Annotated in this window: 47 protein-coding genes (1 of these 47 running past the window's edge); 21 read left to right on the plus strand and 26 right to left on the minus strand. The window is 40.1% G+C overall.

The genetic code is table 11. From position 1 onward, the window contains the following. Positions 1 to 584 precede the first annotated feature (584 nt). Together H5183_RS00895 and H5183_RS00900 are read right to left on the minus strand one after the other, a co-directional pair. Positions 585 to 1856: a LysM peptidoglycan-binding domain-containing protein gene (locus H5183_RS00895; protein WP_182730660.1), complete on the minus strand. Its 1272-nt coding sequence runs from the start codon at positions 1854 to 1856 to the stop codon at positions 585 to 587. Positions 1857 to 1922: 66 nt separating this feature from the next. Then, positions 1923 to 2786, minus strand: coding sequence for a LytTR family DNA-binding domain-containing protein (locus tag H5183_RS00900; RefSeq protein ID WP_182730743.1), 864 nt, complete (start codon positions 2784 to 2786; stop codon positions 1923 to 1925). 182 nt (positions 2787 to 2968) lie between these two features. On the opposite strand from H5183_RS00900, the gene H5183_RS00905 reads away from it, so the two are divergent. Next, positions 2969 to 4249, plus strand: a complete 1281-nt coding sequence (locus tag H5183_RS00905) for an acyltransferase (RefSeq protein WP_182730661.1) — start codon at positions 2969 to 2971, stop codon at positions 4247 to 4249. On the opposite strand, the gene H5183_RS00910 is transcribed toward H5183_RS00905, so the two are convergent. Both H5183_RS00910 and H5183_RS00915 read right to left on the minus strand, forming a co-directional pair. Then, the gene (locus H5183_RS00910) at positions 4246 to 5562 is read right to left on the minus strand and encodes a PAS domain-containing sensor histidine kinase (RefSeq protein WP_182730662.1); all 1317 of its coding nucleotides are present in this window, start codon (positions 5560 to 5562) and stop codon (positions 4246 to 4248) included. The genes H5183_RS00905 and H5183_RS00910 overlap by 4 nt on opposite strands. 2 nt (positions 5563 to 5564) lie before the next feature. Then, positions 5565 to 6962: a sigma-54 dependent transcriptional regulator gene (locus tag H5183_RS00915; RefSeq protein WP_149982309.1), complete on the minus strand. Its 1398-nt coding sequence runs from the start codon at positions 6960 to 6962 to the stop codon at positions 5565 to 5567. A 225-nt stretch (positions 6963 to 7187) separates the two neighbouring features. Here H5183_RS00915 and H5183_RS00920 point away from each other — a divergent pair, with 225 nt between their 5' ends. The 3 genes from H5183_RS00920 to H5183_RS00930 are packed head-to-tail and all read left to right on the plus strand — an operon-like array spanning position 7188 to position 11561. Further along, positions 7188 to 8441 (plus strand): efflux RND transporter periplasmic adaptor subunit, encoded by a 1254-nt coding sequence (locus H5183_RS00920; RefSeq protein ID WP_182730663.1) that lies wholly within the window; start codon positions 7188 to 7190, stop codon positions 8439 to 8441. An 11-nt stretch (positions 8442 to 8452) separates the two neighbouring features. Then, complete coding sequence (locus tag H5183_RS00925; protein ID WP_182730664.1) at positions 8453 to 9157, plus strand: ABC transporter ATP-binding protein; 705 nt, start codon at positions 8453 to 8455, stop codon at positions 9155 to 9157. Between the two features lies 1 nt (position 9158). Next, positions 9159 to 11561 carry an ABC transporter permease gene (locus H5183_RS00930; protein ID WP_182730665.1) on the plus strand — a complete coding sequence of 801 codons (2403 nt, stop codon included), beginning with the start codon at positions 9159 to 9161 and terminating at the stop codon, positions 11559 to 11561. 171 nt (positions 11562 to 11732) lie between these two features. Here the strand turns inward: H5183_RS00930 and H5183_RS00935 are convergent, their stop codons facing one another. Beyond that, the gene (locus tag H5183_RS00935) at positions 11733 to 12260 is read right to left on the minus strand and encodes a sugar O-acetyltransferase (protein ID WP_182730666.1); all 528 of its coding nucleotides are present in this window, start codon (positions 12258 to 12260) and stop codon (positions 11733 to 11735) included. 180 nt (positions 12261 to 12440) lie between these two features. Between H5183_RS00935 and H5183_RS00940 the strand changes: the two genes are divergently transcribed. From H5183_RS00940 to H5183_RS00970, 7 genes are all read left to right on the plus strand, one after another. Next, positions 12441 to 13199, plus strand: a complete 759-nt coding sequence (locus H5183_RS00940) for a DeoR/GlpR family DNA-binding transcription regulator (protein ID WP_182730667.1) — start codon at positions 12441 to 12443, stop codon at positions 13197 to 13199. A gap of 113 nt (positions 13200 to 13312) precedes the next feature. Beyond that, the gene (gene glmS, locus H5183_RS00945) at positions 13313 to 15133 is read left to right on the plus strand and encodes a glutamine--fructose-6-phosphate transaminase (isomerizing) (protein WP_182730668.1); all 1821 of its coding nucleotides are present in this window, start codon (positions 13313 to 13315) and stop codon (positions 15131 to 15133) included. A gap of 890 nt (positions 15134 to 16023) precedes the next feature. Continuing rightward, on the plus strand, positions 16024 to 20010 hold the full coding sequence (locus H5183_RS00950) for an ATP-binding protein (RefSeq protein ID WP_182730669.1): 3987 nt from the start codon (positions 16024 to 16026) through the stop codon (positions 20008 to 20010). After that, positions 20007 to 22133, plus strand: a complete 2127-nt coding sequence (locus H5183_RS21915; protein WP_182730670.1) for a PIN domain-containing protein — start codon at positions 20007 to 20009, stop codon at positions 22131 to 22133. The genes H5183_RS00950 and H5183_RS21915 overlap by 4 nt, the downstream gene beginning before the upstream one ends. Beyond that, the gene (locus tag H5183_RS00960) at positions 22130 to 23266 is read left to right on the plus strand and encodes a hypothetical protein (RefSeq protein ID WP_182730671.1); all 1137 of its coding nucleotides are present in this window, start codon (positions 22130 to 22132) and stop codon (positions 23264 to 23266) included. The genes H5183_RS21915 and H5183_RS00960 overlap by 4 nt, the downstream gene beginning before the upstream one ends. A gap of 10 nt (positions 23267 to 23276) precedes the next feature. Next, on the plus strand, positions 23277 to 25121 hold the full coding sequence (locus tag H5183_RS00965; protein WP_182730672.1) for an AAA family ATPase: 1845 nt from the start codon (positions 23277 to 23279) through the stop codon (positions 25119 to 25121). Beyond that, a complete protein-coding gene (locus tag H5183_RS00970; RefSeq protein WP_182730673.1) occupies positions 25121 to 25702 on the plus strand; it encodes a 4Fe-4S single cluster domain-containing protein in 582 nt (193 codons plus the stop codon). Before H5183_RS00965 ends, H5183_RS00970 begins: the two co-directional genes overlap by 1 nt. A 104-nt stretch (positions 25703 to 25806) precedes the next feature. On the opposite strand, the gene H5183_RS00975 is transcribed toward H5183_RS00970, so the two are convergent. The 5 genes from H5183_RS00975 to H5183_RS00995 all read right to left on the minus strand — a co-directional run bounded on the left by H5183_RS00975 (position 25807) and on the right by H5183_RS00995 (position 29699). Beyond that, positions 25807 to 26886: a leucine-rich repeat domain-containing protein gene (locus tag H5183_RS00975; RefSeq protein ID WP_182730674.1), complete on the minus strand. Its 1080-nt coding sequence runs from the start codon at positions 26884 to 26886 to the stop codon at positions 25807 to 25809. Then, a complete protein-coding gene (locus H5183_RS00980) occupies positions 26879 to 27472 on the minus strand; it encodes a hypothetical protein (RefSeq protein ID WP_182730675.1) in 594 nt (197 codons plus the stop codon). The genes H5183_RS00975 and H5183_RS00980 overlap by 8 nt, the downstream gene beginning before the upstream one ends. A 106-nt stretch (positions 27473 to 27578) precedes the next feature. After that, on the minus strand, positions 27579 to 28418 hold the full coding sequence (locus H5183_RS00985; protein ID WP_182730676.1) for a JmjC domain-containing protein: 840 nt from the start codon (positions 28416 to 28418) through the stop codon (positions 27579 to 27581). Continuing rightward, positions 28408 to 29439 carry a radical SAM/SPASM domain-containing protein gene (locus H5183_RS00990; protein WP_182730677.1) on the minus strand — a complete coding sequence of 344 codons (1032 nt, stop codon included), beginning with the start codon at positions 29437 to 29439 and terminating at the stop codon, positions 28408 to 28410. The genes H5183_RS00985 and H5183_RS00990 overlap by 11 nt, the downstream gene beginning before the upstream one ends. An 89-nt stretch (positions 29440 to 29528) precedes the next feature. Then, on the minus strand, positions 29529 to 29699 hold the full coding sequence (locus tag H5183_RS00995; RefSeq protein ID WP_182730678.1) for a hypothetical protein: 171 nt from the start codon (positions 29697 to 29699) through the stop codon (positions 29529 to 29531). A 327-nt stretch (positions 29700 to 30026) separates the two neighbouring features. On the opposite strand from H5183_RS00995, the gene H5183_RS01000 reads away from it, so the two are divergent. Then, positions 30027 to 31217: an alpha/beta hydrolase-fold protein gene (locus H5183_RS01000; RefSeq protein WP_182730679.1), complete on the plus strand. Its 1191-nt coding sequence runs from the start codon at positions 30027 to 30029 to the stop codon at positions 31215 to 31217. A 172-nt stretch (positions 31218 to 31389) separates the two neighbouring features. After that, positions 31390 to 32691 carry a DEAD/DEAH box helicase gene (locus H5183_RS01005; protein WP_182730680.1) on the plus strand — a complete coding sequence of 434 codons (1302 nt, stop codon included), beginning with the start codon at positions 31390 to 31392 and terminating at the stop codon, positions 32689 to 32691. 55 nt (positions 32692 to 32746) lie between these two features. On the opposite strand, the gene H5183_RS01010 is transcribed toward H5183_RS01005, so the two are convergent. Then, positions 32747 to 32992, minus strand: coding sequence for a DUF3297 family protein (locus tag H5183_RS01010; RefSeq protein WP_149982278.1), 246 nt, complete (start codon positions 32990 to 32992; stop codon positions 32747 to 32749). Between the two features lie 79 nt (positions 32993 to 33071). Further along, positions 33072 to 33233, minus strand: a complete 162-nt coding sequence (locus H5183_RS01015) for a hypothetical protein (RefSeq protein WP_182730681.1) — start codon at positions 33231 to 33233, stop codon at positions 33072 to 33074. Positions 33234 to 33347: 114 nt separating this feature from the next. Here H5183_RS01015 and H5183_RS01020 point away from each other — a divergent pair, with 114 nt between their 5' ends. The 5 genes from H5183_RS01020 to H5183_RS01040 all read left to right on the plus strand — a co-directional run bounded on the left by H5183_RS01020 (position 33348) and on the right by H5183_RS01040 (position 41058). Then, on the plus strand, positions 33348 to 35420 hold the full coding sequence (locus tag H5183_RS01020; RefSeq protein WP_182730682.1) for a TonB-dependent siderophore receptor: 2073 nt from the start codon (positions 33348 to 33350) through the stop codon (positions 35418 to 35420). Further along, entirely contained in the window at positions 35410 to 36555 is a 1146-nt protein-coding gene (locus H5183_RS01025; protein WP_145240173.1) for a DUF1624 domain-containing protein, read from the plus strand. The genes H5183_RS01020 and H5183_RS01025 overlap by 11 nt, the downstream gene beginning before the upstream one ends. A 399-nt stretch (positions 36556 to 36954) precedes the next feature. Further along, the gene (locus H5183_RS01030) at positions 36955 to 39228 is read left to right on the plus strand and encodes a ferritin-like protein (RefSeq protein ID WP_259397071.1); all 2274 of its coding nucleotides are present in this window, start codon (positions 36955 to 36957) and stop codon (positions 39226 to 39228) included. A gap of 13 nt (positions 39229 to 39241) precedes the next feature. After that, positions 39242 to 40183 carry a DUF692 domain-containing protein gene (locus H5183_RS01035; RefSeq protein WP_182730684.1) on the plus strand — a complete coding sequence of 314 codons (942 nt, stop codon included), beginning with the start codon at positions 39242 to 39244 and terminating at the stop codon, positions 40181 to 40183. Continuing rightward, positions 40180 to 41058, plus strand: coding sequence for a DNA-binding domain-containing protein (locus tag H5183_RS01040; protein ID WP_182717537.1), 879 nt, complete (start codon positions 40180 to 40182; stop codon positions 41056 to 41058). Before H5183_RS01035 ends, H5183_RS01040 begins: the two co-directional genes overlap by 4 nt. 45 nt (positions 41059 to 41103) lie before the next feature. Here H5183_RS01040 and nudB read toward each other — a convergent pair whose 3' ends face one another. The 14 genes from nudB to H5183_RS01110 form a co-directional block, all read right to left on the minus strand. Next, the gene (gene nudB, locus H5183_RS01045) at positions 41104 to 41547 is read right to left on the minus strand and encodes a dihydroneopterin triphosphate diphosphatase (protein WP_182717536.1); all 444 of its coding nucleotides are present in this window, start codon (positions 41545 to 41547) and stop codon (positions 41104 to 41106) included. Positions 41548 to 41612: 65 nt separating this feature from the next. After that, on the minus strand, positions 41613 to 42341 hold the full coding sequence (locus H5183_RS01050) for a sulfite exporter TauE/SafE family protein (protein ID WP_182730685.1): 729 nt from the start codon (positions 42339 to 42341) through the stop codon (positions 41613 to 41615). 28 nt (positions 42342 to 42369) lie between these two features. Beyond that, positions 42370 to 43059: a pirin family protein gene (locus H5183_RS01055; protein WP_182730686.1), complete on the minus strand. Its 690-nt coding sequence runs from the start codon at positions 43057 to 43059 to the stop codon at positions 42370 to 42372. A 116-nt stretch (positions 43060 to 43175) separates the two neighbouring features. Further along, entirely contained in the window at positions 43176 to 44072 is an 897-nt protein-coding gene (locus H5183_RS01060) for a LysR family transcriptional regulator (protein WP_149982269.1), read from the minus strand. Then, on the minus strand, positions 44065 to 45918 hold the full coding sequence (locus H5183_RS01065) for a monovalent cation:proton antiporter-2 (CPA2) family protein (protein ID WP_145240191.1): 1854 nt from the start codon (positions 45916 to 45918) through the stop codon (positions 44065 to 44067). The genes H5183_RS01060 and H5183_RS01065 overlap by 8 nt, the downstream gene beginning before the upstream one ends. Positions 45919 to 45970: 52 nt before the next feature. Next, the gene (locus H5183_RS01070) at positions 45971 to 46822 is read right to left on the minus strand and encodes a pirin family protein (RefSeq protein ID WP_145240193.1); all 852 of its coding nucleotides are present in this window, start codon (positions 46820 to 46822) and stop codon (positions 45971 to 45973) included. A 447-nt stretch (positions 46823 to 47269) separates the two neighbouring features. Then, a complete protein-coding gene (locus H5183_RS01075; protein ID WP_145240195.1) occupies positions 47270 to 48160 on the minus strand; it encodes a DUF4097 family beta strand repeat-containing protein in 891 nt (296 codons plus the stop codon). Between the two features lie 227 nt (positions 48161 to 48387). After that, a complete protein-coding gene (locus H5183_RS01080; RefSeq protein WP_182730687.1) occupies positions 48388 to 50784 on the minus strand; it encodes a PKD domain-containing protein in 2397 nt (798 codons plus the stop codon). A 317-nt stretch (positions 50785 to 51101) separates the two neighbouring features. Beyond that, positions 51102 to 51944: a DUF4198 domain-containing protein gene (locus H5183_RS01085; RefSeq protein WP_182717530.1), complete on the minus strand. Its 843-nt coding sequence runs from the start codon at positions 51942 to 51944 to the stop codon at positions 51102 to 51104. 36 nt (positions 51945 to 51980) lie between these two features. Continuing rightward, positions 51981 to 52484, minus strand: a complete 504-nt coding sequence (locus H5183_RS01090) for a DUF2271 domain-containing protein (protein ID WP_145240201.1) — start codon at positions 52482 to 52484, stop codon at positions 51981 to 51983. Next, a complete protein-coding gene (locus tag H5183_RS01095) occupies positions 52484 to 53116 on the minus strand; it encodes a PepSY-associated TM helix domain-containing protein (RefSeq protein ID WP_182730688.1) in 633 nt (210 codons plus the stop codon). Before H5183_RS01095 ends, H5183_RS01090 begins: the two co-directional genes overlap by 1 nt. 76 nt (positions 53117 to 53192) lie before the next feature. Next, complete coding sequence (locus tag H5183_RS01100; protein WP_182730689.1) at positions 53193 to 53588, minus strand: YbaN family protein; 396 nt, start codon at positions 53586 to 53588, stop codon at positions 53193 to 53195. Between the two features lie 297 nt (positions 53589 to 53885). After that, on the minus strand, positions 53886 to 55184 hold the full coding sequence (locus tag H5183_RS01105; RefSeq protein WP_182730690.1) for a porin: 1299 nt from the start codon (positions 55182 to 55184) through the stop codon (positions 53886 to 53888). Between the two features lie 118 nt (positions 55185 to 55302). Continuing rightward, the gene (locus tag H5183_RS01110; RefSeq protein ID WP_145240209.1) at positions 55303 to 55797 is read right to left on the minus strand and encodes a MarR family winged helix-turn-helix transcriptional regulator; all 495 of its coding nucleotides are present in this window, start codon (positions 55795 to 55797) and stop codon (positions 55303 to 55305) included. A gap of 335 nt (positions 55798 to 56132) precedes the next feature. On the opposite strand from H5183_RS01110, the gene H5183_RS01115 reads away from it, so the two are divergent. From H5183_RS01115 to H5183_RS01125, 3 genes are all read left to right on the plus strand, one after another. After that, on the plus strand, positions 56133 to 56984 hold the full coding sequence (locus tag H5183_RS01115) for a D-hexose-6-phosphate mutarotase (protein ID WP_145240211.1): 852 nt from the start codon (positions 56133 to 56135) through the stop codon (positions 56982 to 56984). A gap of 68 nt (positions 56985 to 57052) precedes the next feature. After that, positions 57053 to 57625 (plus strand): PH domain-containing protein, encoded by a 573-nt coding sequence (locus H5183_RS01120; protein WP_182730691.1) that lies wholly within the window; start codon positions 57053 to 57055, stop codon positions 57623 to 57625. Beyond that, on the plus strand, positions 57618 to 57671 hold the start of the coding sequence (locus H5183_RS01125) for a PH domain-containing protein (RefSeq protein ID WP_182730692.1). The gene runs 1482 nt beyond the window's last position; the window shows 54 of its 1536 coding nt (coding positions 1-54); the start codon lies at positions 57618 to 57620; the stop codon falls past the right edge of the window. Before H5183_RS01120 ends, H5183_RS01125 begins: the two co-directional genes overlap by 8 nt.

Raw genomic sequence — 57671 nt, forward strand, 5'->3', positions numbered from 1 at the left:
GTGAAAGTAGGACATTGCCAGGCTCCAAATAAGAGAAACCCGTTACAGCGATGTGACGGGTTTTTTGTTGTCTGGAATAAAATGAAAACACCAAGCCAAGACCCCATGGTGAACTCAGTAGTGGCCGCTCTTGCAATCCCTATGCTCCACGGCATGTGTATCCCTATTTATCAAACAAACGCTCCTTCACATCCCAGGGAATCTACCTTTAGAGCAATTTGAGTATGGATACTTATACCAATCGACTTAAATATTTAACCATTCTAGCGAGCTAAATAAAGTGCTAACTGCGTTATAATTTATTCAAGTAGAACAACTACATGTCGAAACTTACGCCTTGTTATCACTGTATTTATCTGTCGCTATAAATGGTCAATAACTTAACACGATTGGTATTTGTGGTACTGAGTTTGATTATGATGCTGACCCGCACAGTAAATTGGTACCACACTAAATCACAAGCTGATGATTAATCACTGTTTGCAAAGGGCTGCATGATTGCAGCCCTTTAATTATTCAGGCCTAACACAGTTAGCATTGCATATAGCCGCTGAAGATAGGCTTATTATCCAGCGTTCATGTTATTAACTTGCTGATAAAAATACGGTTAGCTTATCGCCTATTTTTAAGCGATCGCTTGAAAGGCTGTTCCATTGTTTTAGCTTAGTGATGCTGACTTTGTAATGGTTAGCTATTTTCCACAAGCTTTCGCCAGATTTAACCTTATGCTCTATTTGCGTATCGGCTAACTGCGGTAGCACTAATTTTTGACCAATACGTATGGTACTATTTTTCAAATTATTAAATGCTTTTAGTTGGCTTACAGTTACTTTGTAGCGCTTAGCGATCACGCTCAAACTATCGCCACGCTTAACTGTATAATGTTGCCATTGGCTGTAGTCGTTAGAATCTTGATCAGCAATCATAGTCTCAAATTGCTTTTGCTCACTAGCAGGAACGACGAGATGCGGTGCATCAATAATCGCCGGAAAGCGAATGACCCCGTAGTTTAAGGGCTCTAACTGTTGCCATTGGGCTTTATTATCTAAAATAACTGAGCCAGAAATGGCTATTTTGGCAATTGCATCTTTATTTGCTATTGCAGGGAACGCCATTTTTTGGCTTTTTAATAATTGTGCCGCAGCAAGTAGTTTAGGTACATACTGACTGGTTTGCTGAGGGAGTTTTAAACTGAAAAAGTCAGTTGGTTTACCTTGCTTTTTATTGTTGCTGATCGCTCTAAGTACACGGCCTTCACCTAAGTTATAGGCTGCTATAGCGTGATACCAATCACCATCAAAGCGTTTGTATAAGTACTCCATAAAATCCAGAGCAGCGCGGGTACTGTCGATCACATCTTGGCGGCCATCGTACCAAGGGCTAATTTTTACCTTAAAGTACTTAGCAATGGCAGGCGTTAATTGCCAAAGCCCAGATGCATGCTTGTGCGAATAGGCACTGGCATCAAAGTCACTTTCAATTAGCGGCATTAACGCTAATTCTATGGGTAAGTTCCGTTTTTCAACCTCTGTGACAATATAATAAAGGTAAGGCTCAGCACGGCGACTAATTTCATCCATATAGTTTGGGTGAGATAAATACCATGCAATGCGTTGTTGCACATCTGGGTGGCTAGAATTGGAAAATGTAAGCTGCGCTCGGATGCGTTGCCACACATCATCGAGTTCCTGAGGACTTAAGGGAGCTATTTGCTCAATATTTTCGTTTTGTTCTTTAACAACAATATTTGGGTTAGCCTTAATATCAGGTTGTGAAGATGGTTTTTCGGGTGTGGTTTCACAACCGGATAAAATAACAATCAATGGCAGAATTCGGATAAATCGATTTAAAGACACGTACTAAACTACTCCGAAAATATAAATGCGGTTAACTTAAATCAGGCTAGCTTAACATAGCGTGAGTTAAGAATGACTTGTAGTTGAATTTAACTGTCCCTTAAATTGCTCTTTATAGCGACGCGATAAGTTAAGTACTTTGCCGGTTGTAAGTTTTACTTCACTGTCTCCGCTCGGTAGTGGCGTGATTGATTCAATCGCATCTAACCGAACGCCATGGGAGCGATGAATACGGCAAAACCCTTGCGGTTCTAACTGAGTTATAAGTTGGCTCATAGTTGCACGTAACGGATAAATTCTTGCATCAATATGTAGATTTACATAATTACCGCTAGATTCAAGCCAGTCTATTTGTGCTACGCGGACAATAAATTCTTTTCCCAGTTTTTTTACCAGTAGTCTATCGAAATTTAAATTTTCAGGCGTATCTTCGCCTTGTCTGATCGGTGCTGCTTCACCACTTAATTGGCTCACTACATATTGATAGGTTTTAATAACAGCAATTAAAAATAAGAACCCCCACAAGTCTTTGCGGTATTCATAAAGTAATTCAAACCAGACCAAACCAAAGTCATAATACATGCCTTGTACGGTGTAAATGAGCTTGCGAATGGTGACCATAATGCCAATATGCAATAACGAAAAAGCAATGCTTGCCAGCAGATATAGCAGTAATGAGCGGGGGATTTTTTGCCAATTAAAAGGCTGGGTTTTTAATAGCCTAACTAAAGCGGGAAACAACAACAAGGTGCCAATAGCGCTGGAATATTCCCATACAAACGGCTCCCAGATCATAAATGGGAGTTCGCCATCTCGCTGGGCTTCCATAATGTTTGAGCTGGCATTTATAGTATTGTTGATAAAAATATAGCTAGATAAAAATAATGCCGCATACCATCTCTGGTAGCGCTGAAAATGCGTTAAGGAGATCATTATTATTGTTACTCTTTAAAAGACCATAATTAGACTAGCAAGATAGTGATAGATCACCAAACTTATCATCCCTGATATCCACCGTTTATCCCTACTGACTGTTTTATCGGCCTTTTCTGATTGCTTAACGCAGATTGTTGTTCATATTTGTTATTAATTAGTCGTAAGCTAAATCTACCATGAAACTTAAAATAGTAATTAAAAACACAACACGTACGCTATTACAGCCATGGCTAAATGTATTTAATCAGCATGATGAACTGCCAAAGCGCCGTTATGATCTTGATTGGCTACGGGTGATTGCGTTTGGTTTATTAATTTTTTATCACACCGGCATGTTATACAGCCAAAACTGGGGATTTCATTTTAAAAGCCAGTATTTGTCTAGCAGTGTTGAAAATGTCATGTTGTTACTGTCACCGTGGCGAATGGGACTAATCTGGTTTATTTCAGGAGTAGCGCTGCGCTTTATTATTGCGCGCTTTAGTTTAGATATGTTTTTAGTTACGCGCAGTGTAAAAATATTACTGCCTTTATTGTTTGGCATTTGGTTTATAGTGCCGATTCAGCTTTATGCGCAAATGAGCCAAGAGGTTGGTTTAGCTATGAGCTTTTGGCAGTTCTACCAGCAGTTCTTTGATTTAACTAACCCTTTATTTAATCACTACCAAGCAGGTATTTGGCCACATGTTGATGTAAACCATCTTTGGTACTTACGTTCGTTATGGCAATTTACTTTATTGCTGGTGTTAATGATACCGCTGCTTCATCACGCTACTGTGCAAGCAATAATGACGCGTTTATGTGAGCGATCGTTAGTTATTGTTTTTATTGTATTGCTATTGCCGCTGTGTATTTTAAAACTGAGCTGGCCGAGTGATACATTCCGATACCCCATGGGCGCGTTGTTTTTACTTTACGGTTACTTGCTTGCTTGGCAGCCTGCATTTTACAGCCAACTGCTACGTCACTGGCAGGCGTTATTAGTGGTATTCATTTTAGGTTATTTAGTTGTCGTGCTGGGTTATCACATGATTTGGCAAAAACCAGCTACGAGCCAATGGCAAATTACCAGCATGGATATGCTGTATACCGCGCAACGATTAGTGGGTGTGATGTTAATGCTGGCATTAGCAAAACGCTTTTTGAATCACGATCACCCTAAATTAGCGTTATTAAACTCAGCCGTATTTCCGTTTTATCTATTACATCAAAGTGTAATTATTGGCCTTGCCTTTTATTTGTCGAAGCTGCAATTAGGTGGCTTTGTAGAGCCATTACTTATACTCAGCCTCACTTTCATTATTTGTTGGTTGGTGTTTATTGGTGCGCGTCGTATCGATCTATTAAGCCCATTTATAGGGATTAAAGTCACAGGTAAATATAAAGCATGGCAAGTTAAAGCGGGCTTTTGCTACGGGCTTATATTGGTAAGCCCACTGATCTTTAAGTTAATTTAACCAAACACACATCTAAAGCATGCGCCTTGTGGTTTTGGTACATAAATTAAATCACCGCCGTGGTTGAGCATAATTTGCCTTGATAGGCTCAAGCCAATACCTGATCCTTGTTGTTTAGTGGTAAAAAATGGTACGAAGATCATATCCACCACATGTTCGCTGATGCCTGGGCCATTATCGCTCACTTCAACATAGAGTTGTTGGCTGGCGTTTTGTGCCAAGCTGAGCTTGATGTTTGGCTGAGCGGGGCTTTGCGCGTTATATTTTTTGTTGCTGCTTAGCACTTCAAATGCGTTCTTTATAAGATTTACTAATACTTGCTCTATTTGACTACTGTCTAGCATCACTAATTGCTGGCTTTTAATTGTAAGTTCTATATTGATTTGCAGCTCACGCGACTGTTGTTGATGCAAGGTGACAATACGCGCTAGCATATCGGCTAAATTTTCAGGCGCTAAATTAGGTTTAGGTAAGCTGCTAACTTGGCGAAAACGAGCAATAAAGTCGCCTAAATGTGCCGTTCTTGATGCTAAGGTGCTTAGTGCAAGCTGTAAGTCTTGTTTATCTTCAATATCAATAAAACACAGTTCTTGTGGCAGTAAATTGCTGCACGTATCAGCTAACGATGAAAGCGGGGTAATAGAGTTGGCAATTTCGTGCGTAAGTACTTTAGTTAGGCGTTTATACGCTTGTTGTTCTTTGAGTTGTAACTGGTCGTGAATTGACTGTAAGCTCACTACGCGACGCACTTTACCTTGTATTTCAGCGATACTAAGTTGAATTGATAGGGTGTCGTGTTGCTCGCCATTTTGCCAGTAGGTGGTGCTGCGGATATTATGTTCGGCGTTTAAAATTAACTCTCCAACAGCGCCTAACTCATGTAAATTTTGGAAGTTTTTACCCAGTAGTTTGCTGACTGCTGGGTTTGATTCAATCACTTTGCCGTTGTCGTCACATACCATAACCGCTAAATCAACATGAATAAGCAGTGCTTGCAAAAACTGCGCTTGTTGTTCGGCATTAAAGCGTGCTGTTTGCATTTGCGTTTTTACTTGCTCAAATTGTTGGCGCATTGGATGTTGTTGGCCAAGACCTAAGGTGCTGTCGCCATTGGCTAAGGCGCGGATCACCATTTCTGCTTGTTTTTGTTGGCGCTTAAAGAGCGTAAAAATATGCGTTATCAAGGCCGCAGTGACTAATATAATTAACAGCGAAGTTGCTGAAAGCCCATTATTTTGTAATAGATAACTAACGAGTGCGCTGGCGCTAATAAGTGCCACAATATTAATAGTTAATAATAAATGAGGGCGCATTGTTATAGCCCATACTTTTCAAGACGGCGATACATAGCACCACGCGTTAACCCTAAGGCTTTGGCCGCATGGCTAACATTACCTTGGTAATGTGTTAGCGCTGCACGCACAGTGCGCTGCTCGAGTATCTCAAGATCAAAGGTGTCGTATGCCTCGTTGTCATTGGTGGTTGTATGATTAGTAGCACCAGTACTACCAATCACTGAGCTAACATCAAGATTATCGCCATCACTTAAAATAACAGCCCGCTCAATAGCATGAGCAAGCTCGCGGACATTGCCTGGCCATGCATATTGACAAAGTAAGCTCATATCATGTGTTTTTATGGTTAAGTTGCGCTTGTACTTTTGTGCGAAATGATTGAGGTAATAATCTGCTAGCATTGGGATGTCATCACTGCGTTCACGTAAAGCCGGTAAGCGAATTTCAACGGTGTTTATTCGGTATAACAAATCTTGGCGAAAACGCCCCTCGGCGACAGCTTGATCAAGGTTATCATTAGTGGCACAAATTAGGCGGATATCAATATCAACTGCTTTACTGCCGCCAACAGGTGTAATTTTGCGGTTTTGTAATGCGGCAAGCAGTTTAGCTTGATGCTCTAGGGGTAAATTACCCAGCTCATCTAAAAATAAACTACCGCCTTGGGCGAGCTCAAATTTACCAATTCGATCGCTTTTGGCATCGGTAAATGCGCCTTTTTTATGGCCGAATAGCTCACTTTCAAATAGGTTTTGTGCCACAGCACCCATGTCTAAACTCATAAAGGTTTGATTATGGCGCATACTTGCTTGATGAATGGCATGCGCGGTGAGTTCTTTACCTGTGCCGCTTTCGCCGGTGATCAGTATATTGGCATCAGTTTGTGCGGCTTTTTCAATGGTGGTGAATATCTGCTGCATAGCGGCGCTTTGACCTAAAAACTCAAATGGCTGATTATTGAGTACTTGATTAAGGCCGTCCTTTTGACGGGTAAGCTTACCCACTTGCTGTTTGTCTTTGGCATGTGAAAAAGCCGCCGCCACAGCGCCAAGTAGTTGCTCGTTTTGCCAAGGTTTAGCAATAAAATCAGATGCGCCTGCTTTAATAGCATCCACCGCGAGTTGCATGTCGCCGTAGGCGGTCATTAACAAAACAACGATATTAGCGTCTTGCTCGATGATTTTTTTTAGCCAATAAAAACCTTCTTTGCCGCTGATGGAGTCTTGGGTAAAGTTCATGTCGAGTAAGATCACATCAATTGGCTGATCAGCTTTGCGTTGCTCGTTAATGATGCCTGCAATTTCAAATGGGTTGTCAGTGGTTTTAACGCTTTGATAATGCTGCTTTAGTAATAACCGTGCGGCGATTAGAATATCGGGGTTGTCATCAACAATTAAAAGCGAGCCTGTGTGTTTCATGATTTTTATTTTTATAGAGTTTTATTTAGCCTAAAACAAAAAAGGAACAGTGTCCATAAATGGACGTTTATAAAATAAAAAAGTGTTCTATTAACGGACACTACAAACATAATAATAATTTCATTTAATTATAAGGTATTGAATTTTAATATTAAATAAAGTTGGCACAGCGTTTGTAATAACTATCGGTAATTAGTTTATTAAACCTGTATCAAGGTGGCCAACATGGATAAGAAAATAGAACGCTCATTTACTCAAAAGTATTTAAAGAAATTCACCTTTGCAGCATTGGCATTGGGTGTTGCTGCCGCTGCGTATGGGTTTACACAAACAGGTAATACAGGTCGTAGCCAGAATATTGAGCGCAGTAGCTTAACCGTTAGCACGGTGAAACAAGGTGCATTTAAAGATGCCTTAAGTTTACGCGGTCAAGTGGTACCAAAAACCAGTATTTACCTTGATACCATCGCCGGTGGGCAAGTTGAGGAGCGTTTAGTGGAGCAAGGCGAATATGTTGAGAAAGGCCAACCACTAGTGCGTTTGAGCAATACCAACTTACAACTAGATGTAATGAGTCGCGAAGCCCAAGTAACTGAGCAGCTAAATTTTTTACGCAATACGCAAATGACTATGGAAACCAGCCGGTTAAATTTACGCCGTGACTTATTAGAAATAGAGCTAAAAATTACGCACCTCACCCGTCGTTTACAGCAAACTAAACCTTTGGTTAAAAGTGGCGTATTAGCGCAGGAGCAACTTGCAGAGTTAGAAGAAGATTTAAATTATTACCACGCTCGTAAAGAGCTCACGCTTGAGCGCCAAAAGCAAGAAAACTCAATCCGTGAGGTGCAAGTCGCACAGTTATCAGACAGCGCTAAAATGCTTGAAAAAAACCTGCAGTTTGCGCGTCGAAATCTCGACAATTTATTAATCAAAGCGCCTGTTTCAGGCTACCTAAGCGAGCTTGATGTGGAAATTGGTGAATCTAAAAACAGTGGCGCGCGATTAGGCCAAATTGATATTCCAAATGAATATAAATTAGTGGTACGCCTTGATGAGTTTTATTTAAACCAAGTACAGCGTGACATGACCGTGATGATTGAACTTGAAAGCGGCACAGTGAACGCCAAGGTGAGCAAAATTGATAGCCGCGTACAGCAGTCGCAATTTCAAATTGAAGTGGATTTACCAAGTAATACCAAAAGCATTAAGCGCGGGCAAAGCATTGATATTGAGTTAATGCTGGGGGGTGACAAAAACAATGCTCTACTGCTTAAACGTGGCGCCTTTTTTACCAACTCGGGCGGTAACTGGGTTTATGTTATTGAGCAAGGTGGCGATAAAGCAGTGCGTCGTGATATTCGCTTAGGCAAAAAGAATCAAAACTATTTTGAAGTGCTTGAAGGGCTCAATGCTGGGGAGCAAGTGATTACCTCTAGCTACAGTAACTTTGATAAAGCACAGCAACTACAATTTTAAGGAAAATAACAATGATCAAACTAACTAATTTAAGCCGCGTATTTCGTACTCAAGATGTTGAAACAACAGCGCTAAGTAACATTAACTTAACCGTAAACGAAGGTGACTTTTTAGCGATTATGGGGCCATCTGGCTGTGGTAAATCAACTTTGCTGTCTATTTTAGGTATGTTGGATTCACCAAGTGCAGGTAGCTTTGATTTTGCTGGAACAGACATCGCAGGGTACAGCGAAAAGCAATTGTCGGAGCTACGTAAAGCATCAATCGGTTTTGTATTTCAGAGCTTTAACTTAATTGACGAGCTAACTGTATTTGAGAACGTAGAGCTACCATTACAGTATCAAAAAATATCAAAAAGTGAGCGCAAACAACGCGTTGAAGCCATTTTAAAGCGCGTAGGCATTGATCACCGAGGCGAGCATTTACCACAGCAGCTTTCGGGTGGTCAGCAGCAACGGGTAGCCGTGGCGCGTGCATTAGTGATTAATCCTAAACTAATTTTAGCCGATGAGCCAACCGGTAACCTCGATTCTAAAAATGGTGATGAAGTCATGGCTATGTTGCGCGAGCTAAACCGCGAAGGCACCACAGTAATTATGGTGACCCACTCAGAGAAAGAAGGTGCATATGCTGACCGTTTAGTACGCTTACTCGACGGCCAAGTGATGCTTGACAAAGCGAATGTTGTGCAGCAAAGCGCTGCTGAGGTTGCTTAACATGTTTATTAATTATTTAGTGACAGCCCTACGGGCATTTAAACAGCAAAAACAACATTTTTTACTTAACATCATTGGCTTAAGTGTTGGTTTAGCTGCGGCTATTTTAGTGGCCATGTTTGCCTTTAATGAAGCTTCTTATGATGAACAGCAACCTAATGCTGATCGCGTGTATCGTGTATATCAATATTTCCCATCACTTGGAATGGGAGCACCAGTTGTCAATAAAGATGTGATCGCGTCTTTTAAAGACATGGCTGAAATTGAAGACATACTCTCACTTGATTTGGTTCCGCCAGGCTCTGAGTTTGTTCGTGATGGCGTTGGTTACAAATTAGAAAATGTGCTTGCGGCGCGTAGTAACGTGACTGATTTTATCAATATCGATATTGCAGCTGGGGATCTGGCAAAAGTACTTGCAACGCCAAATATGATTGCACTCAGCGAGCAGTATGCAATACGGATTTTTGGTAGCACAGCTATTATTGGTGAAACTTTAATACAGGGAAATAAGCGTTGGCAAGTCGGTGCTGTGTTTTCTGATTTACCTGATAATACGCACTTCTTTTTTCAAGCATTAATTAAAGAGCCACCTGCAAATAATAACTTTCAAAATAACAATGGCTATACATATATCCGGGTTACTCCTGACGCTGATGTTGGCAAGCTTGCTAAAGCTATTGAGCATCGCTATAGAGAAGTTGTTTATAAAGATTCTGAGTATGATTCAGCCCAGCTTACATTACACCCCTTAACTGCTTTGCATTTAACCGCAAGCTCTAATTTTGAAATGAAAATGAATGGCTCGCTTTCAACGCTGCGTATTTGTATTGGTTTGAGTATTTTATTAGTACTGCTAGCGGCTTTTAACTTTATCAATATGAGTATTGCGCAATCTGCAAAGCGCGCAAAAGAAGTCGGTGTTCGTAAGGCCCTTGGTGCGAGTAAGACACAAATTGTTTGCCAGTTTTTAGTTGAGTCATTACTTATAACCGTTATTGCAGCACTGATAGCATGCATGTTGGTTGAATTATTAACACCAGCTTTTAACCAATTAGTTGATCGTCAGCTAGCGCTTAATTACAGCTCAGCCTTAGGTGCAGCAATTGCCGTTGTTACCTTATTGGTTGGTTTGCTTGCAGGGATTTATCCTGCGATGTTTATGTCGGCGTTTAGTGCTAAGCGTGTACTTAGTGGTGACATGCAACGCGGCCGCACAGCCATTGCCGTTAGAAAAAGTTTATTAGTTTTACAGTCTGCGTTGTCGGTCGCACTGATCATTGCCGCCTTATTGTTACAACAGCAGCTGGCACATTTGCAGTCACTCCCTGTTGGTTACGCAAAAGAAGGCAAGCTGATGATCAGTGATATTGACGCAGGAGATATATTCTATAACCAAAACAATGTGCTGTTAGATCGCATTAACGCTATTAATGGTGTGAAACAAGCCAGCGTAATAGATATTTCACTAACCGGTGCTTATAACTCGTCTCGTACATTTACGGCTGATAACGGTCAGTTTACTAAACAAACTTTACCCTTTATTGGTGTGGGTAATGATGCTGTGAGTGCTTTGGATTTATCACTGGTAGCTGGGCGTGACTTTAGTGCAAAAATGGGGGCTGATTGGTTTAATAAAGTCAGTGATACTCAAGCTACCGCGTCAGCAATATTGACCGAATCTTTAGCTAAACAAGCGGGCTATGTAACTGCAGAAGATGCAATTGGTAGCATTTGGCGCACAGACACAGGTTACGGCCAAGAACTTACCATAACGATTGTTGGCGTCGTTAAAGATATAAAAGTAGGCAGCGTTAAAGATACGCAGCCCTCAACCATCTTCATTTGCGGTTACACCAGCAGTTGGGTTGGTAGAATTATCGTTAATCTGGATTTAACACAGCTCCCGCATATAAAGTCACAGCTTGCTAGCATCTTGGCCGAAACACTTGATATTTATGACCCAAAAATAGAAATGATGGCTGACAATTATCGTGCGCTTTATCGTAATGATGAACGTGCTACTGAGTTTGTCACTTTATTCTCTGGCTTAGCTGTCTTCTTAGCGTGTGTGGGGACCTTTGGTTTAGCGTCATTCTCGGTATTACGCCGCCAAAAAGAAGTCGCGGTGCGTAAAGTGCTTGGCGCATCACGCATCAGTATTATGAATCTACTGGCGAAAGAGTTTTTGATTTTAGTCGTGGTTAGTGTGGCCATAGCATATCCGCTTACTTATTGGCTGGTAGGAGATTGGTTGGCTAATTTTAATGAGCGTGTTGATCAAGCTATGTGGGTTTACTTAATTGCTGCACTAAGCGTGGCTGCTATTACTTGGCTTACAGTTGCCAGTCTTGCTTTTAAAGCCGCCAGTACAAGACCTTCGTTAACGTTACGGTATGAATAATAACTAAAAAATCTCCCAACCAAGGCCTTTCTGTTTATTGATAGGCCTTTTGTATATTCTTGTCGTCATAAATGACGACCAACAATTTGAGGGGGGAGGCAGTAGCGGGTTTATCCCGCGACAGGAGCTTAAGCCGAGTTTTTATATGCTCGCAAACTTGAGTCGTGCTGTTTAAATATCTTTAATTTTCACTGCGGGATTACCTGCAACAACAGTATTTGCTGCAATATCTTTGGTGACGACAGAGCCTGCGCCTACTACAGCATTATCGCCAATGCTAACACCTGCAAGTACAATAACCCCCGCGCCTATCCATACGTTATTGCCAATGGTTATAGGTGCTGCAAAGTTTTCTTTATTGAGCCGCTCTATGGGATTAACTGCATGAGAGACTGTCAAAAGCTGAACGTTCGGGCCGATTAAACAATCGTCGCCAATGCTTATGGCTCCTTCATTAATTGGCGCATCTAACATAGTGCAGTTAATGTTTATAAAAGTACGATCACCAATTTGAACTTGCGAGCCATAGTCAAAGTGAAAGCCTGCCTCAATAACCACTCCATCGCCACACTGCGCAAAAAGCCCCTTAATGCGTTTTAAATTGCCTTTGCTGGGGCTTTTAGCAAACAAGCGGCAGATTTCATGGGTGATTTTACGTTGCTCTAAGTATGACTTATCAAGGCTGTTGAATTTATTCATGAATTAATGCCATTATTTATAATTTCACTTAGCTTAACTTGATTGCTAATAAGATCAACGCTTGGAAGGGTTTATTATATTGTTATGAATTTAGAGGTATTTTTATACATTCACTTGCCATTTTCATAGTTTCGTTTAAAATCTCGTAACTTTCGAAACGAAACTTAAATGGTTTACTTTATGACTAAACGAAACACCCAGCAACGTCGTCACCTTATTCTTACTCAAGTTAATGAGTTAGGTGAAGTAGCCGTAGATATTTTAGCTGAGCAGTTTCAAACCTCTGAAGTAACCATTCGTAAAGACTTAACAGCGCTTGAAAAAAGCGGACTATTACTGCGCCGCTACGGTGGCGCGATTGCATTGCCGCAAGAAATTGTAAGCGATGATATTGATTCAAAACGTAAAGTGGCGATTGCCAAAGCCGCAGCAGCACTAATCAAAGATCATAACCGCATTATTATCGACAGTGGTCGTACTACAGCAGCAATGATCCCTGAACTGGGTAATAAGCGCGGTTTAGTGGTGATGACTAATGCAATTAAAGTGGCTAATCGCTTATTAGCGCTGGAAAACGAGCCAACACTTTTAATGACCGGTGGTACGTGGGACCCGCATTCTGAGTCGTTTCAGGGGCAAGTTGCTGAGGGGGTTTTACGTTCTTATGATTTTGATCAGCTATTTATTGGTGCTGATGGCATTGATGTTGAGCGCGGTACCACTACCTTTAATGAACTTGTAGGCCTAAGCCAAGTTATGGCGGGCGCTGCTCGTGAAGTTATAGTGCTGGTGGAGTCAGAAAAAATCGGCCGAAAAATCCCTAATTTAGAATTACCTTGGCAGCAAGTGACTACGCTTATCACCGACAGCAATTTAGCACTCGATACTCGCCAAGCAATACAAGCGTGTGGTGTGCAGTTGATCTGCGCTGAGCTATAAATTTACAAATTCGTGTTTATTACAGGCCGACAACACCTGTGATGTTCATTTAAATATTAAACAACACATACAAACCCAAAGTTGACGCTTTGGCATGTGCAAAAGGAGAAATTATGTGTGGAATAGTTGGGGCAGTTGCAGAACGCCCAGTAAATAAAATTTTAGTTGAAGGCCTTAAGCGTCTTGAATACCGTGGTTACGACTCAGCTGGTGTGGCACTTTTAGATGGTAATACACTTAATACTGTAAAAGCAGTGGGTAAAGTAGTAAACCTTGAAAACGCGCTTGATGAAGCTGGCGTAAAAGGTACTACCGGTATTGCACACACTCGCTGGGCAACTCACGGCGGCGTGACGAAAGCAAACGCGCACCCGCATATTTCAAACAGCGAAATTGCCTTAGTGCACAATGGTATTATTGAAAACCACGCCAGCTTACGTGAAGCGCTGAAAGGCGATGGTTACGAGTTTTTATCAGACACAGATACCGAAGTAATGGTGCATTTAATTCATCAACTTCGCCAGCAGCACACCACTTTATTAGCCTCAGTTCAAGCAGCTGTTAAACAGTTTGAAGGTGCATTTGGTACAGTTGTATTTGATAAAGCGAATGATAACGAAATTATTGTAGCGCGCTCAGGCAGCCCGTTAGTTATTGGTTTAGGCCTTGGTGAAAACTTTATTGCTTCTGATCAACTTGCATTATTACCAGTAACTCGTACCTTTATCTACCTTGAAGAAGGTGATGTAGCGCGTATCACCCGTAACAGTGTGGAAATTTTTGATGTAGACGGCAATGCCGTTGAACGTGAAGTCATTGAATCAAACATCACACAAGATGCATCAGGCAAAGGTGATTACCGTCACTACATGTTAAAAGAAATTTATGAGCAGCCACTTGCAGTACGTAACACCCTTGAAGGACGTTTAAACGACGACCGCGTCGCGATTGATGCCTTTGGTGAAAGCGCACAGCAAATATTTAAAGACGTAAAACACGTACAAATTATTGCCTGTGGTACGTCTTACCACTCAGGTATGGTTGCTCGTTACTGGCTTGAGCAATTTGCAGGTGTTAGCTGTAACGTAGAGATTGCCTCTGAGTTCCGTTACCGTCAATCGTTTGTACACGAAAACAGCCTGCTAGTAACTATTTCTCAATCGGGCGAAACGGCTGATACTTTAGCTGCGCTTCGTTTAGCCAAAGAGCAAGGCTACATGGGTTCAATGACTATTTGTAACGTACCAGGCTCATCGCTTGTGCGTGAATCTGACCTTGCCTTTATGACCAAAGCCGGTGCTGAAATTGGTGTTGCCTCTACTAAAGCATTTACTACCCAGTTGGTTGGTTTGTTAATGCTTACTGCGTCTATTGCGCAAGAAAAAGGATTAGATCAAAGCACGATTGTTAACGCTATAAAATTGCTTCCAGCTAAATTAGAAGAAACGCTATTGTTGGCTGATGGCATTGCAGACCTTGCAGAAGGGTTTGCTGATAAGCACCACTCACTGTTTTTAGGTCGCGGGTCGCAATACCCAATCGCAATGGAAGGCGCGCTTAAGCTTAAAGAGATTTCATACATCCACGCTGAAGCATACGCAGCCGGTGAGCTTAAACATGGCCCATTAGCGCTAATTGATGCCGACATGCCAATTATTGTTGTAGCACCAAACAACGAATTGCTTGAAAAGCTTAAATCAAACGTAGAAGAAGTACGTGCACGTGGTGGCATTATTTACGTTTTCGCTGATAAAGACTCACACTTTGAGTCAGACGACACAATGCGTGTAATCAACGTAAACCACGTAGATGACGTAATTGCCCCAGTTGTATATACACTGCCATTACAGTTACTGTCGTACTACGTAGCGGTAATAAAAGGCACTGACGTTGACCAACCACGTAACTTAGCAAAATCGGTTACGGTTGAGTAAAATCAATGTTTATAAATGTGTTGTGCACGTTAAATCATGTTTAAAATACTTTTTGATATGCACAACTATCGCTAAAGTTCGAATCTAAAAAGTACGCTACTCGCTTTAAAGTATGCAACTTAAACGGCCACAAAAAGTGGCCGTTTTTTGTATGTATATCTTTTTGATTAAAAATGTATAATTTTAAACTTATATTGGTATTATGGTTGTCATTAATACAAGAACGGTTGAAAAAATAGATACTCAGTAAGTTAAAGAAAGGGCTTAAATGGAGTTAGCTGTGGATAATAAAACGAGTAATTTTTTGAGCACTACAACCTTTTTATTGAGCTAGCGGGTGCGGATGAAAAAGCGTTTGCTAGTGACCATAATACCACGTTAATTAAATTGAGATCTTTAATTATTTTAACTACTAAACTATTTCTTTATTAAAAAGCTATGTGCAGTACAGCCTACCTTGAAAAGATATTGAACTCATAGACTTTTTTCATGCTCTTGCCCTGTAGCTAAATGCAGCCTTTTGATTAGCAAATTAACTTAAGTGCTTCGGCTAATATGAAAAGAGTAACGAATATTAAAATCATGGAATTGTCATTAATACTGAACGTACCGATTAAAGAGTTTTTTAATGTGTTAATTTGTTGTTGTATGTTGTTAAGGGTACCTTCATTTGAGTTTAAACAACAAAGACTCCATAAATAGTAAATTAGAATGGTTTTTTGTTGGACATATTAAGGTATAAAAATCACAAAGTAAGCTTTTTCAAGCGGTTAAGTAGCTTGCTTGATATCACAAAATGCGTTCGAGATTTACCCAATTTGATCGAATATTTATGAAAATTTAGAGATGCTCGAAACTTAACTTTTTGAGCGAAGGAAATAAGGGCTGTTATGGATAGCAACTTTGACGACATGTTATCAGAAAATAAAAATTATGAGGAGCAAGATTCGTCTAGCTCATTTGACAAAGAAATAGCGCCTGAGGCGAATAAAAAATTGGAAGGGGTGCTTTATTGGAGCAACGAATCTAACCGGAGTGAAAAACGTTTAAAAGATTCATTAAAGCGCTTATTTTTTAAATACCCAGCATTAAAAGAAAAATATCAAAAGCATAGTGAAGGGTTAGAAGAGCAACTAGATAAGTTCTTAAATGATTTTTTTATAGAAAATATCCCGCTGCCCTATTTTGTAGCAAACTTATCGATTAAAGATACTGCCAATGAACGCATTAACCTCGCAATTCGCATACCTAATCATGGCAAGTTTTTAGGGTACTTGCCGCCTACCAGTGCTATTTGTATTCGAGGGTTTTGGGGTGTCAACCAAAGAAATCCAGTGTTTATCCCGGAAGATATTTTTACGAGTTTTAATGATGAACATGCGACCAATTATGAGGTGGAGACCCTTACATCTGCTAGTTCTATTCGCCCTGAACGTCGCTGCACTGATAATATATTAACCAGGGAGCTTGCGGCAGCGCTCCCTGCGATTTCAGTAAAAGCTGCAGAAAGGTTAGAAGCTTGGCAGGAGTTCTTAACCTTTAAAAAGCAATTAGTTGATCGAAAAACAATTGGCTTAAGGTATCTGGAGTGTACAGTTACCCCTGAGAATAACTTAGCATTCCTTGTTGTTAGTGAGGATGCTCAGCTAATTAACCAAGCAGGGCATTTATTTAAAAGAAAAAGCCTCGAGGCGTTCGAGTTAGGGATCTCCCAAAACAAATGGGACTTTACACTCGATGCTAATAAAAAGTCTACTCGTATCCCCCGGGGTGAGGAGCTTGGTCAACTTAAAGGTAAGATAAATAAATTAGATGTCAAGAGACTCAAAGAAAATACTAACCATATTAACTATTTGAATGAGAGTGGTATTAAAGATCCTACTTTAGCATATTTAGTGGTTGAACCATCTGAAGATTGGAAGAATAAACTTGATAATGCGCAAAGGCACTTTGAAATAATTGAACATGACGGTGAGGCTGAAGAGACACTGAAAAGTTCTGATAACGAGACTGAATTTGACCGCGTTATAAACGCACTACTTAATGCTATCCCTAAACAAGGTTTTATCTCTTTCCCCTCTGTAGGTGATCTGGCTCTCATCAAACGCCATGAACAAACTGTAAAAAACCTACGTCAAAATGAAAGTTGTTATTCTCCCTATTTATCGAGTTACCTATTTGATATCACGCAAGCTAATCAGTCAACAAATGATGCTCATATTACGTCGTGGTTTAACGAGCAGTTAAACGATTCTCAGAAACTTGCCGTTAATAAGATGATGTCTGCACCAGATTTATGTTTAGTGCAAGGCCCACCAGGGACAGGGAAAACAACTGTAATCGCAGAAGCTATTCTTCAATTAGCACGCAGGGGTGAAACCATTCTACTCGCGAGCCAATCACACGATGCCATCGATAATGCTCTAAGTTGTATTAAAAACCGCCCTGAATTAAGAGCCATTCGACTTGCGCGCGGACAGGGGAAAATCACCGAAGAGGGTAAAGGGTTTGCTGAAGATAAAGCCTTAGAGCGCTATTATTCAAGTTTGAGTACATATGTATCGCAGCAGTGGCTTGAGCCTAAAAAGCAACGCGATAAAGAGTTTACACAATTGCGGCTATGGATTGATGAAGCTGATTATGTGAGTGCTGATTTAGAGTATGCTCAATCCGAGTGCAACGATCTGCGACAGCAAAGAAGTATAGCTAAAGCGCGCTTGAGCACAGAGCAGCAAGCTTATAGAGCAGCGGTAACCAACTATGAAGCATTGGCTAAACAAAAAACAGCAACAAAGAGCTCTTTACTAAGCATTGAAAGTCAAAAGTGGGAATTGGCACATGATTCATTTCTACCAAAAGTTAGCCAAAACCTGCTTCAAGCATTGCAAAGGATGTCAGTACACAATATTAGTGTAGATCCTACTTTTTTAGAGTTTAATCAAGTTGATAATCAAAACTCCTGCTTATTGGTACTTAACGCGTTACTCGATATGTGGGCTAATGTTAAACGTATACTCTCAGCTATCAGCACTGACTTATTGCGCCTGCGTGATGCTGGGGGTGGTGCATTACAAGACAACGCTATTAGAGAAGAGTTAGCGTTACTTAAAATACGAGAAACTGAACTCGCTAATCGCATGGATGAAGATGATACCGAGGAGTTGGCTCAGCAGTGGCGTGAAGTCAGAAGGCACATCAAAAAGCTAAAAAACCAAGCCACAGGATTAGATGCTTCAACATATAATTGTTTTGTTGATTGTACACATATCATTAACGTCAACGATGCTTCGAAAACGTATACATTGTTGGCAACTCGCCTCCATGATTTAGAAGTGCTCGATAAAGAAATTAACAACGCACTAAATATAGTCGCGGATCAATTAAAGCAATGGTTAATTGAAAATGATGCGATTAAAGCACCTGCTGATGAACAAATAAAAGAGATAGAGGCATCGCTTTCACAGATAGAGAAAAAGTTAATCTCACAAACCCGCCGTCTTGAGACACTTCAAGCCAGTGCTTCTAAATTAGTATCACAGCGCAATGATGATACAACACTTATCTTAAGTGATTGTTTAATAGAAGCTAAAAGAGATTATGAGGAACAAATGTATGCGGCGATGGAAGAAGATAAGCGCCATGCACCGATGCAAAACTTTTTAAGTGATTGGAAAGATAACTTATCGAGGGAGAATTCAGCGCAATACGACTGGGAGCATGTCAGTGAAACGTTTATTGAAAATTGTAATTTAGTGGCAATTTCGTGTAATGAAAGTGATAGAACTCTCAGAGATGCTGGCTTGGAAAGCTTTGATACTGCCATAATTGATGAAGTATCCAAAGCAACACCTGTAGAGTTATTGTTACCTTTGATGCGAGCTCGCCGAGCAGTATTGGTTGGCGATCATCGTCAATTACCGCCTGTTTTTCAAGAAAGCCAAGATGCACAAGCCTTCACTGATAAAGTGGAAGAGTCTGAAGAAGATTCAACAGAAACACTGCTGACCAAAGACAATTTACAACGTTTCGAAAAAATGGTGACTGCATCACTCTTTAAAGAACATTTTGAAAATGCGGATGAATCAATTAAAGAAAGGCTAACGACACAATACCGTATGCATCCGCAAATTATGAGTTTTGTAAATCATTTTTATGATGGGCAACTTATATGTGGAAATAAAGATAAAGATCGATCGCACAAGATTCTATTACAAAGCCAAGATAATACACTTCTATCAGCGGGTGATCATGTACTATGGATTGACACCTCCCTAGATTTAAACGGGAAACCTTTTAGGGAAAGTGAGGATAGAACCAACCGCTTAGAAGCAAAGCTTATTGCTAAAACGCTCGTTGAGATTAATGAGCAATGTTCAAAGCAAGGCTTTGGTAATAGGCAAAATAAGAAGCAAGATGTTGGAGTTGTCTCTTTCTATGCTGCGCAATGTCGGGTTATTCGTGATGAAATTAAAAAAGCGAACAATGGCAAAATCCAATTTAATGCAATCCATGTTGAGATCAACACTGTTATAAGGTACCAAGGCAAAGAAAAACCAATCATTTTGATGAGTTTAGTGCGTAACGATGGGGGGCCAAAAGAGAGGCGTAGATCAGCTAAGGCTAATATTGCACGATATGAGTTTATTAATGTTGCTATGTCACGAGCACAAAATTTATTGATCGTTTTTGGCGCACGAAATATGCTGGAAACTAGGGACGTATGGCTTCCTAACATGGATAAGCCAGGGAAACAAAAGAAGCAGATTTATCGTCAAATTTTTGCACAGTTAGATCGCGATGCACGTATTTTTGATGCACAGGAGATGGCGGAACAATTTACTCGGGCTAAATCAGTAAGTAAAGGAGTACAAAGGTGATTTACGAACATAACGTTAAAATCGATATTCCTGTTTTTAAAATAGACTCTAAGGTGGCCTACCAAACTGTACGCCGTCCTACCGTATTTGAGAAAAGCGTATTACAGTTATTTGCTAAGCACTCAGAGCAATTGGGTGATTATAGCCTTGAATATATAGCGAAACAGATGAAGGTTAATTCGGTATTTTTTGTAGAAGCTCTCAGGTATTTAAGTGGCTTCAAGGCTGTCGAATTTTTATATGACAACACAATATCAGACGGCGCAGCATTAAAGTGTAACGACATTTTAATCACCACAGATGGGCGTGAGTTTCTAGCTAAAAATGCGTTGCCGAGCAAAAGTAAAAATACGACGGAAAGGACGTATTACCATCCCCTCTCAGGAACGTTAATTGGTAAAAATCAAATAAAGATAGATTCATATCCGGATGTAAAGTGTCTTCCTAGCGAGGGGATGGGTGTCATGCTTTCTACAGTAGAGCCGCTTGTCGATGAGAAAATACACCTAGAATGGGAAAAAAGGCCAAATGAGCGAGTTAAAAGTATAGAGTCTGTATTTAGCGGGGAGCTACGTGATCGAAAAACCTTTAAAATAGATATTAGTCACAATGGAAACGTGGTAATCCTTTCGAATGACAATGATTTCTCAAGGTGGATAGAAGCTGCAGAAGCGGAGTATCTCTGGCAGTTTTTGGTCTCGCCTACTTTTACCACAGAGTCTAGTAACCCAGCTTTTAGGGTGGACTGGCGTCAAGTACGCGATTTAGCACCTATTAAGAAAACAAGCGATTTAATTGTAAAGCAAAAGCCTTATTATCTTTTTTCTTTAGTAAACACCATTAAAACTGATGACGTAATTATTGTTTTAGATCCAAGTGAAGAAACGACATTGGTCGATAAGGTCTTAACGCTCAAGGAGTCTCCAGTTGAATTGGATAGTGGTGTTGATGCACTAATAAAAACTAAACCTAAAGAAGGAAGTGTTTTAAAGCGTGGGCTCTGCGAGGTTTCTTATCGTGGTCAGCCGCGGCTTGTTGACCTGGCCTTACTGGTTGAGTCGAATGGAAAAATAAATGAGTTAGAACACTTTTTGCTAACAAGCAATGATATTAATATTATTATTTTTTCTGCTGTTATCTGTGTTCAGCAAGCCATTGAGCGCTTACCTAGTGTATATATGCCACAGGTAGTCGAGTACTACGAAAAAATGAAAAAACTTAATACTGAAGTATCTCCTCATCACTTTAGAAAGAAAGCTAAGCTATTGAGAAGTAAAGAAGAAGTAGTGAGTTATGCCCAGTTATTTAATGAGCAAAATATACAGTTAGATGCATTGACACCTGAGTGTGCGGTTACGCTTATCAACAATGCTATTATAAAACGTGAACCTACATCTAGTTTATCTATTTCTAAGACTCTTGCAGAGTTGGCTGATGTGTACACGTCACTTAGAAATAAAACAGGGCAGGATTTATTAAGCTTAAATAACTTTGACTTGTTAAAGCTTAATGTTGCACGCTATAAGCTCTTACATAGCCTTCACTATCACGTTAATGTGTTTCGCGAAATTCTTCTTAACCCTTCTATTTTTAGCTGCTCAGATTTAGCGGTATTAGAAGATAAGCTAACAAAAGCGCTTGCCCACTTTAGTATCCAATATGCAGACCCTCAGAAAATTAATAAGCGTATTATTATTATTGATACGAACTGCCTCATGCATAGCCTTCATCTCCTCGATAAAATTAAACACTCAGACGAGCTCAAAATCCCTGTCACAGTAACACACGAGCTTGATAGGTTAAAAAATGACAAAAATGAAGAGGGTGAGTGGACAGATACAGCTAAGCGCGCCAGAGCTGCAATTAATCGATTAAATGAACTGAATAGTTATGAGCCTTCTCATATCGAGCTGGTGGAGAAAATGGATAGATCTTCATTAGACTCACCAGATATTCATATTCTCTCGGTGGCTGTTTATTTTAGATTGTGCAATTCATTACTGCTCACCGATGATAAAAATTTAAGAAATATGGCTAATGCAGAAGGCATAGTAAATAAGTCGACACAGGAATACCTAACGAGCTCGGCAGGTAAACAGTCGAAGAAAAGGAAGAGAAAATGAGCCAAATACATGATGCACGTTATAGGTTAGAGCGTGAGCAGCGCCAAAGAGTAGCCAAGGAACGGGTCCGTAATACCACACATTCATTTATTGAACGTTACCACAATGAACTAGCTGGTATACAACAACAAGGTTTGGCTGAGTATGTTCAAGAACGTTATGACAGCTGTTTATCTAAGCTTAGGCAAATAGAAGCCGATCTTACTAGTGACCCATTTAGTGCAAGAGAGCGATCTAAATCATTAGGCAATGAAATTTATGCACTACGTAATGTTGCGAGGCGTATCAAAGTAGAAGTTGAAGAAGCACAATACCAACAGCATAGAGATGAGCTTGAAGCTAGAGCTAATGCAGAGAAAGAAAGAAAAGTACAAATTAGTAGTGCTTGGTCTGAAGAACTACGTAATTGGTCTGATAAATTATCACTGAACTTAATGCTTAAAGAAGTTAAAGAACTTGAGCAACAGGTATTTTCAGAGCAGTCTTTTGGAAAAGCTCAAGACTTGTTAGCCCAATTTAAGCAGATTAAAACCAGAGGGTTAGCAAAAGCGGCGGAGCATCGAGCCATCATCGAAAAGCAAACACAGCACACGACTAATTGTGATGTCGTCCAAGCTGTAGTCGATATTGTTTCACCAAGCCTGCCAGCTGATGAGTCTAAAAAATTGACTGAACAAGCAAACACAATTATTTCTGCGAATTCTAAAGATGCAAGTGAGCAGCTTAAAGAAATAGATCATTTATCAGATAGAGCAGATAAAATAATCGAAAATGAAGCGGTGAGAAAAGAAACGGTAAAAGCCATTTATACTACGCTTAAGAGCACTGGTTTCACAGTACAAAAACCGAAAGTGGTGGAAACGAAAGAGGGCGTTCGAGAGGTCGTTATTGCTGCGAGTAGGCCTGCTGGAAACAGAGCAAGATTCAAAATACGTTTGGATGGCAGTTGCACCTATGAGTTTGATAATTATAAAGGGCAAACTTGTAAAAAGGATATTGATCAAGTTCTACCAAAGCTGAGTGAAGTATATGGGGTCGACTTATCCGATTCGCGGGTCGTGTGGAGTAACCCTGATGATGAAGATGCTCAAATGAAGCCCATACCATCACAGACAATGAATAAAAAAGGATAGGGATAGTGATATGAATAAATATAGATTGTCAGAATGGATTGAAGATCTTTCTCGCCAGGCTAAGTTACGTCGTGGAATTGTTATAAGCGGTAATGTCAATAATAGTGTTTTTACCCAAGAGAAAGCACAGCAACCTTTTAAGCAGGTGTTAAGCACAACATTTGAAAGACTGGGTTTTAAACACGTTATTCATTACTCTAGGGTGGGAGGGGTTTCTGGTATATCGCAAGAAGATTGGAACGAGTTACAGCTATCATCAGTTCCTCCCTCCGAATTAGTAGAAGGCGAAGATTATGACTTTGATGATGAGTCACCGGTTGATCAGCAACAAGTGCTAACAGGTCAAACAGAGCTGACACCACAGGATTTTTTTACAGTTGCTCAACGTGTAATGTTAAATGCTCACTTTCCGAAAGTAGCATTTATTATCGACTGGTCCAATTTACTTTTTGGGCAGGTAAATGCACTTTCTGAGCAAGAGCGGGGATGGTTAACGCAATTACTACATAACCTACGCGACTCAGCAGATGAAATGTCGCGTGCAGAAATCGATAAAGTACAAAGTTTAATGGTTTTTGTTTGTGAGGGCACGAATCAACTGCCACCACAGTTGACCGTAGGTAACCCTCAGTTTGCTGAGATCGTTGTTCCGCTACCAAACCGTGCTGAACGTCAACAAGCGATACTAGGTCTTTCTCCTATCTTTAACCTTGAAGGATCCTTAACAGTAGGATCTCGTTTACTAGAAGATTTTGTTGATTTGACGGATTCGTTAACACTGCGTGAGATAAACCAACTCGCTCGGCTTTCACGCCATCAACAAGAAGCCTTATCCTTAGAAGCATTAGTCTCGTTATATCGTTACGGTAAAAAGGAATCGCCATGGGAACAATTAAACTACGACAAGTTAAAAGATGTTGAGAGTACGCTAAATCAGCGAGTAAAAGGACAAGAAGAAGCCATAAAATTAGTGAGAAAAGTGCTCGTTAGAGCGTTTACAGGTTTATCAGGGCTACAGCACTCGGCAAAATCTAGAATGCCAAAAGGGGCGCTTTTTTTTGTTGGCCCAACAGGTGTTGGTAAAACCGAACTTGCAAAATCGCTAGCCAGTTTTTTATTTGGTGATGAAGATGCCTGTATGCGTTTTGATATGTCTGAATTTAATCATGAACATGCAGATCAGCGTTTGGTAGGTGCACCACCAGGGTATGTAGGTTACGAAGAAGGTGGCCAACTGACAAACGCCGTTAAAAAAAGGCCGTTTTCACTGTTATTATTCGATGAAATTGAAAAAGCTCACCCGCGTATTTTAGATAAATTTTTACAAATTCTAGAAGATGGCCGTCTTACCGATGGCAAAGGAGAGACTGTTAATTTTTCTGACACATTTATTGTATTTACTTCGAATATTGGTGCGAGTGAAATTGAACCTGGTGAGCAAGCACTCGAGCAGTTCAAAAGTCATGTTACAAAGCACTTTGTGCAAGAACTCAAGCGTCCTGAGCTACTGGGCCGAATAGGTGAAGCAAATATAGTACCCTTCAATTTTATGATGGATGTAGATTTTTTGGTTGCAATCGCAAAGGCGAAATTAGAGCCTCTAAAGATACGTTTAAAAGAAAAGTGGGGAATATCGGATCTTATTTTTGAGAACGAAAGTAAAGCTCTCACCACAATTGTCGCGCAAGTTGATAAAACCGCAGGCGGGCGAGGAGTGCTAAACGCGATGGTGTCGGCTCTATTTGACCCTTTAGCTGAGTTTCTATTTGAAAACCTTTCGGATTTCTCGGGCTTTAATGGCCAGCCAATTAGAGTTGTTCAAGCAGGTAAAACCTTTGATTTTGAGGTGGATTAATGGCGTGGTTAAACGTAGCTGCAATTGTAGATGCTACTGATGCAGAAGGTCCTGGCACGCGCACAGCTATTTGGGTGCAAGGGTGTTTGAAGCGGTGTCCATCGTGTTGTAATCCTGATTTTTTAAAGCTTGAACCAGCAAGTGTAATCGCAGTCAAAAAATTGAAAAAAAAAATAGAGTCAAACAAAAAACACTTTGGTATCGAGGGAATAACTTTGCTAGGCGGTGAGCCGGTGCTCCAAGCGCCAGGGTTATCGGAGCTAGCAGAGTTTGCACAGCGTATAGGCTTATCTGTCATGTTATTTACAGGGTATAAGCTTGAGGAATTAAAAGAGAGTCAATTTAATGGTATAGATAAACTCTTAAGGCATGTCGATATTGTGGTCGATGGGGAGTTTGAGTCTGATATTATTGAGCAAAACCGTAATTGGGTTGGCTCTGAAAATCAAAACTTTCATTATTTAAGTGAAAAATATGATGAGGCTATTGAACCTATTAAAGAGGGAGTTATCACTGAGTGGCGCATAGATCCCGAAGGAGTTGTTTCTGCTAATGGAATCCCATTTATTGTTAAAGTTTGAACTAAGGAGCACAAATTTTATTCAACAATGAATGTAACCTAATCAAGGTAAGGTCTAAATAGGTGTAAAGCTGACATAGTTTGATAAAACTGCGTAGCTGTTACCTAATCTTCACGGATGCAAAAAGAGGTGTTTTCACTGGCTGAAATGTTTATATCATTTTTTGCATACCTTACCCTAAGTTGTAAGGTGTGCAGAGTGGGTGAGGTTACCAACGTCATATTTTGAATAGGGTTAGCACCTAAGTTTATTTCTTGAAGCTTGTCACAGTGACCTAAGTTTAAAACTTTATTACTAATTTTGTTTCTGTACAAAGATATACGTTCAATCGATTTCGGAAACTTTATATTAGATATATCAGTGATGTGGTTTTTGTATGCTAATAATGATCTTAAGTTAGGTAGTGAATTAATTGAACTGGGCAGTTCTAACAAAGAGCATGCTGATATATTGAGGCTCGAAAGTGTTTTTGCTGAATGTAATTCATGAAAGTCTAGGCGTGGATTTCCCCTTAGATCAAGTTTCTCTAACTGAGTGAAAGATGAAAAATTTGGCAAAAATGACAGTTCGTTAAAACATGCATTTATTTTTTTTAAATACTGTAGCTGAGAAACAATATGCCACAGTTCTAATATCTGCTTATTAGGTAAATTGTTAGTAAGCCCTCTAGGGTATGGCTGATTATCAGTCAGATCAATTGTCACAATTTTATCATTTTTGACACCCACATAAACAGAGAAGTTAAGCAATTTACATACATGATGATAAACTTCTCTCTCACTACTACATACAAAGTTTATATCGTTTATCAGGGATGTATCTTTCTTTTCAGCAGGTGTATTTTGTGATGAATGAAAAGCATGCCATTTTATGCTTTGATGCAAGTTAGGCCCTATGTTTGCACCGTTTACCCAGCCCACATTTATCAGCTTTACTTCAGAGTTCGCTAGTATTAGTTTTATGGCTTCGTAAGAGGCGGGGCTTTCATCTTTAGGTGGTGGAAGCGACATGAAGTCGCCAACAATTAATAAATGTTGAGGTCCTTTTTCATCTCGCAGATGCTCTTCTAGCCCATCAGGCAAACGTTCATCAGAGCATATTGAAAAAACTATTACATCTTGTAAGTGCTCCTCAAACTGCAACGCCACTTTTTGGCATGTGCTGCCACCAAATATATTATGCAAGTTCTACATCCTGTTTAATTTCGTTAAGTACGATAGAGTAAGATATTAATAACTCATCAGTTAATAAAGGGTGCTTAAAACTGTGAAGGATAATCGCTACATGCTTTATTATCTTAGGGTACATTTTATTTAAAACGTCGGCGCAACTCTCAGGAGAGCGCGTATAATAATCTTCTTTTAATCTTAATAGGCCCGCAATGCGTAATATTGCCTTTGATAGGTGGGGAACACGTTTACTTTGAATTCTTTTATTTGAGGTTTGGATGACTGAATTCAACTTTGACTCAGCTTCAAGTAGTGTAAAAAGTATAATCTCACGCTGCTTATTGATAAGAAGTGCGGTAGAGACCGATAAGTCTTTTCCATATAACAACTTGCCTGTTTTTGTAACTAATAAGGTATTAAATAATAATTCAGAGTTTTCAACACTACAGTTGATAACTTTAATATCAAGGTGTGGAGTTAAAGGAGATGCTTCATTTGCATAGCTTGATATCTCTGCTGATATTGTTTTTATCTTATTTATTTCGCCATTAGCGAACAATAAAAAATCAATATCAATAGGCTTACTTAAATTAGACTCCATGGGTAGTAATGAAGAGCCTCTAATATACAGAGAAACATTCCTTGAGCTAGAGCGCCAAAGCTTATTAATAAATGGGGTTAACTCTGTCTTCGATAAATCAAAAAAACTAATCATCATTTACAGATGAAAGCAAAATATCGCAAATTATTTTAATATCACTTTTGCTTAATTCTTTGAAAGTTAAGCTATCCTCAGTAACAGAAAAAGGCTGGTCGGCTCTAAGCTCTGGGTGGCGAATAGTAGCTCTCTCAACTAAATCTGAAATAGAGTGAAAGCATCGCGGTGTATGTATGCCAATGGCTATATGAATAGATTGTTTTTCAGTCCTTACTGAGTGTGTTCGCCCAGGTGGTAAATATAATATTTCGTTTTCACTAAGCGTTAATTTACGTGGCGATATATCTTCTGAATCGTTGAGAATTGTGACAGCTTTATGTGGATATAGCTGAGACTGTTCCGCACCAAGAGACCATTCTTTTTGCCCGTAAAGTTGCACAGCAAATATATGATGAGGATCGAAATGAATAGGGATCCCGTCGCTGGGTCCAAATGAGAAATACCCGTTAAGAGTGATCCTAGATGAAAAAAGCGTCGAAAATAAGTTATCCCAAAGTTTGAACTCTGGTAAAAGTGAAGCTAGGTTTTCCACTTTGACAGTGTTTGGTTTACAAGCTAGATAAGCTATTTTTTTTGGATCTATCGTTTCATCTAAGCCGTGTTCACTCGATTTTGTATATAAAATAGGGCTTAATGCTCCCCCTCCACTCAATACTCTAATTTGGGGATATTTGAGTCTAGGTTGTTCTAAGATTTTAGTTAATAAATTAGAAGGTGTTTTGATTTTTAAGGCTGATGGGATATTTGCTATATGCAAAAAATCTTTTCCCCAGTAATTTTGAAAGAAGTCAATAGTACTTTCTTGAAGGAGAAACTCTTTAAATTTCATAGTGTATAATACTTTTTAATGCATTTGAGCACCTAGGATCTCCCAAGTTAGGGAATCGGGCTCTACTGGAAGCGCCAGGACAACCACCATGACATAACTCCCAAGCTGGGCATGTGTGGCAACTCGCTTCTAATTTAGGTTTTATTGGCAAGGTACTTAATCCATTTAGGATCTCATCCGTGGTGTTTATTTTAAAGTCGCCAGTAATATTTTCTTCCATACAAGCACACGGGTATACAGTTCCATTAGGGTTTATATACAGTTTAGATCTACCAGTGCCACAATTTTGTGCCAGCAAGCTTGAGTTTTTAGATTCTTTAGATATGTTGGCTGAGTTGTAGATAGCAGTTTCGGAAAACATAGGTGAAATTCTTAAGCGCCGAGAGTTTGTTGATTCGTGTTTTACTTTCGAAACAAATTTGTTCCATTCTGGAGTTATAACATCATCACTGTCATCAGCCCTACCAGACCCAACAACACGTTTTACGTTCCAGTATAAAAAGTTTATTTGTGATAAAGCATGGTCAAGTTTATTGAAAGAATGAAGGTTATGCCTTGTTACTGTAGAGGCTATCGTAACATTAACACCTAAATCAAACAGTTTATTAATGTTAATAAGAGTTTTCTTAAAAGTACCTTCTCCCCTAATGCCATTGTGAGTTTTTTCATCACCATCTAAAGAGATTTGAATAGAGACATTTTCAAAGTCAGCAACTCTTTTAAGTTGACTAAACCTTAAACCGTTCGTATTAACGACTACTTTTCTAAAGCTTTTAGCACTTTTTTCTACAATTTTATAGAATGAAGGGTGCAGGGTCGGCTCCCCCCCGCTGATTAATATTACGGAATCACTTCGCACAAAGGCGAGTTCGTCAATAATCTTAAATGCTAAATTTTTATCTATCATCTCAGTGAAGTGAGGTGTTGAAGAGCGGATACAATGACTGCAAGATAGGTTACATTTCCTGGTTAATAGAAGGTATGTTTGTTCAAGTTGAAATCTTCCATGATGGATATTCAATATACATCCTTATTTACTTTAATTAGGGTAGTTGCGATAGCTTAAGATACCAATAAAACTATCGCTTTTAACGCTCTTAATTTTTTAAACTAATCCCACTCACGCCAACTTCCAAAGCTGTCAGCTATATCTGTATCTACAGACTCACTTGGGCTTGGATGTTCATTATTAACTTCTCTTTCTAAGGCTGCACCAAAATCAGGTTTAAACTCATAGTTTGAATGTTGAGTAGATACTTTTTGTTCAGAGGAATTTTCCATATTACCACCTTAAATCTTTTTACTTAAAAAAATATAATCTACAGTAAGCAAGTGGTTATATAAAGAGAAATATTGTCATATCAACATTTTTAGTTAGAACCATACGCTCACTGGGTAATTCCCCAGGGTAAGTTCACAACCTAGCTCATGATTATTTTGCATAAAAATATCAAACCTTAGCTAATTTATTGCTTTTAAAAAGCTATATTTTTATCAAACTTTATTATAGTCGCACACCTGTTAAAGAAAAAAGGCGCTCAATGCGCCTTTTTTTGTGCCTGAAACTCTGTTAGCTTAAGTAACTCATTATTCTCTAAGGGATTAGTTATGCGTTTACTCACCACTCTGTGTTTTGTTAGCTTTTTTGTTTTTAGTTCACAAAATACCTTTGCACAATCTAACACTAAACAACAAAGTACAGATTACTCTGTGCACACGCATACTTTTAAATCGGCTGTTTTAAATGAAGAGCGCACAGTTGCAGTGCAATTACCAAAGAGCTATCAAGCTGAGCCAAATAAGGTTTATCCAGTCATTTATCGCTTAGATGGAGCGGGTAATATACCGCTCATAAGTGCTGTTATTGAGCGTTTACAAAATGATAATCGTGCGCCTGAGGTTATTATTGTCGCTATTGAAAGCACTAATCGACTCAGAGATTTTTATCCTACAGTGAATAAAGAGCCACAAGGGCCTGTCGGTGAAGGGGGCGATGCTGATAAGTTTTTAGCGTTCTTTGAGCAAGAGCTCATTCCTTTAGTTAATAAGAACTATCGCACGCATGACTATAAGGTTATTGCTGGCGCCTCCGCTGGAGGTGTATTTGCGCTATATGCGTTGCAGGCAAACCCTGAACTATTTCAAGCGCATATTGCGTATAGCCCTGCGGTTTGGTGGAACTATGGCGCATCGGTAAAAAGCACAAAATCGTTTATCGCTAAAACGAAAGAGCTTAACAGTTACGTTTATATCAATATCGGCGAAGAAGCTGGCATAATGCGTGAAAGGTACGATGACTTACAACAATCATTGCAATCGAATAAGTTAGCAAATTTGCGTTTCTTTAGTGATGCATTTGATGGTGTGTCACATGATCTGACTTCCGTCGCTGGGGCATTTAATGCCTATTACCACCTATTTCTACCTAAGCAAATGCCTATGAGTGCTTTAACTGACGATGTAGCCTCTATTGATACTTATTATCAAAACTTATCTCAACAATGGGGCGAGCAGATATCGCCACCAGAGGCAGCGGTTAGGCAACTTGGCTACAATCTTGTAAATACAAAGCAGTTTGAGCAAGCAATTGCAGTATTCAAGCATAATATTAAACATCACCTCAAATCTGTGGATGCATTATGGGGGCTAAGTTATGGCTATGAAATGCAGGGCAATCTTAAAAAAGCGCTAGAGTATTTAAAAGCAGCATTAGAGCTTGCAGACACTACTTACCCTTATTTTGATGCGTTAAAAAATGCAAATACAAGGTTACAAGCAGAGTTTGATGAGCGTAATTAGCTTTTTAGTTACTGTGAAATAACAATAAGTTAGAAGTTTTAAATAAAAAAGGCGCTAAAGCGTCTTTTTTATTGGCGGCAACTAAATACTATTTAAACCACTAACCCCTACTTAATAAGCGCTAAATACGCTAAAATTATAGGCTATTTTTAGCAATGAGCCCGCACTTTTTATGACCTCAGCCGCAAATCCTAGTAATTTCAACGAACTTGGCCTTATCCCAGAGCTACTAGCTCGATTGTCTGATCTTGAATATACGCAACCTACGCCGATTCAGGCAAAAGCAATTCCAAGTATCTTGGCGGGAAGTGACTTAATTGCAGGGGCGAATACCGGCTCAGGTAAAACAGCAACCTTTGCATTACCTATGCTACAAGCGCTGTTTTTAGCCCAAAACACTAATAAAACGCCGAGCAAAGGTAACTTTGTATCTGGGCTAATTTTAGTACCAACACGCGAGCTGGCTACACAAGTAGCCGATAGCGTTAAGTCATACTCTGCAAACTTTAATGGCGCGATTAAAACGGTGGCGGTGTTTGGTGGTGTGTCGGTTAATACCCAAATGCAGGCATTACGTGGCGGTGCAGATATCATCGTGGCAACGCCTGGGCGCTTGCTTGATTTGATCTCAAGTAATGCGATTAAGCTCGATAAAGTTTCAACTTTAGTGCTTGATGAAGCTGACCGCATGTTGAGCCTAGGTTTTACTGAAGAGCTTGCTGAGTTGTTGGCGTTAATGCCTGCTAAAAAGCAAACCATGTTGTTCTCAGCGACTTTCCCTGAGCAAGTTAAGTTTTTAACCCAAGAGCTGCTAAACAATCCGGTTGAAATCCAACTACAAAGCAAAGACGAAAGCACTTTAGTACAGCGTGTATTTACGGTAAATAAAGGCGAAAAAACCACGGTTTTAGCGCATTTAATTAAAACTCACCAATGGCGCCAGGCACTGATTTTTGTCAACGCCAAAAAAGACTGTGAGCACTTAGCCAGTAAGCTTGAAAAGCGCGGCGTGAATGCGCAAGTATTCCATGGTGATAAAGGCCAAAGTGAACGTACTCGGGTAATTGAAAAGTTTAAAAACGGCGAAATAGAAGTGCTAATAGCCACTGACATTGCCGCCCGCGGTTTAGATATTGCCAAACTGCCAGTAGTGATTAACTTTAATTTACCGCGCAGCCCTGCTGATTATATGCACCGTATTGGCCGAAGCGGTCGTGCTGGTGAGGTAGGTTTAGCGTTATCGTTAATTGATTATGAAGACTTTCATCACTTTAAAATCATTGAGAAGAAAAACAAGCTACGTTTAGAACGCGAAGGGGTTACAGGCTTTGCCGTAAACCAAGCCAACCTTGATGCCGCCGAGGCGCTTAAAAATGACAAACCAATGGCCAAGCCTGAAGGCACTGGTAAGAAAAAGAAGAAAAATAAAGCCAACCAAGAAGATGATGTGTGGAGTGGCTGGAGGCGTAAGTAACAAACACAAAAAAGCCGACTTCAGTCGGCTTTTTCATTTACAGTAAACAGTTAGTTTACTTATAAAACGCTTCTACTGTGCCTTTTACTTTCATAAGTAATGGCTGGCCGCGACGGTCTAGCGCTTTAGGCGCGGCTACTTTGATCCAACCTTCACTGATGCAGTACTCTTCAACGTCAAAACGCTCTTTGCCGTTAAGTGTAATGCCAATTTCATGCTCGAATACTTCTTCTACATAAAATTTGCTACGTGGGTTGATCGAAAGTTGATCTGGTAATTCTGGTTTATTTGTATCAGTCATAATTGTGATCTGCATTGAATATATTGTGTGCCATTGTAGGCAATACAGGCCTTAGGCTCAATATACTGATCAAAATAAATTAACTGCACACTTGCTCAGATTGTTTGATGCAGTGACTAATTATTTCGTCACGAGTGACATCTTTGTCACAGTAATAATAAAAGCGCATAGTGAGGTTAGTCGCTTGCTCTTGCTCAGGCCAATGCCATTTACGAATAAGTTGCAGAGTAGCTGGCACCATAGCGTTTAGGGTTGGTATTATTTATTTTTATTAAATAGAACGTTATATTGTATCACTGCTTTGCAATTATGTTATATTATAGCCAAATAAGACTAGCAATCATTAAAGTGGATCATGAAGTACTCAGCATTAACTCTTGCCTTTGCAGCACTTTCTTTTGGCTCTAATGCCACAGAATCAGATATAGAAACCATCACTATTGCACATAAGCAAGCCTTTAGAGGCGATATTCCGCTTAAAGAATTACCGCAGTCAATTACCACATTAAGTAAAGAAATGATGGTTGATAATGGCATTACCAAGTTTAGAGATGCACTGGATTTTTCTGCCAGTATTTCTCGTAAAAATAATGGCGGGGCATTGTGGGATAGCTACTCTATACGGGGGCTATCGGGTAATGAAAATATGCCATCCGGCTATTTAATTAATGGCTTTAGTGGTGGGCGAGGTTTTGCGGGACCACGTGATGTATCTAACATTGAATATATTGAAGTGTTAAAAGGTCCTGGTTCTGCACTCTATGGTCGTTCTGAACCAGGTGGTACAATTAATATCATTACTAAAAAACCACAGTTCTATCAGCAAGGCCAGTTAAAAGCTGAACTTGGCAGTGAAGATCATAAACGTGTGCAAGGTGATTACACTAACGGCCTAACTGAAGATATTGCATTTCGAATTAATGGTGCATGGCAAGATAGTGACAGTTTTCGAGATCACGTACATCATGATAAGTTTGTGATCACGCCTTCTTTGTATTACAGCATCAATGATAAATCGTCATTAACGTATGAGTTTGAGTACGTTGACCAGCAGCAAATGTATGACCGAGGTATTGTTGTACTTAACGATAATTTTGACACCGTACCTAGAAGTCGCTTTTTAGGTAACCCTAATGATGCGCCAACTAAAGTGCACTCTCGCGGACACCAACTTAATTATGACTATGACTTTAATCGCGACTGGTCACTCTTATTGGGCGCTAACCATCGTACCGCTACGTTAACAGGTTTTTCGTCTGATGCTGAACTATCTCCTCCAAGACAGACTTTGTCTTTAGATAATCCTATGCTTACGCGTCAACACCGTTATAGAGATTATTACTCTAATGATTTGTCAGTACGCGCAGAATTAAGTGGTCATTTTGATCTTGCTGATATCACTAACCATGTTTTGATTGGTGTTGATGGGTATGACTATGAGCTTCGCACTGGGCTTTATCGTTATCGTGGTGGTAAAGATACGTACACATTAAATATTTATCAGCCAAACTACAGTGAAGGGCAAGGCCCCGATGTTGCGCAACTGTATGAAAACAACGAAAAGCAAAAGGCATACGGTATTTATGTACAAGATCAGTTAGACCTTACCGAGCGTTTTAAATTAATGCTGGGATTGCGGTTTGATGAAATTAAGCAGAATATTTTCGAGACTAAGTCAGGCGTTGCCTCAGATAGCACGATGAACCGACTTAGCCCACGGCTAGGGATGGTATATGAGCTAAATGATGCGATTAACCTTTATACCAGCTATTCCGAAGGGTTTATACCTTTAAGTGGTACTGATGCTAAGGGTAAATCGTTTGGTTTTGAAGAAAGTGATTCCTTTGAAGTGGGTGTGAAGTTTGGCTTTGACAACGTTAGCGGTACCATCGCTTTATTTGATGCTAGCAAAGGCAACATGTTGGTGGCTGATGATAAGGGTTATTCAAAACCTATTGGTAAAGTAACCAGTAAAGGTATTGAGGTTGATCTGACTGGTAGTTTAGGTGAAAACACTCAGTACACACTTTCGTATGCTTACGTAAAGGCTGAAACGGCCAAAGACATGATTAATGTTGAGTGGTTAGAGCCTATTCCTAAAGGTAGCCCGTTAGTTAACGTACCAAAAAATAATTTTTCGCTTTCTTTAAATCACAATACCCGTGTACTTGAGCAAGACATTAAATTTGGTGGTCATTATCAATATATTTCAGAGCGACTGGGCGACCCAATAAGCTTATCTTTTAACTTACCAAGTTATCAGCTGGTGGGTTTATTTGCTCAATGGCAGGCGACTGAACGGACAAATGTTTCACTTAATGTTGATAATGTATTTGATGAAAGCTACATAGCCAGTAGCTACAACGCATTATGGGCCTACCCTGGTGCACCAACACAGTTTAAATTGGGTATAACATATGACTTCTGAACAAGTTAAAAACCGTATTCACAGTATCGATATTATGCGTGGCGTGGTTATCTTACTCATGCTACTTGATCATGTGCGAGAGCGTTTTTTCTCGCAAATGCCGGTATTAGACCCAATGGATGTTGACGTTACCTCTCCAGGGCTGTTTTGGAGCCGTTTTGCTGCGCACTTTTGCGCGCCAACCTTTATCTTTTTAACAGGGCTTTCGGCGTGGCTTTATAGCCATCCAAGCTCAGGTAAAGTGCGCTCTGCACGTAGTTTTTTAGTTAAGCGGGGGTTGTTTTTAATTGCCCTTGAAGTTACGGTTATTTGCTTTTTGTGGATTTGGTTTATCCCGACTATTTTTCTACAAGTGATATGGGCTATTGGCCTGTGTATGCTGGCTCTGGCATTACTAATTAACTTACCGCAACGACTATTGTTAGCATTGGGTTTATTGATTGTTTTTGGTCATAACTTACTTACACCAATTACCTTCAGTCCTGATGAGTGGGGTTATACCTTATGGACTATTCTGCACGATCGCGGCTTTATCTCTGAAGGTGGTTTAGTTAATGTCAAAATCAGTTACCCAGTATTACCTTGGATTGGGGTTATATTACTTGGTTACTGCGCAGGCCCACTGTATGCACATAACCGAGACAGTGAAGATCGTAAACAGTGGCTGATTGGTTTGGGCTTAGCGTGTATAGCGTTATTTGCTATTTTACGCGGCTTAAATATCTATGGCGAAACGCTACCTTGGCAGCAGTTTTCAACAGCAGTGCAAACGGCTATGTCGATATTTAACGTTACCAAATATCCACCTTCACTGAGCTTTTTATTAATCACTTTAGCACTGATGTTTTTTGGCTTATGGTTTTTTGAGCGTCCGTTAAATCGCTTTAGTAATGCTTTAAGAGTGTATGGCTCGGTGCCAATGTTCTTTTATATTTTTCATCTTTACGTTTTATTGATTTTATACACAATTTGCAGTGCTATTTTTGGTGCTAATCATGGTGCATATTTTGCCGTAAATGATATTACATGGATTTGGTTAATTACGGTTGTGTTAGCCGTTACGTTATATTGGCCAACTAAGGCATTTAGTCACTATAAGCGCAAAGCAAATAAACCTTGGTTAAAGTATTTATAGTAACAAACAGCGGTTATAGCGCCGGCTATTTATCCACTTGTTATACCTAGCTTTTGGGGCTGGGTATAACAAGGATATTCAGTATTAAATCTTACTTGCAAATCTACAATGATGCCGATAGAGGTAAATATTCGCAGTAAAATGATTGCTACTAGCGGGTAAACGATATTACTGAGCCGAAACAGCATAATGCTTGTTGGGTGAACGGACGCCACTTTAATGTGCTTATCAACGCGCTTTTTACTGTTTTTGAATAAAGTATTAGTTTTACTTCTGTACCAAATATCTACTTTTGTAATGTATTGTAATACTGCATCGCTGATGAAACCTTCTACACTCATTTGACTTACGCGACAAGTTTCTTGGTCGCATATAACTGTCATCATGGAGCAATTGAAAATGCAGAGTGCACAAAAGGCGGTAAGGATTAACCTCGATCTTGATCTTAAAGTCAGCATCAAACAATACAAAAAAATTAAAGAGCGTCCCGTAAGTTACAAAGACGCTGATATTGCGTGTATAAAAGCCATCGCACAAGCTGCGATTAACGTTGAGTTATTTACCATCCCGTTATATATGACAGGTCTGTATTCAATACAAGGCATGCATGCAATAGGTGGGGATGAAGGCTTGTATCCCGAGCGTTTATGGCCTGGATTAGGGGCAACAGCAGGCTTTATTCCTAATGAACGAATAGCAAAATTAGATATTACTCCAACGCCAAAACCCAGCAAGCCACTGAGCGTAAATGAACAGGCGTTTAATGCTGTTTATAGTGTGTTTATAGAAGAAATGCTGCATTTACAGTTGGCTTCTAATATCGCCAGTAAACTAAATCTAACTCCTTCATTTACCAGTAATGCACTGCAAACAGAAAAGTTTGGTTGGCATTGTTATGACGATACAACGCAAATCCCGCATATCTTAGATTTTAAAGACTGCAGCCGTGATTTATCAAAACTTAGCCCTAAAGTGAAAGAATACTTTACAACTCACTTTCAGGGTCAAACGCTACAAGATATGCGAGTCAATGCAGCTGCATTGACAAAAGAGCAGGCTTTACTGTTTTTATTGATTGAAGAAACCGAGGAAAGTGCAAAAAAATTAATAATTAATAAAGATTTAGATGGAGTTCGCCCTAAATACTTTGAAACAGCTCCTTTTGATTGGTTTAAAGCAACAGATACAGAAGTTGATTTACCTATGTTTGGTTCTATCGGGCATATGTATTGCTGTTATTGGGACTATCTTGAAATTGTGTATGAGGATGGTAGTAGCTTAATTGATATTTTGGTGAATCCAGCTAAACCTGATTCCGTGCAACGTGATTACTTTAATACTCGTGACTCAGCCGAATATAAACCGCAATACCCGGGGATTAATGGTTCAATCAATGAAAGTAATGATCTAGATAAGTTAAAAATTGAAATTGTTAATAATATCAATGCAATAACGGATCAAGGTGAAGGTAAAGGTGTTGTTTCTGAAATCTGCAGCCGCTGGGCGGCAGAGAGTTGGGTAATAACGTATTTGCAGCAACAAACGGTAGCATTGAAAAGCACACCGATTGAGGCAGATGATCATCAGGTCGCTGCTAAGTTTCAACCTAATGCTGATAACCTAAAAGAAGATTACCCAGCGGATAGCGCTGGGCAAAAGCCACTTCCGTTATCTGGTATTGCATGCGCACGTATTACAAATACTAAAAAAGATCATTTTATTACCTTTGCTGATGTACTTGATTTGATTATTCAATATGAATACCAAGAGGGTCAATCTTACAGTGATAACAACGCGGCCCAAGTGTATATGACCTGGCAAACGTGGCATAACTTGTGCGGTAAATTTACAGTAGCAATGCTTAACCCGCAAGGTGGCGATAAGGCTAAGCATAAGCACCCAGATTTACCTGCTGTAGTTGATGTAGAAAAAGCATTGAATAATTTGTTTTCTAGCCCTGAACGTCGTGCACAAACACATCAAATTTTTAGTGAATCAGCGGTTGGCACTTTAAAAGGACTTACCACAGCATTGGATCGCTATTGGGGTGGTAAAACGACTGAGTTTCCAGGTCCTGCAATGGGTGGTTCGGGCGATCGAGTATCTATTTGTTGGGCTACAACAGGGCAGGCTCCAGATCTGGTTGCGGGTATTGCGGATATGTCTAAGGATGTTTTATACCATGCATGCCAAGGTATGGATTATACAAAAGAAAATTCAAATAATTTGCCTCCCGCAACAGTGTTCCACAGCTGTAAAGGTTCGAACAATTGCAAAGCGCAAGGTGGGTGTGGGTTTGTGCATAGCACAACACCGGGAGGAAGCTGTGGTGGTAGCGCCCCTGCTGATGGTCCATTTAGCGCTCCTGCAAATAACAAATGTAATAATTTAGGTGGCTGTGCTGTGCCGATTTCTGCCTCGCAGCTATTCCCAAAAGAGCCATCAGCAAAACCCCAGATGCAATTATTTGAATTTGGTGATGGACCAGACTATGCATCTACGGCTAAACCATATACCGACCCAGAAACAGGTAAAGTTCTAGAGCAAATGCCATTTAAAGAAGGTGATGCGGTTTACTGTATCGCGTGGCAGGCCTATTGTAATGCAAAAGGAGTGCAAACTACGCCGCCACCTGCAGATGATATTCGCTTAGCGCTTCCGCCTTCAACTTAATTGGATTGAATACATGACATCATACATACAGAAGCAGCCTTTTGCTGCTTCTGCTATTGAGCAAATAAACCCGCTAGGCTTTGGTTTGGGGTTGCGCAGTGAGCATTATCCGTACTTAATGCAAAAACCAGTAACAGGGGTTGATTGGTTTGAGATCATTAGTGAAAATTACATCGATAATTATGGCTATGGCCGTCATGTATTAGAACAATTGATGACTGATTTCCCTATTGTTATGCATGGTGTGTCTATGAATATAGGCAGTAGCTCTGCGCTTGATTTTGACTATTTAGAAAAGTTAAAAGTATTGGCGGATTTTGTAAAACCAGCGTGGATATCAGATCATCTATGTTGGACAGGCTTTGCAGGAGTAAATAGCCACGATTTACTACCTATGCCGCTTACTGAGGAAAGCTTAAAGCATGTTATTAACCGGGTTAATCAGGTACAAGACTTTTTACAGCGGCCATTAGTGCTGGAGAACCCCTCTACTTATTTAGAGTTTCAAAACTCGTCGCTCACGGAGCCGGAGTTTTTTACGCAGCTGGTCGAACAAACACAGTGTGCTATGCTGCTAGACGTTAATAATGTTTATGTGTCGGCGTATAATCACGGTTTTTGCCCAAAGACATATATAAAAAACTTACCGCTTAAAAGTATTGTGCAAATGCATTTGGCGGGGCCAACACTCAGCGGGCATTGTTTGATAGATACCCATGATAAACCAGTTCCTGAACCTGTATGGGAATTGTATCAACTCGCGCAATCTTTATGTGGGCCTGTCTCGACTTTACTGGAATGGGATGCAAATATTCCTGCGTTTCCTGAATTAGTCGCTGAGTTAAACAAAGCTAAAACTGTATTAGCGGGTCAAATTCCTCATGCTCCAGTACAAAATAACCATCAACAAGGTTGTATTTCTACACCGCTGGTTTTAGCTAAAGAGAAATTATGAGTGAACATTCATTGAGGCAAGTGCAACATTGGTTGCAAACAGTATTAATTGTTCGTGGTGATTTGGATGATAAACTCTTACAGGCATATGCGCATGATGGCGTTATGCTTGATACGCTAATTAAAAGTACAGATAAAATTTCAGCCCAGCAGCGAGTAGATATTTACGCTGCAGGTTATGTGCTAAGGCTTGTGGATTGTTTACGTTGTGAGTTTTCATTGTTGGCGCAGTATATGGGAGATTCGTTATTTTCCACATTTGCTAAAGCATTTATTGTGACGGTGCCTTCTAAAAGTTGGAGTCTATATTATTTAGGTGAGCAATTTGCCGAATTTTTAGCACAAACTAAACCACAAGGTATAATCGATGTTGCTCAACAAACTATGGTCGATTTACCTGCTCAAATAGCCTTATTTGAACGCACCAAATCTGAGGTGTTAGTAGCCCAAGGTCTTGAAAAAAATGTAACGGCAACCGAGCTTTCTATCGAACAGCAAATGCTCACGTGTTTAGTAAATAATACTGATATTCAAGCGGCGCCTTGTTTGCGGGTAATAACATTAGATTACCCTATTTTAGAGCTCATTTCACAAATTGAAGCCTGCATAGCAAAATTAGAAGTAATGCCTGATGAGTTGATTTTACCTATTCAGCAACCATGTTACCTTGCTTTAACACGTATACATTATAGATTTAGAGTCTGGTCTTTAGCTCATTGGCAGTATTTGCTACTCGGTTTTTGTATACAAGGAAGTAGCTTTAATATGGCGATTAAGCAAACAGCATTACAGCTAGAGGTTTCTAGCGATGAGTTAACCTCAGACGCAATGATGTGGTTGCCACAAGCAATCAATATGGGCTTATTGTTTCAATAAGTGCTACAAGTAAGCAGTTAACCTAATTGATAACAATTAAATAAACTATAGCGCCAAGATTTCATCGCGATTACTTGGCGACCAGGCTTTGTCAGCCGCTTGTTGTTGCGTTAGCCAAATAAAATCAGTGTGCTCATTCGGATCTAAAGTAATGGCGATATCATCGGGTACGCAAATACTAAAAACATACTCAGTATTAATTAACGCATTGGCTTGATAGCGGTGTCGCCATGACTCTCTAATGGTATATTGATTGGTTTTTTGGTGATCACGTATTGTTAAACCCAGTGCGCGGGCATCTATCCCTGTTTCTTCTAATAGCTCACGGTAAGCTGTCACAATAGGCGTTTCGCCTTCATCAATCCCGCCGGTGACTGATTGCCAAAAGTTAGCATCATCGGTACGTTGGATCAGTAAACAGTCTTTATTTTTTTTATAAATAACAACCAGTACAGAGAAGGGTTTACGAAGTGGTTGGTTATTTAACAAAATAGAGCCTTAAATAGCGTTTGTTGAATCAGTTTACCTAACTACGAAATGTTTAACTAGCCAGATCACATCACTAACAACCAAATACCCAGCAACAAGAGTAGTACATTCATTATTTTCAGAAACTGCGCAGTATTGAGTTTGCCCTGCAACCAGATCCCTAAACGATTACCACAAAAAGCAATCGGCAAGCTGGCAAGTGCAATTAATGCCCACTTTATTTCGATTAAGCCCAGACTAATAAAGCCAATAAGCTTGACGGCATTCATCATCGCAAAAATAATCGCCACAGTTGCGACAAATCGTTTCGGTGCTAACTTAATGGTACTGAAATACATTATTAAAGGTGGGCCGCCAGCATGTACTAAGGTACTTGCAATACCGGCTAAACCGCCCATAGAGAAGGCACCTAAACGGCTATTTAAGGCACTCAAAGTAAACTTGCTAAAGGCTAAACTGCGAATAGCAAACACTATACATAAAATAGCAATCGCTGTTTTTATAAACGCCGCATCTAACCAGCCAATTAACGCATGTGCAATAACTACGCCTACCAATAAACCCGGTAGTAAGCGTTTAAGTTGCTGTATATCCCATTGTTGCCAGTAACTTTTTAAACTAAAGACATCGGCAACAATAAGTACTGGTAGCATCAAACCGATTGCGGCAACAGGGGGCATCACTAGCATTAGTAAAGGGACACTAAACACTCCAAGCGCTCCTGCAAAGCCTGATTTTGACACGCCGGTGAGCAATACGACAAATGCGATGATAGAGAGGGTTGTTACTGTCATTGGTTTTTCTACTTACTGATTATTTACTTTATGCTGGTAGATCAAACCACAGCGCTTCTAAACTGCTGGTGGCTGTTAATGTTACCCGTTCATTGCGATTTAGTGCAAAGGCATCGCCGTTACTAAAATTTTGCTTGTTAGCGTCTATATTCCCGCAGATAATATGCAAATAACCTTTTCTATCCGCTGTTTGCAATGCATGCGATTGACCCTTATCAAGTTTTAAACGATAGATACTAGCATCTTGGTTGATGCTCACGCTGCCGTGTTCGCCATTTGGTGTAACAAGTGGTGTAAGCTGAGTTGTTTGCGGAATACTTTTTTGCTCATAGCTAGGGGCTATACCACGCAATTTGGGTTGTATCCAAATTTGTAAAAAGTGCGCTGTTGCTGAATTTGAAGCATTATATTCGCTGTGCATAATGCCACTACCGGCACTCATCCGTTGCACGTCACCAGCAGGAACAATGTATTCATTACCAGTGCTGTCTTGGTGTTTTAATGCGCCGGAAATGACATAGGAAATTATTTCCATATCTCGGTGTCCGTGAGTGCCAAAGCCTTGACCAGCAAGTACTTTATCTTCGTTGATCACTCTAAGCACCGACACCCCCATGTGTTTTAGATCATGGTAATGGCCAAATGAAAAACTATGCTGACTTTGTAACCAACCAAGATCAACTTGGCCGCGCTCGCTGGCTTTGCGTATGTAGTGCATAACTTAACTCCTGATTAAACGCTAATTTGAATAGCAGCAGTATAAGTTTTATAAGGAAGATTAAAATCGCTTTTAAAAGGACTATTCGTTCTAATTAATAGAATGAAAGCCCTTGGTTAGCAATCAAGATCAGCCTGCATTACTTGATATCGTAACTCGCCAATGAATGTGCGCGCTGCCGGGCCAAGGCGATCACCGTCTTTAAATAGTAAATGTAGCATGGCACTGCGCTTACTATTGTGGCTAAGATTAAGGGGCTTGAGCCGATTTTGTGCTAACTGATTGGTAATCGCTGTGCTAGGTAGCCAAGCAAAGCCTAAGCCGTTGCTGATCATATCAATGGAAGTCCGCATATGGCTTACTGTCCAGCGCTGGTCGGCACCTAACCAGCCACCGTCTTGTTTATTGTGTAAGGCAGAATCGCGTACCACAATTTGTCGGTGCGATTTTAAATCTTCAAGGGTGATAGGTCGAGTGATGCTATGTAACGCATGATCTGGGTGCGCAACAGCAGTAAACTCGATATTGCACAACTCTTCACTAAACCCGGCTTTGCCAGTGAATCCCGATATTGCAATATCGGCACTGGTGTTCTCTAGTAATTCATTCGCGCCAGTCAGTACTGATTCGTATAATTCAATACGTAATAATGGATACATTGCCGAGGTATTGTTGAGTACTTTATAAAGCAGTGCTTGCGGAAAAACTTCATCAACAGCAATGCGTAATTTGCTTTCAATCCCCTCACTGAGAGTCTGCCCAATTGCTTCTATTTTGGCGGCTTCATCGAGCAGGTAATTAGCGCGGCGCATCATCATCTCACCAGCTTCGGTGATCACGGTTTTACGTCCTTCAATAGTAAATAACTTAACACCTAAAGCGGTCTCAATTTTACCAACAGCATTGTGAATACTTGATTGGCTTTTATAAATTTTTAGTGAAGCTTGATTAAAACCGCCATGTTCAACTACAGCCCTAAACATACGCCATTGCTCTAAAGTTATTTTAAGCATCTTTATGGTTGTCCTCGCAGTCACCTTGATCACAGGTATTGAGTGATTCTCTGGCACGTTTATCTTGATTGAGTACTTGTTTTAGATCTTCAGTACGTTGGCGTACTGCTACACCATAACTGTGATCATCGCCCCACAGTTTTGCTAGTTGCAGTACTGAGGCACGATCGTGCTCTCTAAATAAGTGTCCTGCGCGCTGCGAGTCTTCCTTTGAATTTCCTAATAGTTCTAGGGTTTCAACGGCAAGGTTGATGGCGGAGTCAACGGTTTCTCGGTTAAACGCATCAACGTGCAAATTAAGTAATTGGTAAGCATGGCGACGATCTTTAGCGCGCGCCACAATCTTTAAGTGCGGAAAGTGTTTGCGGACAAGTTTAACTATTTCGAGAGTTTTGTCGGCATTATCAATAGCAATAACCAGTAATTGTGCGGTATCAGCTCCAGCGGCTTCGAGTAGTTCTTTACGTGCTGCATCACCATAATGCACCGTATTACCAAAGCGGCGCAGCAGATCAATTTGGCTAGGACTGTGATCAAGGACACTAATATCATACCCTTGGGTGCTCAGTAAGCGCCCCATAATTTGTCCAAAACGGCCGTACCCAGCAATGATTACGTGTTTGGCTGGGCTTATCTGCTCTGGTTTATCAAACTCAGGTTTTGTTGTTGTGTTGCTACGTTTTTGTAATGTGTCGTAAAGCATTAATAGTAAAGGGGCTATTAACATTGAGATGGCCACGACTAAGGTGGTTAAGTTGCTTTGTTCTGGGGTTAAAATTTGCAATGTATTAGTCATCGTCAGGAGTACAAAAGCAAACTCACCACCTTGTGCTAGGGCTAAAGTGAATAACAGTTGCTGGGTATGATGAATTTTAAAAGTTCGTGCTAAGGCATACAAAACAGCGGCCTTTACAACAATTAAAGCGGCAACCAATGTAACCACTAAAGTAAATTGATTAAATAACAATGCAAAGTCGATAGAGGCACCGACAGCGACAAAAAACAATCCTAATAACAGTCCTTTAAAGGGTTCTATATCGGCCTCTAACTCATGACGAAATTCACTTTCTGCCAGTACCACACCAGCTAAAAAAGTCCCTAACGCTGGAGATAAGCCAACATTTTGCATAATCAGCGCAATCGCTACCACTAAAAATAACGCAAATACAGTGAATATTTCCCGCATTCTGGTTTCAGCAATGTATCTAAATAGTGGCGCAGAAATATACTTACCAGCTAAAATAATTGCCGCGATCACTGTTACTGAGGCGGTTACTTGCCCCCAAACTGGCCAATCGGCAGTTAGCGAATTATGCGTGCTGGTGGCATTTAACATTGGCTCAAACGCCAATAATGGTAGTAATGCTAAAATAGGAATAACGGCAATATCTTGAAATAGCAGTACCGAAAACGCATTTTGGCCGGCTTCATTTTTCAGCCAACCTTTTTCTTCCAGGCTTTGTAGCACAATTGCTGTTGAAGAAAGCGCGAGCATTAAACCAATTGCTAGTGCTGTTTGCCAATGCATGGCCATAAACCAATAACAAATTGCAAAAATTACCGCCGCTGTTAGGGTTACTTGCAACCCCCCAAGCCCTAAAATAGAGTGGCGTAACTTCCAAAGCCTAGCAGGTTGTAGTTCAAGGCCGACTAAAAACAGCATCATTACTACACCAAATTCAGCAAAGTGCATAACAGACGTTTGATCGCCCACTAACCCCAGCAAATACGGGCCAATTAAAATACCTGCCAGCAAATAGCCGAGTACGGAGCCTAACCCAAGGCGTTTTGCGATAGGCACCGCAACAATGGCTGCGGCTAAATAAATTAATGCGATCTCTAACATAGTTGTCCTTTGCTAATACTGGCTAACTTATTATGCCTTAAAATACTGTTTACTATAGCGGAATAAATTCTTTATCGTCACCAGGGATTTTTGGGAAACGTTGAGTTTGCCAGTCTTGTTTTGCCTGCTCTAAGCGTTCTTTGCTATAAGCAACAAAGTTCCAATGCAAGTATGGGACTTTTTCAAATTTATCGCCACCGAGCAAAATAAAGCGTGCATCACTGGCAAAGTGAATATCAGTATCGAGGTTATCAAGTAGGATAAAATCACCCGCTTGATAATCCTGTTGACCCACGGTAACGCTTCCATAAATAACATATAACGCGGTTTCTTGCTGTGGGTTAGGCGACTTAATTTGACTATTGGCGCTGCCAACCACATCAATATAAAACATGGGGGAGTAGGTTTTAACTGGGGAGCTTAATCCGTAAGCTTCACCAACAATTAAGCGCATCATGATACCTTCATGAATTATGTGTGGTAGTTGCTGTTTTTTTATATGGGTGAATGAAGGCTCAATCTCAGTCATATTTTCTGGTAGCGCAATCCAGCATTGTAAGCCGTCAATATGATGCGGGTTAGCGCGCACTTCAAAGCTTTCTCGTTCTGAGTGAACAATGCCTTTACCTGCCGTCATCCAGTTCACATCGCCTGGGTGGATTTCTAAATTATTACCTAGCGAGTCGCGATGTAAAATGCTGCCGCGAAATAAATAAGTGAGTGTTGATAAGCCTATGTGCGGGTGAGGGCGAACATTGATCCCTTGGCCAACAGGAAAATCGTTTGGTCCCATGTGATCAAAAAAGATAAATGGTCCCACCATTTTTTTATCAAAATTAGGCAGTACGCGCTTTACGTTTAAGCCACCAATATCATGTTCAGTTGGGTTGAGTATTTTAGCCATGTTTTGCTCCTTAAAGGTGACCAAGTAGAGTCACGTTGATTCGATTAATTGAATACATAAGTTATAGCCCTAACAATAGATGATCACTTAATTTCGAGTGTCACTATTGATGCTTGATTAATAATATACTCAGGTTAAAAGAACGAAAATTAGTAAAAATAGGTGTTAACATTCTTTTTTAAAGAATTTTAATGGTGTGTTGTATGGCACTAAAAGGAGCTTTATGCGTAGTAAACAGTGCTTACTATTACTTGTTGATGTTTTTAATGCAAAATACCGCAGGTAGGGAAACTAACGATGACACATTTACGCTCATCAAGCATTGCGATAAGACGCTGAGGGTATTTGCGATTAGCAAAATATAGCAGTTGTTGTGATCACACGACCGACAAACACAAAATTAGACAGTAAAAAACGGCCAATTACTTGGCCGTTTTACATCAAGAGTTAGTTAAGTTTTACTGGGCCGTTGATATTATCGATGCTCAAATCACCAGAGCCAGCGTCAATGATGGTGAGACCTTTACTGTCGTTAACACGAATACTGCCTGAGCCATCCTCAATGGTGACTAGGCCATTTACATGTTCAACATAAATATCACCCGATTCATCTTCAATGGTGATGTAACTGCCTAGAGTTTTGGCATTGATGCTGCCAGAGTTATCGTCAATATCTACGCTGCCAGTGATATTAGTAAGGGTTATATCACCCGAATCATCTTCAATAGTCATATTGCCAGCAACGTTACGTGCAGTAATACTGCCAGAGTCATCACTGATCTCTACATTACCAGTAATATTTTGCAGATCGATATCCCCTGAATCATCGTCAATTGTGACGTGATGACCTTGATCAATACGAATGCTCCCTGAGTCGTCATCTATAATGATATTACCTAGTACACCAGCAATATCTATATCGCCAGAGTCATCGTCAATCTCAAGGTTAAATGAGCTTGGCACAGTAATAACTAAATCAATACTGGGTGAATTACCTTGATATACCACTATTCCTGATGAACTATAATTTTTTGCTATAAGTACGGCTTTATCGCCTTTTTGTTCCAGAGTAAGTATGTAAGGGTCATCACTTTTTGCTGTATAAATAGTGGCATCTACGCTGATGTTAGTTGCTGTGGTTGAGCCGATCACTTTAAGTGAACCCGCCTCAGCATTAATACTTAGTTGCTGTAATTGTGACGCTGATATTGAGCGTTGCTGCTGTTGTTGTATATTGGCTGACGAGGTTGAAACATGCACAATACAGCCACTGAGAAACAATAGGCTAGTGGCAATAGGAAGGGCTTTGGCTAGCAAAGAAAGAGGTTTGTTGATCATTATTTATTTTCTCATTGTTAATTATATTTTACGATTTGCTAATTTATAGCAAAAACAAAGCCAAAATTTAATGATTTGTTTTTATTGGTTTTTATTTTTATTATCAGATAAGTATAGCGAATAAGTGGTCAAAAATACCAAATTTAGGGTTGTTCTTAATATTCTTTAGATTGGATCTGGAAGGTACGCTAAGCCACTTCAACACGCGTGAAGTGGCTTAGTTTTTTCTAATTATTACAAATGGTGATTATCGCTAAGTTTGGGGGCGACTGAGAGTAGTAAATAGCAGTACTTGAATAAGATGTATTGCGCACATTGTCTTCAACCACGGTTATTTCATATGTTGCAGTTACAGGGAGTGCAATATTTAGTGTGCTATCTAGATATGTGTTATTACTTTTTTGTAATATCAAAAGCTTGGTTTCATCATACTGAGCCTGAAAACTATTCGACGTTAAAATAGTATCGATCATTTTAAAGCGCAGATTTACGGTGTCGGGTCCAGTAAAATCAGGACAGACGAATACAGAGACTTCTACATCTTGAAAAACCGGTAGGCTTGTTTGATTAATATTAATGATAAAATCATTTTGTGTTATCGCTGCTGAACTATACTCGCTAGTTGCCAGTCTTTCATCTGCTGTAGAAATACTAACAGTTGAGCCTTGTTCAACACTAACTATTGCCTCAAAGAAGCCGCTGCTATTTGTAGTATGCTGCTTACCATTTATCATCAGTATAGCGTTATTGATACCAACTTTAGCTACGTTGGTAATTTGTCCTTTAACTATGCCTGTTAGTAAAGCGGAATCGGTAGCAGAGATCGCAAACTCCATTACAGCTGCATTGCCCTCAGCATCAGTAACAGTAACAGTGACATTATAGCTACCTATAATATCAGGGGTAAATTCAGCGACGCCATCTTTTATGTTTACCAGTGCTGCATTTGACTCATTAGGCTTGGTAAGCCCCCAAGTATAATTAAGATTGGTCTCTTCAGGGTCGTAACTTTGGCTAACATCAAATGTTACTATATTACCAACAAAAGCCTGACGTAATTGTTCGCCTTTAGAAATAATGACTGGCTTTGCATTGTCTCTAACTATGATAGTGATTGTTTGCGTATCGGAGTCTTTATTACCATCATTGGTACGTAACGAAATAACAAAACTTCCTGCACTTGATGCTTTAAAGTAAGGTTTAGCAACGTCTGTGTTAGAAAGCGTAGCACGTCCTAATGGCGATAAAATTTCCCACTGGTAGGTAAGCTCTTTGCCTTCAGGATCTGTGCTTTGTGAGCCATCAAGTTGAATTTCTTCATCGACTAAAATAGGTGCTACATCAGCAATAATCGCTGTTGGTTTTGCATTGGCTTGAGCGTGAAGAACGCTTGTTGCTTGCTCAGAATTAAGCTGTCCGTCTGATACGATTAATGTGATCACATAATCACCTTCAATATCAGCACTGATAGAAGGGGTTGCTGTCGTACCTTGGATTAGCTGCGCTATACTATTCTCAGGTCTGCTTTTTATCTGCCAAAGGTAGCTCAAGGGTTGCCCTTCAGGATCGTTGCATTGTTCGCATTGCAGAGTAATAGTTTCAGCTAAGTTAATGTTTCTCTCAGCTACAAGTTGTGCAATAGGAGCTTGATTTGCTATCTCTACAGTTAAAGTAACTGTGGCGGTATCAGTTTCACCATATTGATCTTTAACTGTTAGTGAGAGCGTGTACTCACCGAGGTCTAAAGAAGAGAAGCCTGCGGTATTGCTTAAGTTATCAGTGAGTGTCGGGTTGCTATCGGCAGGTTGTGCGGTAATAGTCCACAGATAACTTAGTGTATCACCTTGATCAGGGTCACTGCTTTGCTTGCCATCTAATGTGACTATGCTGCGAGGAGCGACGGTTTTATTTTGTACTTTAATAACCGCTTGAGGAGCTGAATTTTCGTATAAAGACTCACTTTTTATCATTACCTCGTTGCTTGCTGTTTCGCCCAGTGAATTAGTAATGGTTAGCTTTATTGCGTAAGCTCCTGTTTTATCTGCAATGAATTTGCTGGTAACGCTATTATTATTTTCTATGATTGCATTGCTGGTAAGAGGCTTTGCCGTAAACTGCCATAAGTATTTATTTATTACACCGTTAGATGTGCTACTTAGCGCACCATTTAATGCAACCACATCACCTTGTTTTACTGTTTGAGTAAGTCCTGCATGAGCAATTAATTGCGTTGGCTCGGCTTTAATTTCAATTAATTTTTCAACTGGGGCGCTCGAAAGTTTGCCATCGCTCACAACTAGAATTAGTTTATAATTCTTTGCTTCAGCAAGTGATACTTCAACTTTACTTTCATTATCAACAGCAAGAGCGAGCTCATTATGTCCGTCTGCAGTGGTTAAGCGCCATTTATAAACTAATGAATCGCCGTCGGGATCGCTACTTTTTGTACCGCTAAATGTTAGCGCGGTATTTACCCGCATTTCACCGATTGGTGCACTGATCATGGCAACGGGTTTATTGTTAGTGACTTTATTGGTTGGTTTTTTTTCTGAGTCACCACCTCCTGGGCCACAGGCTGTGAGAGTTAGGATCAAAGCTAGCTGGATTAAAAAACTCCATTTCATATTACTTTCCTTGTTGTTGGTTTTGTTGTGTTTAGTGGTACTGTAAAGCTAAGCCTGTAGTGCTTGCTATTAAATTTAAATGAGGATTATTTCTGGTTTGAATTAGGTTGGTATAAAGTCCATTTTTCATAATATTTATTTCCGTTAAATATTTTATAGTTATGTTAATTTAATTGTTTATAATATGAACCCAAAAGAGGGAAAATAAAAGAATTAAATTCAAATTTTAGAAAAATTTTGGCGCTAAGTTGTTTATGTGTTTATTTAGAGTTGTAGGCCAAGCTAAGTTACTTGGCCTTTATTTTTAATGAGGGGTTTTATTCAGGTGCTACATCTAATGTAGTAAATAATGAATAACGTACGCTATCGATACCTTTTTCAGTTGAACCTTCGCTCACACTTGCTTCAATCAGGTATAGTCCAGGGTGTTGCCATGTGTTAGTGAAAAAGCCGTTTTTATCTGTGGTTACTTTAACTTCGCCACGTTCGTTACGATAACGTGTATCACCTTTTAAGATGGCAAGTTCTATGTTGGCAGCAGGTTTACCGTCTTTTAATAACTGAAAACGTGCCTCTTCACCAACAAATAAATCATTAGGATGAGTCGGGCCGCTGATCTCTAAGCCTTGACCAAGTAGCGCAGGTTTTGAGGTGCCGTTGCGGCTTACAAATGTATCTACCGTTGCAATCGATTTTGTGGTTTTAATATCGGTTGCATCAGCTGGGATATCTTTACTGTCTTTAGGGCCAAATACACGGCCACGTTCGCCTTTGGCATCTTTATAAAAAGTCATTAGTCGTGGTTCTTGGCTCATCGTTATATGATAAGTACCTTCCCCAGCTAGTTTTACCGCCGCTGAATTTTTACGTTGCAGATAATATGCACGAATTTTATCGCTAACTGGTTTGCCATCAGGGCCGATTGCCATAATCAGATTATCATCATATTCCGCGCCTTTTTGTGCTGGACGATATGCTTTATCTGGTGCGAAAATTTCATTCGAAATACTGGCATCGATCATCACATAATGTGCTTTGTCGCCTGAAAGAGATGTGTGCGAAGGCACTAACCAGCGAGCATGTGCATTGGCATAGCTAGATGCTAGGGCAGTGAAAGTAAGTGCGCCGATAAATGCGCTTTTAAGTAAATTGATTTTCATAGTCTTTCCTTATTTAAATTGTTTTAGCAGCTACATTTACTGACTTTTAATGGTGACGAAGCTTTGTGAAAATTCATTGGTGCCATCGATGGTGATCTTGCCGTCTTTATTTAGATCAAGTTCTACACGGGTGTAATCACGGCCACCTTCTTCGCGAACGACTTCTAAATTAAGTAAATACTTGCCTGCAGCTACGGCTTTGCCATCTAGATCTGTGCCATTCCAGTTAATGGTGTAAGTACCTGGGCGCTTTGTTGCACCTGTTACACCATCAAAGTTAGCGTCACTTTTTCCGGCTTTACGCCACCACTGGCGTAAGTCTTTAAACCATTCTGCTTTTTCAACCCATAAGGCAACCGTGGTTACATGCTTACGCTCTGGGGTTTCTAGCCAAACCGCGACATAAGGTCGATGGTAAGGTTGTACGTCTAGATCAGGTAGGGTTAGTTCTATTTCAAGTTCAGCGGCATTCGCATGAGGTTGAAACAAAGCTGCTGTAAATAAAACAACAGCGCTTATTAAGGTATTAAGTTTTAGCATTAAGACACTCCTTTTAGTTGCGGAACCCAGCATAAATAAATGACTGCTGGTGTTGCGACCCCAAGCACTGTTAGCCATATTCCTACTAAGCGTTTTTTTCTATTTTGAAATAAAATAATCATCCCGGTGATAGCAAAAAAAATCATTAACATGGCTGATATATCAATCACCCAGCTCCATGCTTCGCCGCTATGACGGCCTTTATGTAAATCGCCAATTAAGCTTAAAAAGCCGCCAGTTTGATATTCGAGATTCAGTTCGCCACTGATGAAATTAAGTTCTGCGAAGGCAAAACCTGCAGGCAGTGGGTAGTCGAGCATCACGAGTGCATCTTCTTTTTCCCAGTCGATACTTTTTACTTTAGTTAAGCCATATTGGTTGGCTAAGTAAGCTTCTATTTCAGGGTATAAAATGGGTAAGGTTGCTAGGTTTTCTTGGCCCTGCTCAAGTAATGCACTTGGGAGTGATGTGGTTAGTTGCCCATCACTTTTATCGCCTTCTAGCCAATCAACATGATTAAGTACAATCCCACTGACAGAAAATAAAATAAGCAAAAACAGCAGTGCTGTTGATAGATAAATATGCAACGCACGACTGGTACTATATAAAGTTCGTTTATTTATTAACGGCATAAATAATTTAGTAGTTAAGCAATATTATCTACATGGTAATGATTTGCATTAGTTATCACAACATTATTTACGAAATTTACATTGGTAGGTATTTTGAAGGGCGAGAGAGTAAATAAATCATAACCGCTATTTCGATGCCGGCTACCAGCAGTAAAACCCACCACGGCGGTGCACAAAGCAGCAATACAATAAAGCCAAGTGACATACCAATACCCGCAAACCACTTCGCCTTTACAGGTACTACTTTGTACTTTTGCCAATGGCGTAAGGTTACGCCATAACGAGGATGATTGAGTAACCAAGCAGCGAGTTTTGGGGACGAGCGAGTAAAGCACGCTAATGCCAAAATGAAAAAAATAGTGGTGGGCATCACAGGTAAAACAATACCTATAATTCCCAGCCCAACCAAGGCTAGTCCTAATAGTTGATAGCCAATACTTTTATAAGTGGCTAAAATTACTTTTAAATTCATGAATAGACTTGTGCCTGATAAAGTTGAAAACGGCTAAATGCTTGGCAAGCAACGTTAAACAATATGCTGCTAGTTTACTCAGCATTGTCAATTAATTGTACTCGATGACGTTATACTCTGCCACGTTCAGCGCCTCAGCTTGCGATTCAACCTGATGCCGCTGTTCTTTTTATATCCTATTATGAGCTGATGGGAATGTAATTGCTTGCAGTCATTGCTTACAGCGTTATGACGGATGAGTTTATGAGGGGGTAACCTCTTAAGACTAACCCCCTAATTACAGGCTGACTTTAAAGATTAAAAGTAATAGCCAATATTAATATTAAAGCGACGCTCGGTTTCATTACTATCACCGGCAACAGAGCCACCTACAAATGCTTGATTGCGGGCATGAACTAAATCAAAGTAAGTGAACAAGCCGCCAGCCGCGACGGATACCCCGGTAACATTCATCCAAGTATCGGCAGTGTCATCAGACTTGTTATAGATCGCGCTGTAATCATTATAAAATTGCAGGTTGCTTACTGGACCCCATTCAACCGGTACGCTGTAAGCGACATTAAAGCTACTGGTGGTTGCATCGGTCGCAATAGAGTCATAAAACCCATATGCGCCAACCGCGATACGATTAGTGTCATCGATATTGTAGTCATATTCGCCATGCTGTAGCTGAATATTCCAATTATTGATAACGCTGTTTACATGCAGTGCCCATGCGTTGTAACTTCCTGCGCGGTCTTGGCCGTCATGTAAGCCACCGGCTAAGCCTGATATTCCGACTTCTGTGGTCATGCCTTTGCCGTGTTCAAAGTAATAGGCGTAGCGGCCGGCAAAGGTATTATACTCACCAAGCCCTTTGCTCGGTTCGGCATAAATACCCTCGTCGGCGGTGCGACTACCAACAATATCGTACGAATAGCGATGGCTGCGATCTTCAACATAACCATCGACACCACCGAGTTCGTCATTTTTGAAAAAACCTAAATCGAGCTGCCAGTTATCAGCTACTTTACGTTTAAACATCACGCCTAAATCATGATCGTCTTCTAAACCGACGTAGTAGTTGGCACTAAAGAAATAGTTATGGGAGTTATAAGGATCATTACCAAACGGCACTTTTGTGATACCTACTTGCACTTGCCAGTCGTCAGTAAATTGATAGCCTGCCCATGCTGATTTTATTGCGGTCATGTAATCAAAAAAGCGGATCTCTCCGCCGATCAGCACTCCACCAATATCGCCAGAAACATTTAAGCGGAAAATATCAAAATCAAAATCGCCACCACGGTTTTTATTGCCGTCATCATATGAGGTGTGACTGTAGTTAGTACGAATTGCACCACCAAATTTAACTCCGGATAGGGCTGTTTCGGTATTATCTTGAGTTTGCTTTGCGATGGTCTGCGTCTGTTCTTCAAGCTGTTGATTAACTTTAGCTTGTTTGGCTTTTTCAGCCGCAAGCTGCTGTTGCAGTTGCTGCATCTGTTGTTGGAGTTGAGAAAGTTGAGCTTGCATAGCATCAATGTCTGAAGCATATGAGGCGCTGCTTGTTGCGCCTAGCATAGTCGCGAAAGCTAACTTTGATAGTTTAAGCATGATAAATCGCTATTCTTGATATAGGTATGTATAGAATAGACTAATTGTACCTTTAACCCAAGTTAACTAACCATTTGTTCTAGGGTAATCATTTGTTTAATATGATTTTATAAATTATTTATTCGGTGGGTTTGCCTTCAGCGGCGCGGGTCAGCACACCAACTTCTAATAAAGGAGCTGCATCTATACTTTGAGCATCCATCATAGTAGCAATACGCTGCATTGATGATAGTAGCTGGCTTTGTTCCCACTCGTCTAAGGCTGAGAACTTTTCAATAAAGTGTTCTTGTAACGGTTGTGGTGCTGCTTGCAGAATCGTTTGACCATTTGCAGTGAGGTAAAGACTCACTCGACGTTTGTCTAATTGGCTGCGAACACGCGTCACTAAATCGCGGTTTTCTAAGCGATCCAAGATATTAGTTACAGTTGCAGGACTCAGGTTTACATTTTGGGCAATGCGACTGGCTGTAATACCATCAGTTTGTGCTACTTCAGTCATAATTAATAGCTGCGGACCGGTAAGGCCGGAGATTTTATTTAACTGCTTAGAATGGAGGTCGATCGCGCGGATCACTTTACGTAAAGAAACCAATAATTCGTCATATTTTTTCATTTTTATCTCATTCGCAGATGGTTTACGGTCAAGGCGCTCGCGCAATCAATAAATATTACACATCTAATAAATAGAGTTCAAATAGATAAGGTCGATTTATACTGTATTATTGGCTTTACACAGAGCTGTGGCTGTTTTTTATTTGTTTTGAGTTGAAATTAAATTTAGTTCATTTACATATTATTTAATTAAACGTTTTTGGTGCTGAGCTTACCTATAAGTCATGACAGAGTGAAAAATTGTAAATTTGACATAAAAACTCACTAAATAATATTTACTAATTGGTTGGGGATTGGGTAAGGTGAGATAGGTTTTTCATTTTTATGGGACGTATAATGAAGTTATCTCCATCTGTAAGCATCGAACAAACTGACACTGGTTTAGAATATATCAATGTTGCAAGCGAGCTTTGTAGCGCTAAAATTTTTCTACAAGGTGCACAACTCACTGAATTCACGCCAAGTGGCAAAAAGCCATTAATTTGGGTATCAAGCGAAGAAGATTACCAAGAAGGTAAAAGTATACGTGGTGGCATTCCTATTTGTTGGCCATGGTTTGGTGTCAATCCAAATCCTGAGTGGCCAATTCACGGTGTAGCACGTACGAGCTTATGGCGAGCAGATGAAGTTGCAGAGCAAGACGATGAAATTCGAGTTAGCTTAACCTTGCCAATGGCACAAGTTGATGAAACCTACTGGCCACACAAATCAAAGCTAAAGGTTGAATTTATACTAACTAATCAGCTTGAAGTGCGTTTAACAACCACTAATTTAAGTAACCAAACTATTACTTTCACGCAAGCGCTGCACACTTATTTTCCAACCCCTGCTATTGAAGAAACTCAAGTGGATGGGCTGCAAGGTTCCAAATATATTGAGTTTAGCGAAGGCCCGTTTGATCAAGATGGACTGGTTGGTTTTGCTCGTGAAACAGATATGGTTTATACCCAAGCCGCAACTATCCAGCGTATTATTACTCCGGATGGAATTATTGAAGTCGGCCGTGAAAACTCCAGCTCTTGTGTGCTGTGGAACCCGTGGATTGATAAGTCTAAGCGTTTATCTAATTTTGCTGATGATGAATACCATACAATGTTGTGCCTTGAAGCGGCAAATGTAATGGATGATAGTGCGATTGTAGCGCCAGGCGAAAGTCATACCTTAGCGACGACCATTCGCTGGGTGTAATATAGGGCCGCAACTTTGCTATAAATCAAAGCCAACGTATCAAATCGTTGGCTTGTTAAGGAAAAAAAGTGTTCGAAAACCACCAACTGGACGTCTTACCCCAACATCAACAAATAGTATATAAGCCACTGGCAGATAAAGCGTTGCTGCACGCTCAGCTTAACTGGCTGCTGTTTTATCTACCATTAACTGCAATATTAGGCGCTGTTTGCTTTTTTAATCAGGAGTTTGCAGCACTGGCACAAACGAGCTTACTGATTGGTTTACCAATTATTTTAGCTTTATCGCTAGCTTATAACGTTGTCAGTATGCGACTTAAAGGAATTGCTATGCGTGAGCATGATATAGCTTATCGCAAAGGCGTTATTTGGCAGCAGGTGACGATTTTACCTTTCTCACGAGTGCAGCACACAGAAATACATCGTGGCCCTTTGGAGCGAAAACTGGGCTTGGCTAGCTTGCGTTTGTACAGTGCTGGCGGAATGAGCGCCGATCTCAACATTAGTGGCTTAAGTCATGATGATTGTAAAAATATCCGTCAGTATATTCAAAAGTACACTGAAGCAAGACAAGTATCTAACAATACCAGCAATCAAGCCGGTGATAGTGTATTAGCTACTGATGAGTCATTAAATGGATAATTTGAAATGGCAGCGTGTTTCGTCTTGGTCACTGGTTTATTTTATC

It is taken from the genome of Pseudoalteromonas sp. SR44-8, from assembly GCF_014163635.1.
In the GTDB taxonomy this organism is placed as follows: domain Bacteria; phylum Pseudomonadota; class Gammaproteobacteria; order Enterobacterales; family Alteromonadaceae; genus Pseudoalteromonas; species Pseudoalteromonas rhizosphaerae.

What these genes read in the sequence shown, in the direction of transcription:
- H5183_RS00980 (WP_182730675.1), bottom strand. Translation starts at nt 27,472, where the DNA reads ATGGAGTCTAATTTAAGTAAGCCTATTGATATTGATTTTTTATTGTTC.
- H5183_RS01115 (WP_145240211.1), top strand. Translation starts at nt 56,133, where the DNA reads ATGAAGTTATCTCCATCTGTAAGCATCGAACAAACTGACACTGGTTTA.
- H5183_RS01000 (WP_182730679.1), top strand. Translation starts at nt 30,027, where the DNA reads ATGCGTTTACTCACCACTCTGTGTTTTGTTAGCTTTTTTGTTTTTAGT.
- glmS (WP_182730668.1), top strand. Translation starts at nt 13,313, where the DNA reads ATGTGTGGAATAGTTGGGGCAGTTGCAGAACGCCCAGTAAATAAAATT.
- H5183_RS01040 (WP_182717537.1), top strand. Translation starts at nt 40,180, where the DNA reads ATGAGTGAACATTCATTGAGGCAAGTGCAACATTGGTTGCAAACAGTA.
- H5183_RS01080 (WP_182730687.1), bottom strand. Translation starts at nt 50,784, where the DNA reads ATGAAATGGAGTTTTTTAATCCAGCTAGCTTTGATCCTAACTCTCACA.
- H5183_RS01010 (WP_149982278.1), bottom strand. Translation starts at nt 32,992, where the DNA reads ATGACTGATACAAATAAACCAGAATTACCAGATCAACTTTCGATCAAC.
- H5183_RS01095 (WP_182730688.1), bottom strand. Translation starts at nt 53,116, where the DNA reads ATGCCGTTAATAAATAAACGAACTTTATATAGTACCAGTCGTGCGTTG.
- H5183_RS00940 (WP_182730667.1), top strand. Translation starts at nt 12,441, where the DNA reads ATGACTAAACGAAACACCCAGCAACGTCGTCACCTTATTCTTACTCAA.
- H5183_RS00935 (WP_182730666.1), bottom strand. Translation starts at nt 12,260, where the DNA reads ATGAATAAATTCAACAGCCTTGATAAGTCATACTTAGAGCAACGTAAA.
- H5183_RS00930 (WP_182730665.1), top strand. Translation starts at nt 9,159, where the DNA reads ATGTTTATTAATTATTTAGTGACAGCCCTACGGGCATTTAAACAGCAA.
- H5183_RS00965 (WP_182730672.1), top strand. Translation starts at nt 23,277, where the DNA reads ATGAATAAATATAGATTGTCAGAATGGATTGAAGATCTTTCTCGCCAG.
- H5183_RS00925 (WP_182730664.1), top strand. Translation starts at nt 8,453, where the DNA reads ATGATCAAACTAACTAATTTAAGCCGCGTATTTCGTACTCAAGATGTT.
- H5183_RS01015 (WP_182730681.1), bottom strand. Translation starts at nt 33,233, where the DNA reads ATGGTGCCAGCTACTCTGCAACTTATTCGTAAATGGCATTGGCCTGAG.
- H5183_RS01110 (WP_145240209.1), bottom strand. Translation starts at nt 55,797, where the DNA reads ATGAAAAAATATGACGAATTATTGGTTTCTTTACGTAAAGTGATCCGC.
- H5183_RS00995 (WP_182730678.1), bottom strand. Translation starts at nt 29,699, where the DNA reads ATGGAAAATTCCTCTGAACAAAAAGTATCTACTCAACATTCAAACTAT.
- H5183_RS01050 (WP_182730685.1), bottom strand. Translation starts at nt 42,341, where the DNA reads ATGACAGTAACAACCCTCTCTATCATCGCATTTGTCGTATTGCTCACC.
- H5183_RS01005 (WP_182730680.1), top strand. Translation starts at nt 31,390, where the DNA reads ATGACCTCAGCCGCAAATCCTAGTAATTTCAACGAACTTGGCCTTATC.
- H5183_RS00970 (WP_182730673.1), top strand. Translation starts at nt 25,121, where the DNA reads ATGGCGTGGTTAAACGTAGCTGCAATTGTAGATGCTACTGATGCAGAA.
- H5183_RS01065 (WP_145240191.1), bottom strand. Translation starts at nt 45,918, where the DNA reads ATGTTAGAGATCGCATTAATTTATTTAGCCGCAGCCATTGTTGCGGTG.
- H5183_RS01025 (WP_145240173.1), top strand. Translation starts at nt 35,410, where the DNA reads ATGACTTCTGAACAAGTTAAAAACCGTATTCACAGTATCGATATTATG.
- H5183_RS01020 (WP_182730682.1), top strand. Translation starts at nt 33,348, where the DNA reads ATGAAGTACTCAGCATTAACTCTTGCCTTTGCAGCACTTTCTTTTGGC.
- H5183_RS01060 (WP_149982269.1), bottom strand. Translation starts at nt 44,072, where the DNA reads ATGCTTAAAATAACTTTAGAGCAATGGCGTATGTTTAGGGCTGTAGTT.
- H5183_RS01070 (WP_145240193.1), bottom strand. Translation starts at nt 46,822, where the DNA reads ATGGCTAAAATACTCAACCCAACTGAACATGATATTGGTGGCTTAAAC.
- H5183_RS01100 (WP_182730689.1), bottom strand. Translation starts at nt 53,588, where the DNA reads ATGAATTTAAAAGTAATTTTAGCCACTTATAAAAGTATTGGCTATCAA.
- H5183_RS00920 (WP_182730663.1), top strand. Translation starts at nt 7,188, where the DNA reads ATGGATAAGAAAATAGAACGCTCATTTACTCAAAAGTATTTAAAGAAA.
- H5183_RS00910 (WP_182730662.1), bottom strand. Translation starts at nt 5,562, where the DNA reads ATGCGCCCTCATTTATTATTAACTATTAATATTGTGGCACTTATTAGC.
- H5183_RS00985 (WP_182730676.1), bottom strand. Translation starts at nt 28,418, where the DNA reads ATGAAATTTAAAGAGTTTCTCCTTCAAGAAAGTACTATTGACTTCTTT.
- H5183_RS01035 (WP_182730684.1), top strand. Translation starts at nt 39,242, where the DNA reads ATGACATCATACATACAGAAGCAGCCTTTTGCTGCTTCTGCTATTGAG.
- H5183_RS00915 (WP_149982309.1), bottom strand. Translation starts at nt 6,962, where the DNA reads ATGAAACACACAGGCTCGCTTTTAATTGTTGATGACAACCCCGATATT.
- H5183_RS01090 (WP_145240201.1), bottom strand. Translation starts at nt 52,484, where the DNA reads ATGCTAAAACTTAATACCTTAATAAGCGCTGTTGTTTTATTTACAGCA.
- H5183_RS01075 (WP_145240195.1), bottom strand. Translation starts at nt 48,160, where the DNA reads ATGATCAACAAACCTCTTTCTTTGCTAGCCAAAGCCCTTCCTATTGCC.
- H5183_RS01105 (WP_182730690.1), bottom strand. Translation starts at nt 55,184, where the DNA reads ATGCTTAAACTATCAAAGTTAGCTTTCGCGACTATGCTAGGCGCAACA.
- H5183_RS01030 (WP_259397071.1), top strand. Translation starts at nt 36,955, where the DNA reads ATGCAGAGTGCACAAAAGGCGGTAAGGATTAACCTCGATCTTGATCTT.
- H5183_RS00950 (WP_182730669.1), top strand. Translation starts at nt 16,024, where the DNA reads ATGGATAGCAACTTTGACGACATGTTATCAGAAAATAAAAATTATGAG.
- H5183_RS00960 (WP_182730671.1), top strand. Translation starts at nt 22,130, where the DNA reads ATGAGCCAAATACATGATGCACGTTATAGGTTAGAGCGTGAGCAGCGC.
- H5183_RS01085 (WP_182717530.1), bottom strand. Translation starts at nt 51,944, where the DNA reads ATGAAAATCAATTTACTTAAAAGCGCATTTATCGGCGCACTTACTTTC.
- H5183_RS01055 (WP_182730686.1), bottom strand. Translation starts at nt 43,059, where the DNA reads ATGCACTACATACGCAAAGCCAGCGAGCGCGGCCAAGTTGATCTTGGT.
- H5183_RS00905 (WP_182730661.1), top strand. Translation starts at nt 2,969, where the DNA reads ATGAAACTTAAAATAGTAATTAAAAACACAACACGTACGCTATTACAG.